Origin of the sequence: Peribacillus tepidiphilus, assembly GCF_009466385.1 — a bacterium.
Classification (GTDB): Bacteria; Bacillota; Bacilli; order Bacillales; family DSM-1321; genus Bacillus_BN; species Bacillus_BN tepidiphilus.
Map to the genome: position 1 here is coordinate 1 of NZ_WIAQ01000027.1, position 54,840 is coordinate 54,840.

General features: G+C 39.9%; 53 protein-coding genes. 8 read left to right on the top strand and 45 right to left on the bottom strand.

Features of this window, described 5'->3' with window-relative positions; translation table 11 throughout:
* Window positions 1–224: 224 nt before the first annotated feature.
* From GD441_RS13545 to GD441_RS13570, 6 genes are all read right to left on the bottom strand, one after another.
* On the bottom strand, window positions 225–815 hold the full coding sequence (locus GD441_RS13545) for a TIGR01440 family protein (RefSeq protein ID WP_420849706.1): 591 nt from the start codon (window positions 813–815) through the stop codon (window positions 225–227).
* Between the two features lie 12 nt (window positions 816–827).
* Window positions 828–1,274, bottom strand: a complete 447-nt coding sequence (gene rpiB, locus GD441_RS13550) for a ribose 5-phosphate isomerase B (RefSeq protein WP_153126969.1) — start codon at window positions 1,272–1,274, stop codon at window positions 828–830.
* A 27-nt stretch (window positions 1,275–1,301) separates the two neighbouring features.
* Window positions 1,302–2,591 carry a methyl-accepting chemotaxis protein gene (locus GD441_RS13555; protein WP_153126970.1) on the bottom strand — a complete coding sequence of 430 codons (1,290 nt, stop codon included), beginning with the start codon at window positions 2,589–2,591 and terminating at the stop codon, window positions 1,302–1,304.
* 20 nt (window positions 2,592–2,611) lie between these two features.
* Window positions 2,612–3,064: a low molecular weight protein arginine phosphatase gene (locus tag GD441_RS13560; protein ID WP_153126971.1), complete on the bottom strand. Its 453-nt coding sequence runs from the start codon at window positions 3,062–3,064 to the stop codon at window positions 2,612–2,614.
* A gap of 295 nt (window positions 3,065–3,359) precedes the next feature.
* On the bottom strand, window positions 3,360–3,881 hold the full coding sequence (locus tag GD441_RS13565) for a manganese efflux pump MntP (RefSeq protein WP_420849707.1): 522 nt from the start codon (window positions 3,879–3,881) through the stop codon (window positions 3,360–3,362).
* A gap of 121 nt (window positions 3,882–4,002) precedes the next feature.
* Window positions 4,003–4,224, bottom strand: coding sequence for a hypothetical protein (locus GD441_RS13570; RefSeq protein ID WP_153126973.1), 222 nt, complete (start codon window positions 4,222–4,224; stop codon window positions 4,003–4,005).
* Window positions 4,225–4,252: 28 nt separating this feature from the next.
* Here GD441_RS13570 and GD441_RS13575 point away from each other — a divergent pair, with 28 nt between their 5' ends.
* Window positions 4,253–4,621, top strand: coding sequence for a hypothetical protein (locus tag GD441_RS13575; RefSeq protein ID WP_153126974.1), 369 nt, complete (start codon window positions 4,253–4,255; stop codon window positions 4,619–4,621).
* A 43-nt stretch (window positions 4,622–4,664) separates the two neighbouring features.
* Here GD441_RS13575 and GD441_RS13580 read toward each other — a convergent pair whose 3' ends face one another.
* The 14 genes from GD441_RS13580 to GD441_RS13645 all read right to left on the bottom strand — a co-directional run bounded on the left by GD441_RS13580 (window position 4,665) and on the right by GD441_RS13645 (window position 18,817).
* The gene (locus GD441_RS13580; protein WP_153126975.1) at window positions 4,665–5,705 is read right to left on the bottom strand and encodes an L-threonylcarbamoyladenylate synthase; all 1,041 of its coding nucleotides are present in this window, start codon (window positions 5,703–5,705) and stop codon (window positions 4,665–4,667) included.
* A 262-nt stretch (window positions 5,706–5,967) separates the two neighbouring features.
* Window positions 5,968–6,408 carry a GNAT family N-acetyltransferase gene (locus tag GD441_RS13585; RefSeq protein WP_153126976.1) on the bottom strand — a complete coding sequence of 147 codons (441 nt, stop codon included), beginning with the start codon at window positions 6,406–6,408 and terminating at the stop codon, window positions 5,968–5,970.
* A gap of 116 nt (window positions 6,409–6,524) precedes the next feature.
* Window positions 6,525–7,214 (bottom strand): stage II sporulation protein R, encoded by a 690-nt coding sequence (gene spoIIR, locus GD441_RS13590; protein ID WP_153126977.1) that lies wholly within the window; start codon window positions 7,212–7,214, stop codon window positions 6,525–6,527.
* 381 nt (window positions 7,215–7,595) lie between these two features.
* Window positions 7,596–8,447 carry a peptide chain release factor N(5)-glutamine methyltransferase gene (prmC, locus tag GD441_RS13595; RefSeq protein ID WP_153127016.1) on the bottom strand — a complete coding sequence of 284 codons (852 nt, stop codon included), beginning with the start codon at window positions 8,445–8,447 and terminating at the stop codon, window positions 7,596–7,598.
* A 7-nt stretch (window positions 8,448–8,454) separates the two neighbouring features.
* On the bottom strand, window positions 8,455–9,525 hold the full coding sequence (gene prfA, locus GD441_RS13600; RefSeq protein WP_153126978.1) for a peptide chain release factor 1: 1,071 nt from the start codon (window positions 9,523–9,525) through the stop codon (window positions 8,455–8,457).
* 427 nt (window positions 9,526–9,952) lie between these two features.
* The gene (locus GD441_RS13605) at window positions 9,953–10,402 is read right to left on the bottom strand and encodes a hypothetical protein (RefSeq protein ID WP_153126979.1); all 450 of its coding nucleotides are present in this window, start codon (window positions 10,400–10,402) and stop codon (window positions 9,953–9,955) included.
* A 129-nt stretch (window positions 10,403–10,531) separates the two neighbouring features.
* Complete coding sequence (locus GD441_RS13610; protein WP_153127017.1) at window positions 10,532–11,152, bottom strand: thymidine kinase; 621 nt, start codon at window positions 11,150–11,152, stop codon at window positions 10,532–10,534.
* Window positions 11,153–11,475: 323 nt separating this feature from the next.
* Window positions 11,476–11,676 (bottom strand): 50S ribosomal protein L31, encoded by a 201-nt coding sequence (gene rpmE / locus GD441_RS13615; RefSeq protein ID WP_153126980.1) that lies wholly within the window; start codon window positions 11,674–11,676, stop codon window positions 11,476–11,478.
* Window positions 11,677–12,061: 385 nt separating this feature from the next.
* Window positions 12,062–13,333 (bottom strand): transcription termination factor Rho, encoded by a 1,272-nt coding sequence (gene rho, locus GD441_RS13620; protein WP_153126981.1) that lies wholly within the window; start codon window positions 13,331–13,333, stop codon window positions 12,062–12,064.
* Between the two features lie 437 nt (window positions 13,334–13,770).
* Window positions 13,771–14,733: a class II fructose-bisphosphatase gene (glpX, locus tag GD441_RS13625; RefSeq protein ID WP_153126982.1), complete on the bottom strand. Its 963-nt coding sequence runs from the start codon at window positions 14,731–14,733 to the stop codon at window positions 13,771–13,773.
* Between the two features lie 301 nt (window positions 14,734–15,034).
* Window positions 15,035–16,321, bottom strand: coding sequence for a UDP-N-acetylglucosamine 1-carboxyvinyltransferase (locus GD441_RS13630; RefSeq protein ID WP_153126983.1), 1,287 nt, complete (start codon window positions 16,319–16,321; stop codon window positions 15,035–15,037).
* 281 nt (window positions 16,322–16,602) lie between these two features.
* Window positions 16,603–17,244: a fructose-6-phosphate aldolase gene (gene fsa / locus GD441_RS13635; RefSeq protein ID WP_153126984.1), complete on the bottom strand. Its 642-nt coding sequence runs from the start codon at window positions 17,242–17,244 to the stop codon at window positions 16,603–16,605.
* A 116-nt stretch (window positions 17,245–17,360) separates the two neighbouring features.
* The gene (locus GD441_RS13640; protein WP_153126985.1) at window positions 17,361–18,218 is read right to left on the bottom strand and encodes a class II fructose-bisphosphate aldolase; all 858 of its coding nucleotides are present in this window, start codon (window positions 18,216–18,218) and stop codon (window positions 17,361–17,363) included.
* Between the two features lie 227 nt (window positions 18,219–18,445).
* Window positions 18,446–18,817: a response regulator gene (locus GD441_RS13645; RefSeq protein ID WP_153126986.1), complete on the bottom strand. Its 372-nt coding sequence runs from the start codon at window positions 18,815–18,817 to the stop codon at window positions 18,446–18,448.
* 225 nt (window positions 18,818–19,042) lie between these two features.
* On the opposite strand from GD441_RS13645, the gene GD441_RS13650 reads away from it, so the two are divergent.
* Entirely contained in the window at window positions 19,043–19,573 is a 531-nt protein-coding gene (locus GD441_RS13650) for a DUF2529 domain-containing protein (protein ID WP_153126987.1), read from the top strand.
* 69 nt (window positions 19,574–19,642) lie between these two features.
* Here GD441_RS13650 and GD441_RS13655 read toward each other — a convergent pair whose 3' ends face one another.
* The 10 genes from GD441_RS13655 to GD441_RS13700 all read right to left on the bottom strand — a co-directional run bounded on the left by GD441_RS13655 (window position 19,643) and on the right by GD441_RS13700 (window position 33,919).
* Window positions 19,643–21,250 (bottom strand): CTP synthase, encoded by a 1,608-nt coding sequence (locus GD441_RS13655; protein ID WP_153126988.1) that lies wholly within the window; start codon window positions 21,248–21,250, stop codon window positions 19,643–19,645.
* A 249-nt stretch (window positions 21,251–21,499) separates the two neighbouring features.
* Entirely contained in the window at window positions 21,500–22,072 is a 573-nt protein-coding gene (gene rpoE, locus GD441_RS13660; protein WP_338091714.1) for a DNA-directed RNA polymerase subunit delta, read from the bottom strand.
* Window positions 22,073–22,202: 130 nt separating this feature from the next.
* The gene (locus tag GD441_RS13665; protein WP_153126990.1) at window positions 22,203–22,382 is read right to left on the bottom strand and encodes a hypothetical protein; all 180 of its coding nucleotides are present in this window, start codon (window positions 22,380–22,382) and stop codon (window positions 22,203–22,205) included.
* A gap of 506 nt (window positions 22,383–22,888) precedes the next feature.
* The gene (gene icmF / locus GD441_RS13670) at window positions 22,889–26,155 is read right to left on the bottom strand and encodes a fused isobutyryl-CoA mutase/GTPase IcmF (RefSeq protein ID WP_153126991.1); all 3,267 of its coding nucleotides are present in this window, start codon (window positions 26,153–26,155) and stop codon (window positions 22,889–22,891) included.
* Between the two features lie 18 nt (window positions 26,156–26,173).
* Window positions 26,174–26,809: a TetR/AcrR family transcriptional regulator gene (locus tag GD441_RS13675; RefSeq protein WP_153126992.1), complete on the bottom strand. Its 636-nt coding sequence runs from the start codon at window positions 26,807–26,809 to the stop codon at window positions 26,174–26,176.
* Between the two features lie 101 nt (window positions 26,810–26,910).
* Window positions 26,911–28,053 carry an acyl-CoA dehydrogenase gene (locus GD441_RS13680; RefSeq protein ID WP_153126993.1) on the bottom strand — a complete coding sequence of 381 codons (1,143 nt, stop codon included), beginning with the start codon at window positions 28,051–28,053 and terminating at the stop codon, window positions 26,911–26,913.
* A 23-nt stretch (window positions 28,054–28,076) separates the two neighbouring features.
* Window positions 28,077–29,207: an acyl-CoA dehydrogenase gene (locus GD441_RS13685; protein WP_153126994.1), complete on the bottom strand. Its 1,131-nt coding sequence runs from the start codon at window positions 29,205–29,207 to the stop codon at window positions 28,077–28,079.
* 133 nt (window positions 29,208–29,340) lie between these two features.
* Complete coding sequence (locus GD441_RS13690; RefSeq protein ID WP_153126995.1) at window positions 29,341–30,192, bottom strand: 3-hydroxybutyryl-CoA dehydrogenase; 852 nt, start codon at window positions 30,190–30,192, stop codon at window positions 29,341–29,343.
* Window positions 30,193–30,270: 78 nt separating this feature from the next.
* A complete protein-coding gene (locus tag GD441_RS13695; protein WP_153126996.1) occupies window positions 30,271–31,461 on the bottom strand; it encodes an acetyl-CoA C-acetyltransferase in 1,191 nt (396 codons plus the stop codon).
* A 346-nt stretch (window positions 31,462–31,807) separates the two neighbouring features.
* On the bottom strand, window positions 31,808–33,919 hold the full coding sequence (locus tag GD441_RS13700; RefSeq protein ID WP_153126997.1) for a (Fe-S)-binding protein: 2,112 nt from the start codon (window positions 33,917–33,919) through the stop codon (window positions 31,808–31,810).
* A gap of 228 nt (window positions 33,920–34,147) precedes the next feature.
* Here GD441_RS13700 and cls point away from each other — a divergent pair, with 228 nt between their 5' ends.
* Complete coding sequence (gene cls / locus GD441_RS13705) at window positions 34,148–35,350, top strand: cardiolipin synthase (protein ID WP_225434238.1); 1,203 nt, start codon at window positions 34,148–34,150, stop codon at window positions 35,348–35,350.
* Between the two features lie 297 nt (window positions 35,351–35,647).
* On the opposite strand, the gene argS is transcribed toward cls, so the two are convergent.
* The 4 genes from argS to speE all read right to left on the bottom strand — a co-directional run bounded on the left by argS (window position 35,648) and on the right by speE (window position 39,819).
* Complete coding sequence (argS, locus tag GD441_RS13710) at window positions 35,648–37,318, bottom strand: arginine--tRNA ligase (protein ID WP_153126998.1); 1,671 nt, start codon at window positions 37,316–37,318, stop codon at window positions 35,648–35,650.
* Window positions 37,315–37,752, bottom strand: coding sequence for a YwiB family protein (locus GD441_RS13715; RefSeq protein WP_153126999.1), 438 nt, complete (start codon window positions 37,750–37,752; stop codon window positions 37,315–37,317). Before GD441_RS13715 ends, argS begins: the two co-directional genes overlap by 4 nt.
* Before the next feature lie 263 nt (window positions 37,753–38,015).
* Window positions 38,016–38,894 carry an agmatinase gene (gene speB, locus GD441_RS13720; RefSeq protein ID WP_153127000.1) on the bottom strand — a complete coding sequence of 293 codons (879 nt, stop codon included), beginning with the start codon at window positions 38,892–38,894 and terminating at the stop codon, window positions 38,016–38,018.
* Window positions 38,895–38,991: 97 nt separating this feature from the next.
* Window positions 38,992–39,819: a spermidine synthase gene (gene speE, locus GD441_RS13725; protein ID WP_153127001.1), complete on the bottom strand. Its 828-nt coding sequence runs from the start codon at window positions 39,817–39,819 to the stop codon at window positions 38,992–38,994.
* A 371-nt stretch (window positions 39,820–40,190) separates the two neighbouring features.
* On the opposite strand from speE, the gene GD441_RS13730 reads away from it, so the two are divergent.
* Window positions 40,191–42,254 carry a transglycosylase domain-containing protein gene (locus tag GD441_RS13730; protein WP_153127002.1) on the top strand — a complete coding sequence of 688 codons (2,064 nt, stop codon included), beginning with the start codon at window positions 40,191–40,193 and terminating at the stop codon, window positions 42,252–42,254.
* 199 nt (window positions 42,255–42,453) lie between these two features.
* On the opposite strand, the gene GD441_RS13735 is transcribed toward GD441_RS13730, so the two are convergent.
* Both GD441_RS13735 and GD441_RS13740 read right to left on the bottom strand, forming a co-directional pair.
* Complete coding sequence (locus GD441_RS13735; RefSeq protein ID WP_153127003.1) at window positions 42,454–42,960, bottom strand: YwhD family protein; 507 nt, start codon at window positions 42,958–42,960, stop codon at window positions 42,454–42,456.
* 19 nt (window positions 42,961–42,979) lie between these two features.
* Window positions 42,980–43,684, bottom strand: coding sequence for a site-2 protease family protein (locus GD441_RS13740; RefSeq protein WP_420849705.1), 705 nt, complete (start codon window positions 43,682–43,684; stop codon window positions 42,980–42,982).
* A 96-nt stretch (window positions 43,685–43,780) separates the two neighbouring features.
* Here GD441_RS13740 and GD441_RS13745 point away from each other — a divergent pair, with 96 nt between their 5' ends.
* Window positions 43,781–43,993 (top strand): 2-hydroxymuconate tautomerase, encoded by a 213-nt coding sequence (locus tag GD441_RS13745; RefSeq protein ID WP_263862452.1) that lies wholly within the window; start codon window positions 43,781–43,783, stop codon window positions 43,991–43,993.
* A 109-nt stretch (window positions 43,994–44,102) separates the two neighbouring features.
* Here the strand turns inward: GD441_RS13745 and GD441_RS13750 are convergent, their stop codons facing one another.
* The 3 genes from GD441_RS13750 to GD441_RS13760 form a co-directional block, all read right to left on the bottom strand.
* A complete protein-coding gene (locus GD441_RS13750; RefSeq protein WP_153127005.1) occupies window positions 44,103–44,612 on the bottom strand; it encodes a YwgA family protein in 510 nt (169 codons plus the stop codon).
* A gap of 42 nt (window positions 44,613–44,654) precedes the next feature.
* Complete coding sequence (locus GD441_RS13755) at window positions 44,655–45,959, bottom strand: HD domain-containing protein (RefSeq protein ID WP_153127006.1); 1,305 nt, start codon at window positions 45,957–45,959, stop codon at window positions 44,655–44,657.
* A 231-nt stretch (window positions 45,960–46,190) separates the two neighbouring features.
* The gene (locus GD441_RS13760) at window positions 46,191–46,412 is read right to left on the bottom strand and encodes a YuzB family protein (RefSeq protein ID WP_153127007.1); all 222 of its coding nucleotides are present in this window, start codon (window positions 46,410–46,412) and stop codon (window positions 46,191–46,193) included.
* Between the two features lie 414 nt (window positions 46,413–46,826).
* Here GD441_RS13760 and GD441_RS13765 point away from each other — a divergent pair, with 414 nt between their 5' ends.
* Window positions 46,827–47,576 (top strand): RsfA family transcriptional regulator, encoded by a 750-nt coding sequence (locus tag GD441_RS13765; RefSeq protein ID WP_153127008.1) that lies wholly within the window; start codon window positions 46,827–46,829, stop codon window positions 47,574–47,576.
* 141 nt (window positions 47,577–47,717) lie between these two features.
* Here the strand turns inward: GD441_RS13765 and lipL are convergent, their stop codons facing one another.
* Together lipL and pta are read right to left on the bottom strand one after the other, a co-directional pair.
* Window positions 47,718–48,563: an octanoyl-[GcvH]:protein N-octanoyltransferase gene (gene lipL, locus GD441_RS13770; protein WP_153127009.1), complete on the bottom strand. Its 846-nt coding sequence runs from the start codon at window positions 48,561–48,563 to the stop codon at window positions 47,718–47,720.
* Window positions 48,564–48,674: 111 nt separating this feature from the next.
* Window positions 48,675–49,652 (bottom strand): phosphate acetyltransferase, encoded by a 978-nt coding sequence (gene pta / locus GD441_RS13775; RefSeq protein WP_153127010.1) that lies wholly within the window; start codon window positions 49,650–49,652, stop codon window positions 48,675–48,677.
* Between the two features lie 365 nt (window positions 49,653–50,017).
* Between pta and hemQ the strand changes: the two genes are divergently transcribed.
* Both hemQ and gerQ read left to right on the top strand, forming a co-directional pair.
* Complete coding sequence (gene hemQ, locus GD441_RS13780; RefSeq protein WP_153127011.1) at window positions 50,018–50,761, top strand: hydrogen peroxide-dependent heme synthase; 744 nt, start codon at window positions 50,018–50,020, stop codon at window positions 50,759–50,761.
* Between the two features lie 398 nt (window positions 50,762–51,159).
* The gene (gene gerQ, locus GD441_RS13785) at window positions 51,160–51,657 is read left to right on the top strand and encodes a spore coat protein GerQ (RefSeq protein ID WP_153127012.1); all 498 of its coding nucleotides are present in this window, start codon (window positions 51,160–51,162) and stop codon (window positions 51,655–51,657) included.
* A 274-nt stretch (window positions 51,658–51,931) separates the two neighbouring features.
* On the opposite strand, the gene GD441_RS13790 is transcribed toward gerQ, so the two are convergent.
* From GD441_RS13790 to GD441_RS13805, 4 genes are all read right to left on the bottom strand, one after another.
* Window positions 51,932–52,303 (bottom strand): DUF423 domain-containing protein, encoded by a 372-nt coding sequence (locus GD441_RS13790; protein ID WP_153127013.1) that lies wholly within the window; start codon window positions 52,301–52,303, stop codon window positions 51,932–51,934.
* A gap of 67 nt (window positions 52,304–52,370) precedes the next feature.
* On the bottom strand, window positions 52,371–52,658 hold the full coding sequence (locus tag GD441_RS13795; protein ID WP_153127014.1) for a YwdI family protein: 288 nt from the start codon (window positions 52,656–52,658) through the stop codon (window positions 52,371–52,373).
* Between the two features lie 439 nt (window positions 52,659–53,097).
* Entirely contained in the window at window positions 53,098–53,787 is a 690-nt protein-coding gene (locus GD441_RS13800) for a uracil-DNA glycosylase (protein ID WP_153127015.1), read from the bottom strand.
* A gap of 355 nt (window positions 53,788–54,142) precedes the next feature.
* On the bottom strand, window positions 54,143–54,840 hold a 698-nt coding region (locus GD441_RS13805), incomplete at its 5' end, for a group II intron maturase-specific domain-containing protein (protein WP_263862451.1).

Genomic DNA, 54,840 nt, shown 5'->3' on the forward strand with positions numbered 1-54,840 from the left:
TCCGCTCCAGGATGCTCGCTTTCCGCGGGGCGGGCGGTGAGCCTCCTCGGCGTGCAGCGCCTGTGGGGTCTCACCTGTCCCGCTGCTCCCGCAGGAGTCTCGCACCTTACGCTCCAATCAACCAACTTTTTTATCAACGGGTTTTCATTCCCAGAACCTATGTAAAAACAACAATCTTTTAGAAAAGAGCCATAGTAAAAAAAGAGAACCTTTAAAAGGCCCCCTTATGTACAATGTGTATTGGTTTCGCTTTTTTCGTAAACAGCCCTTGCTCCGCCAATGAGTTTAGGTCTTGAAATGGCCATTGTTACATGAGCTTGTCCGATCGTTTTTTGAGTGCTTCTGACAGGAACTGCTACATGCTTGATATGCATTCCAATTAATGTGTCCCCAATATCAATTCCTGCGTCTGCTTTAATATGCTCGACAACGACTGCACCTGACATGTTGTTATAAGCCGCTGCTGCTAGAGCTCCCCCAGCGTTTCTTACAGGTACAACACTTACTTGTTCATACCCGTATTTCAATGCCGTCTCCTCTGTCACAACAAGTGCGCGATTTAAATGCTCACAGCACTGAAAGGCAAGCTGCACGCCGGTTTTTTGACTAAAGGCTTTTAGAGTGAAAAAAAGCGCCTCCGCAACCTCCATTGTCCCGCTTGTTCCAATATGTTTTCCTATTACCTCGCTCGTGCTGCACCCTATGACAAGAAGCTTGGAGCTATTAAAGTCCATTCGCTGAGACAAATCAGCTAGTATGTTTTCCAAGTCTTTCTGATATTTCTCGGTTTCAAAGCTGATGTCTTTGCCCATAATAAAACTCCATTGTTATAGATTTTTGTTTTCATACTCTGTGATTTTTCCTACCCGGTTTGCATGGCGTCCGCCTTCAAAATCGGTAGTTAACCACGTTTTAGCAATTTCTCTTGCCAGCCCTGGACCAATTACACGCTCACCCATCGCCAGTATATTGGTGTCATTATGTTCTCTTGTTGCTTTAGCACTGAAAACATCATGAACAAGAGCACAGCGAATTCCCTTCACTTTATTGGCTGCAATACTCATTCCGATTCCGGTTCCACAAATTAATATTCCCCTATCAAATTCTCCATTTGCTACTTTTTCAGCAACCGGTAAGGCATAATCAGGATAATCGACGGAAGATTCACATTCACATCCAAAATCCTCATACTGAATGCCCATTTCGTCCATGAGCTTTTTAATTTCCTCACGGATATTTATACCACCGTGATCTGATGCTATTGCTACCTTCATTAACTAGCAGCCTCCTTTGTTGTCTTCTTACACTTGAAATCTTGTAATTGTCTGCTTTAATTTTTCCGCTTGTTCCTTTAGATCATTGGCTAAAGCTTCTACGTTTGCAATCACTTTTGTTTGATCCTGTATGGAGGATGTTACTTCTTCAGCTCCTGCAGATGTTTCCTCTGCTATAGCAGCAACCTCTTGTGACTGCATGGCTGTTTGTTCAATATACTCCATTTGTTCATCCACTAAGGTTGTGATGTCTTGAACTGAAGCGGCAACCTCATGAATCGTTTCTGTCATTTCTTCAATAATACGATTTGTCTCTGAGCCTTTATCCGCTTCTTCGTTAGCGGTTTTAACCTGTTCGCTAATTTGCTTTACAACGGACTGAACATCCTGTTGGATATTTTGGATTAGAGTAGAAATGCCTTGAACAGCTTTACCGCTTTCATCAGCCAAAAGTCGTACCTCTTCTGCCACAACGGCAAATCCCTTTCCATGCTCTCCTGCTCGAGCAGCTTCAATTGAAGCATTTAAAGCCAACAGATTGGTTTGTGCAGCAATATCTCCAACTAATTGAATGATTTGCTCGACTTTCTTCGCATTTTCTTCTAGCCTCTTTACTGCTTGAAGAGAATTCTGGTTTTCTTTCGCCAGATGCTGAATGCCCGTAATCAATGAATGAATGACTTCCTTGCTGCTTTTTAGTTCAGAAACCATCTCGTGTGAAGTGATCACTGAAGATTTCGCTTTATCTTGCACTTGCTTTGCAATCGTAATGATATCTTCTACAGATTCGGCCGTATTTTGTATAGAAACGGCAGAATTATCGGCACCTAGAGAAATTTCCTTAATTGTGCGGGAAATGTTTTCTGCCTGTTCCGCTGCGCGGGAGGATTCTTTCGAAATATTGATAACCTTTTCATTTGTTTGGCGGAAGTTTTCTTCTATATTGTTTACCATATCTCTTAAATTATAAAGCATATGATTAAAAGCAATGCCTAATGACCTAATTTCATCATCCGACTTAGAAACCTCAAGATCTTCCCTAATATTGCCTTGTGCAGCTTTTAAAGCTACCTTTTCTAGGTTTTGGAGAGGCTTGATGATAAAACCGGCTGCAAAAAATGCCAATATCCCTGACCACAGGATACCAAGGGCCAACGTAACAATTGTAAAAAGCCCTTCGTTTATTCCACTAAAAAATTTCGGATATATAATGTAAATAAAAAATGCGCTCGATGAATATGTAATAATCGCAAGTACCGTAATGAATAGAGCTAATTTTTTCCTTAGCCCAAATTTATAATGCTTTTTCCCCTCCACTGAAATTTCCCCCTGTAAATTTACTTCTCGTGTTTTGATAGTTTATCTGCCAGCTTATCAATCAAATCCTTTAGTTCTTGAAACGTTTCTAAATAGGTATCTTTTGTTCCGCCAAAAGGATCTATAACATCTCTATTATTATTATCGTCCAAAACAAATTCTTTTAATGTTGAAATTTTATCCTTTGCATGAGGATACAACTGTAGGATCGCTCCCTTATGTCCTTCTGTCATTGTAAAAATATGAGTAGCCCAGTCAACATCCTCCTTTAATAGGGGCCTTGACGAATGGTTATGTTGAATTCCGTGGTCTGAAAGCACTTCGGTTGCATAGGTAGATGCAGATTGTCCTTCGCTCGCAAAAACACCAACAGACTTCACTTCAACTCCTGGTATTTCTTTACTTTTTAATATAGCTTCTGCCATAGGACTTCTGCACGTATTCCCTGTGCAAACGAATAATACTCGAGTCATACACCAGCCTCCTTTACATGTATTTATTATAATTTATTTCTTACTATTTCCATACCCCTCATTCATTATTTCTTTCTATTTTATCATAAAGAAAACTCGCCGATTGGCGTAGTTGCACTTATGCAGATAGGGATGTCCGAAAAGGGCAAAATCATTGAAAAGTGAAAATTAAGAATGTTGATATATCAGCATTTCTAAACATAAAAAGGGACATCCAATAGTCGAAATATCGACTTATTGCACAGCCCCATCTGCCAAGAAAAAACCCGGCACTCTAAACAGTCCGGGCATTGGTTTATATAGGCAGAAGCAGTTTAATTCCGAAAGCAATTAATATACTTCCCCCTAAGAATTCACTATATTTCCCTACAAATGCTTGTACTTTTCTCCCTAACACAAGCCCTAGCCACGTCAAAATAGTGGCACAGATCCCAAAAAGAAGGATCGCAACCATTGTTCTGGCACCGTAAATTCCAAGTGATAAGCCAACTGAAAAGCTATCCAGGCTTACACTTAGGGAAAATAACAATAAGCCCAATCCAACAGGTGCAAGCATTGTTTCTTCTTCCCCTCTGATACCTGATATAAACATTTGGATTCCCAACACGAGTAATAAAATCCCCCCCGCGTACGTAGCGAAAGTCCCAAATTGATCGGACAAAAATCGCCCTGCTATCATTCCCAATAATGGCATCCAAATATGAAAAATGCCGACCGTTATGCCTATAATAAAAATTTGTCTTAATCTCAGCTTAAACATCCCCATGCCTAATCCTATTGAAAATGAATCCATACCTAATGCTAAAGCCATTAACATTAATGCCAGAACCTCACCGGCGATCGTATTCAATCCATCTACCTCCTTGGACGTGCCTCATTTCAACTTATGCCCGTCCAAAGAAAAATAGAATGATGGAAAAATAATTTATGAGGAGCATTCATGTACCTAATAATCTGCAGACTTCCAAATCCAGCAGCACTTCAAACATAATTCCAATCCTGACGAGTTTCTTGATCATCCCGCCAATTTCGGTAATAATACCGCGAGTTTCTGCGATAATCCCGCCGGTTTGAACAATAATCCCGCGAGATTGAAAGATCATTCCTTCAAATGTTACTTTGACAAATGACAGCCGATTTGGAGTCAATTTATCGGTCAATTTGGAAAAAATATCGTCAGTTTAGACAATGCATCGGGCATCAGGGACAAGATATCGGCCTTTAACAGCATTATATCGGTCGTCAATCCGATATATCGGTCGTCGACAGCATTATATCGGTCATCAATTCCATTTATCGGTCGTCACCATCAAAATATCGGTCGTCAATCCCATTTATCGGTCGTCACCATCAAAATATCGGTCGTCAATCCGATATATCGGTCGTCGACAACATTATATCGGTCGTCAATTCCATTTATCGGTTCACCATCAAAATATCGGTCATCAATCCCATTTATCGGTCGTCACCATCAAAATATCGGTCGTCAATCCGATATATCGGTCGTCGACAACATTATATCGGTCGTCAATTCCATTTATCGGTCGTCACCAATGATAGATCGCTCATCCTTTTGAAATGCGAAAACTTATAAATATGTTTACTCGCTAATAAGCTGTTGTCCGGCTGCCTTCATTAAGCGATTCATGATGGCTTGTCCTATGCCAGACGTTGGATAGACTTCTCCAAAAATGATATCCACATCTTTGTCATCAAAGCTTCGAAGAGCTCGATATAAACCTGCTGCTACACTTTCTAAATTTCGATAAGAGCCAACAGTCACGATGTAATCTGCTTTATATTCATCTGCGTTCTCAATTGTTGTAAGAACACCCACCTTAAGACCTTCTGCCTTTTTCTCATCAATTTGCTTTTGGAAAAATTTCTTGCTCCCTTTTATTAATATAAGGGGTGCTTCGGGAGCATAATGAGTATATTTCATTCCGGGAGATTTAGGCACTACCCTTTCGTTTTCTAACGCCAAGTCCAAACGTACCTCTCCTATTACCTCTTCTAGCTGCTCTTTTGTGACACCGCCTGGTCTTAGGATGACAGGAATCTCTTCCGTGCAGTCCAAAACTGTCGATTCAACACCTACACCTGTTTCGCCACCGTCGATAATTCCTGCGATCTTTCCAAACAAGTCCCTTTTAACGTGATCAGATGTAGTTGGACTAGGCTTTCCTGATGTATTTGCACTTGGAGCTGCAATTGGCAAGCCTGATTCTTTTATCAGTGCAAGTGCAATCGGGTGGTCAGGCATCCGGACTGCAACAGTATCTAGACCAGCTGTGACCAAGTGAGAAAGCCCTGATTTCTTTCTGAAGATGATGGTTAACGGCCCTGGCCAAAACGCATCAATTAATTTGTGGGCTTTTTCAGGGATCTCCTTTACGATATTGTGAAGCTGATCAATGTCAGCTATATGGACAATCAGTGGATTATCGCTTGGACGCCCTTTTGCTTTATAAATCTTTTCCACAGCCTCATCGGATGCTGCGTTAGCTCCTAGCCCATACACTGTTTCAGTTGGAAAAGCGACTACTTCATTTTTTCGAAGGAGCTCGGCAGCCTGTGAAATTTGTGGACAATCAATGTTTTTATCCACAAAGTTATCCACTTTCCATACAATTGTATTCATCTATTCACACCTTCAATTCGTTTTTCCTTTTTTAGCTTTTCTTATTCTATCATAAGCTACCCATTAAAAAAGTATAATTTGGGCATCACTGTGTTATTTCAAGTTTGCAGCCCTTTTTAACGTTCTCCCAAACCTAAAACATACAAGATAAATCCTATACTTTTATAAAAAGGATTGTAAAAGAAGGGAATAAACATAAATAATATCCACAAAATGTGGATATCATCATAAAAACAGTGGATAACTTTGTGGATATGTGAATTTAATGAAGCGTTTTCTCCATGAAAAAAACATCTTCATACTCAAGCATATTAGTGCAATGAGGGGACAACTTGATAGATTCCGGAAGATCCTCTGACCTTATTTTTTTAAAGCCAAGCGCTTTAAAAAAAGGGAATGATGCTTCTTTATCAGAAGCCAAATAGACACTAGATAAACTTTGTTGTTTTGCAAGCAATAAGGTTTGTTGAAAAAAGGGTGCCAGTAAAGATTGTGGAAAAGTAGGCGAGAATACAAACGATCTCAATAATCCGCCGCTCTCTACTGGCTCAATTCCAATCGTAGCTATCAATGTGTTGTTTTCATCCTCTGCCATAAGGAAATACGGATAATTTTGTTTTACCCCAATGGCTGATACCCCAGCCTCTAACAAAAATTCCTCTATTGCGATTATATCTTTTTCTTCTGCTTTGCGAAAAATCATTAATCCACACCCTTTCAAATCATTCTATTACACTCTATGAACAAATTGTCCACAGTAGAACTACTTATAATAGAGTTGTGGATAAGATCGATAAAAAAGAGCGTTTCGCTCCGCTCTTAAAATAAACTCTTAAAAAGTTCTATTAGAAAGAATTTTTTTTCGATTGGCTGTTCATCCTGACTGACGTATATTGTCTTGTCAGCATTTTCTTGAGAGCTTGTGGTTTCTTTAGAATTTTGTAATGGCTGCGATTCTTCTATAGAGGAGGAATCGTCTTCAAAAGAACCTTCACTGACTGCCGTACCACTTGAGAAATCCAAAAAACACAACGGCGGGAATAGTACACACCACCAATTGGCGCCTTTGCCTTCCCCTAATGTTATAACAATGGCTTCATACTCACCGGCTGGATATAAATACTGTCCATATAGCTTTGTAGGAAAATTGGCTTTCCCGAATTCGACTTTAACGCTTTGAGTTAAGTTGTATTCCTCAAGCTTTTGAGCTGCTTTTTGTTCAATTTCAGGAAGATGTGCCTGAATTACCTGTCTAGCTTCTTCCAGACTAGTCAAATCCTTAACCCACTCTGTGATATCTGTATTCACGGCATCCCGAATTGCACGCTTGACTGCTTGATCCTCTGAACGATCGCTATTGGCCAGAATACGAAGACGGATCGCTTCTTTCGGGATGACCACTGTCTCTACCATCGCATTCGCCTGTTCTTCCTTCGGCATATATAAACTTAAAATTGTTCCAATAGTTAAGATTAATAAATAAACGACTGATAGGTGCTTTCTTTTCATATTACGTTCTCCCCTTCCCTTACACCCATCAGTTTGGACAAAAATCTCTTATCCTAAACTAGTAAAATAGAAAAAAACTCGCAATCTCTCAGGTACTCTTAAAACCTCGAGGACTGCGAGTTCCTTTATACAAGTAATCTAATTACTTTCCACAGTAATCCGACCTTCTCCTCCAGCCGTAGATGTAGTATGGTCAATAAAAAACCATTTTCATCATTATAGGTGAAGTTTCTTTTACTTCATGATTGGCTGCCCGTAAAAGCCCGAAAATAAGGATCACAGACTAAAAACGCCACGTCCTGTGGCAACGTCTGTGTGACTCACATCCTGTGTGCCTCAGGCTAATCAGTGGGGGATAAAGACCCCCCACTGATGGAAGTTTCACTTCATTTCCGCAAAAACCATTCGGTCTTTTCCATTGATGTCGTATTCTACAGAAACTTCAGCTTGAGGGAAGGTTTCTTTTAGCATTGCCGCAACAGCATTTCCTTGCCCAGCACCTACTTCAAAACCAATCAACCCTGGAGTTTTTATGACCTTTGGCAGCTCTGTCATGAAGCGACGGTACAAATCCAAACCGTCTACGCCAGCAAAAAGAGCACGGTGCGGTTCATGGTCTGTTACGACCGTTGACATCCACACCTTATCAGCTTCAGGAATATAGGGTGGATTGGATAAGATGACATCGAATGTTATCCCTTTTTCAATAAATGGCTGAAGCAGGTCACCTTTTATGAACTGTACATCGGCCTCTAAGGCTATCGCATTCTCTCTCGCAACGTCAAGAGAAGCCTCTGCAATGTCTGTAAGAACGACATGTAACTCAGGCATTTCGAGTTTCATCGTAATACCGATTGCCCCGCTTCCCGTTCCAACATCCACGAGTGAGATCTCCCTATCCGAAAAAATGGCAGGAATCTTTTTCAGGGCATGATACACTAGTTCTTCTGTTTCAGGGCGAGGGATTAAAACCTCCTTGTTCACGATAAAGCTTCTCCCATAAAACTCCTCATATCCAATTAAATATTGAACGGGAACACCTTTCGCATGCTCTTCTACAGATTTTTGAAATTCGACCCACACCTTTTCCGGCAGCACATCATGGAGGCTTGCTAATAGCTTAGAGCGTGACACGTTCATATAATGCTTTAATAATATTTCCCCAGCATTTTCATCACGGCCATTTTCTTTTAAAAAAGAAGAAGCCCAATGGAGGGCTTCAAACACTTTCATCGTCATATTATTCACCAGCATTCTGAAGCTTATTGGATTGGTCTTCTAAAATTAAAGCTTCAATAATTTCATCCAGCTTACCTTCCATAATTTGGTCGAGCTTTTGGATCGTTAATCCGATGCGATGATCCGTTACGCGATTTTGTGGATAGTTATACGTACGGATTCGTTCAGAACGGTCACCTGTTCCTACAGCAAGCTTACGATTTTGATCATATTCAGCTTGTGCCTCTTGCTGGAACTTATCGTAAATACGAGCACGCAACACCTTCATCGCTTTTTCTTTGTTTTTGATTTGCGATTTTTCGTCTTGGCAGGATACAACGATGCCTGTCGGAATATGCGTTAAGCGTACAGCAGACATGGTTGTGTTAACGCTTTGTCCTCCTGGTCCTGAGGATGCAAACGTATCGACGCGAATGTCTTTTTCATGAATCTCTACTTCCACTTCTTCTGCTTCTGGTAAAACAGCTACAGTAGCTGTGGACGTATGAATACGACCTCCGGATTCTGTTTCCGGAACACGCTGAACACGGTGTGCACCATTTTCAAATTTCAGCTTAGAGTACGCACCTTGTCCGTTAATCATAAAGATGATCTCTTTATAACCGCCAAGTCCTGTTGGGCTAGCCTCAATCACTTCCGTTTTCCAGCCCTGCATTTCCGCATAGCGGGTGTACATGCGGTAAAGGTTGCCGGCAAATAGCGCTGCCTCCTCTCCTCCTGCAGCTCCGCGAATCTCCATAATAACGTTTTTGTCATCGTTCGGATCTTTAGGAAGAAGAAGAATTTTCAGCTTTGCTTCAAGCTCTTCCATTTTTTCTTCAAGCTCATTTATTTCTTCCTTTACCATTTCACGCATTTCAGCATCCAGCTTCTCTTCAAGCATCGCTTTAGCGTCTTGATATTGCTGGCGGATTTCTTTATATTCACGATAAACAGTTACAGTCTCCTGAATGCTAGACTGTTCCTTTGAATATTCTCTCAGCTTTTTTGGGTTATTCACAATTTCCGGATCACTTAAGAGTTCGTTTAATCTCTCGTAACGATCCTCAACTGCTTGTAGACGATCTATCACAATCATTCACCTCGAATTTTATCCATAACATTCTTATTATAGTATAGGTGAATTATCAACGTCAAAATGAATTCGGACTTGGACTATGTATGAGCAAGGTGTCGAGTTTTTAATGAAGGCTCTTTTCGCATTGATTGTTGTTTTTAGACGATAAAGTTTGCTCGTTGATTTCCGCTCTAGGCACTTGCTTTCCGCGGGGAGGGATGTCACTCCTCGGCGTACCGCCCGTGGGATCTCCCACTTCCCTCTTTTTCCCGCAGGACATTGAATAAAACACCTCACGGAAGGAAATGCGAATGCATTTTCGAGGAGTCAAGTACCCTCCGCTACAATCAACTCCGATCGTATCGTTACATTACACGAAAAAAGCACCAAACTTTACGAAAACAGCCTTTATGAACAAGAAAACTCGACACTCCCTCCATTTTCACCTGTGTTTTTCTTCCATTTTCACTTCTATATTGTAATTCGGGAAAGCCTTAGACAAATGCTTGTGAACAAGAGCTTCTTTTTGAATTTTTTCTTTATTATTTTTCATCAAACGATGATCATAAACCGTCACCCACATACGATTTCCATTAATCGAAATCGGTCCCGTTTCAAAATCTGTTTTTTCGAGGATTACAAGACGTGCACGGTTTACATCCGAACGAAGCGCTGCATTTCGTTCCTCATCGCTTAAAGGATAAAGGTTGTTTTGGGCATATGGGTTTAAGGTAGGATCGTAAACATATCCTCCCCTTTCATAAACAGCCTTAGGATCATTCGAAATAAAGGTTGTTCCTTTTATATCCTCTGCTTGGTGTTCAACCAAGTCATTGGTACCACAAGCTGATATAAGAAGCCAAGAAAGCAGTAACAGACAGTACTTTATCATAAAAAAGTAACACCTCCTGCTATTAGCCTTCCCTTATCAGTCGATGTGAATGAGAAAGATAGAAAGACAATTTTTAACAAGAAGCATAAGAAAAAACTCTTGCCATCATGGCAAGAGCTTTCAAAAAGATTAAAGCGTTTCTTCTGTTTTCACTTTCCGTTCATGGGCATCTTTTTTTCCTGGAACTTCATGGTGATGACGGCATCTCGGCTCATATGATTCAGATGCCCCAACTAAAATAATGGGTTCATCATAAGAAGCAGGTTTTCCATTTACAAGTCTTTGTGTACGGCTAGCAGGAGAACCACAGACAGCACAAACTGCTTGTAGCTTTGTTACAGTTTCTGCTAAAGACAGAAGTTTTGGCACCGGACCAAAAGGCTCCCCACGGAAATCTTGATCAAGTCCTGCCAAAATGACACGATAGCCGCTATCTGCCAAATGTTGGGCAACGTCCACAATTTCTTCGTCAAAAAATTGTACCTCATCAATCGCAATAACATCCAGTGTCTCATCAATATGATTAAAAATATCTGTCGATTTTTCAATTGGTATTGCCATTACCGAAGTTCCATTATGTGAAACGACCGCTTCTTCTGCATAACGATTATCAATAATCGGCTTAAATACTACCGTTTTTTGTTTAGCAAATTGCGTGCGACGTACTCTTCTAATCAGTTCTTCTGATTTCCCTGAAAACATGCTGCCGCAAATCAATTCCATCCAACCCGATTGCTTCATTACATACACGTTCAAGCCTCTCCTTCCCTAATACCCATGGAATATGAAGCATTACTTCCTAATTTTTTCACCTTTACTATTGAATCATATATCATTTTTTCTTGCTAGGGGTAATATTATCCGAGCAAAAGAAGATTTTCGAAAAAGTGAAAGCAGTGTCCAAAAGAACGAAGATCTCACGACGTTCTCGTAAAGCTAGCTCCTTCCTTCTTGCGAGGTGTTGCTGCAGTAGCCTTCCTGATCCTGTCGAAGCAATGTCCTTACCCGAACTGCAAGATTATAAGAAAAAAACAGGCAGGAACGGATCCTTGCCTGTTTTTAGACGTTCGTTATTATTTAAGACCGTATTTTTTGTTGAAACGATCTACGCGGCCGCCAGCTTCAGCGAATTTTTGACGTCCAGTGTAAAATGGATGGCACTCAGAGCAAGTCTCTACGCGCACCTCATCTTTAACTGAGCCAGTTTCAAACTCGTTACCGCAAGCACATTTAACTAGTACTTTTTTGTAATTAGGATGAATTCCTGCTTTCATTGTTTTCATCTCCTTCCGCCCTGAATCATCTGAAACAGAGTTATATGAACAAATATGTGATATTTCATCACATTTTATTTATAAAACATACCTTTTCATTATAGCAAGGGCTTATATGATTTGCAACTGCTCTTTATTTTTGGTTGTTTTCGCAAACTTTGTTGCTTTTTAACAAGTAGTGAGGATCGGTTGATTTCCGCTCCAGGATGCTCGCTTTCCGCGGGGCGGGCGGTGAGCCTCCTCGGCGTGCAGCGCCTGTGGGGTCTCACCTGTCCCGCTGCTCCCGCAGGAGTCTCGCACCTTACGCTCCAATCAACCAACTTTTTTATCAACGGTTTTCATTCCCAGAACCTATGTAAAAACAACAATCTTTTAGAAAAGAGCCTTATTTTTTTACTCCGCTGCCCTTCATTTCTTCGTCCAGCATCGCAAAAAATTCTTCGTTGCTCTTTGTTTGTCTTAGCTTGCGAAGGAATCTTTCAGCAAAGTCAGGAGTGTCCGACATTGTTTTGCGGATTGCCCATAGTTTATCCAAATGTTCTTTTGGAATGAGTAGCTCTTCTTTGCGAGTACCTGAACGACGAATATCGATGGCAGGGAAAATACGTCTTTCTGCAAGAGAACGATCCAAATGAAGCTCCATGTTTCCAGTTCCCTTAAATTCCTCATAAATCACATCGTCCATACGAGAACCTGTATCAATTAATGCTGTAGCAAGAATTGTTAGGCTTCCACCTTCTTCTATATTTCTCGCCGCTCCAAAAAATCTTTTTGGACGGTGGAATGCCGCAGGATCAATACCACCCGACAGAGTTCTTCCACTCGGAGGAATAACTAGGTTATACGCACGGGCTAAACGAGTGATACTATCCATTAAAATAATGACGTCTCTTTTATGCTCAACTAACCGCATTGCACGTTCTAATACAAGCTCTGCAACCTTAATGTGATTTTCCGGTACTTCATCGAATGTTGAGCTTACAACGTCTCCTGCAACGGATCGCTCAATATCCGTTACTTCTTCAGGACGTTCATCAATTAATAAAACAATTAATTCCGCTTCCGGATGATTGGTTGTAATAGCATTTGCAATTTCTTTCAACAGCATGGTTTTACCCGCTTTTGGAGGAGCAACAATAAGTCCACGCTGACCAAAACCAACCGGAGCAATTACGTCCATAATACGGGTTGATAGGTTCTTTTGAGTTGTTTCAAGCTTGATTTGACGATTTGGATACAGTGGAGTCAATCCTGGGAAATGCACACGTTCCTTTGCCGATTCAGGATCATCGCCATTTACCGCTTCTACGTGAAGCAATCCGAAGTATCTTTCGTTTTCCTTTGGAGGTCGAACCTTACCAGAAACCTTATCCCCATTTCTTAGGTCAAAGCGACGAATTTGGGAAGCAGATATATATATGTCCTCCGAACTAGGAGAGTAGTTTATAGGTCGCAGGAAACCAAAGCCTTCTGAAGGGATGATTTCAAGTACACCTTCCATAAACAACAATCCATCTTGCTCGGCCTGCGCTTTTAAGATAGCAAATATTAATTCCTTTTTTGTCAGCTTGCTGTAGTATGAAATTTTATACTCTTTTGCAAGCTCGTACAGTTCTTTCAATTTCATATTTTCTAAATTCGCGATCGTTAAACTCATAGTGACACCACTCTTTTGTAATTTAAGAAATAAATAATAAATAACGTGATTAGGCTGAAGGCATTCTGAAATGTGTTAAGACTTAGATGAAGCTTTATAATGTAAGGATAAAATATAAAAGCTTTTAGAAGATAATACAGAAGGAAACGCCAAGCAGCAATTTTATGAAGAAAGGGATAAAGCGAGAGATTATGAATTAAAACAAAGTCTATTTTACTTTTTTCTAAAAAAATTATCAAGCTATTATATAAGGGGGAATGTTATTTGAGCTAAGCGGGCCAGATACGCTCGCTTAGCTCAGAATATTCATTGCATTTCGAATTAAGCAGAAAAGCTATAGAAAACTTGCTTAATCTATGGAAAAACTCTTTTTTATGCGAATAGCTGTTGATCTATACGCAACATATAATGTGGTTTCAGTGTTTCACTACTACGTATCATTTGATCACTAAGTTTGGTTTTTTCTTTAAGCTGTGGCGGCCATCGATAAAGCGGACTGTGCCTGATTTGGCCCGCATAACGACAGAATGGGTCTCTCCGTAATTCGCTTTGAATTGGACTCCCCGCAATAACTCGCCATCTGTGACACCTGTTGCAGCAAAAATGGCATCGTCACCTCGGACAAGGTCTTCCATACGAAGTACTTTATTAATATCAAGTCCCATGCTTTTGCAGCGTTCTACTTCAGCATCATTTTGCGGAAGCAGCTTCCCTTGAATTTCTCCACCTAAGCATTTTAATGCAACGGCAGCCAAAACTCCTTCAGGTGCGCCTCCTGAACCAAATAAGATGTCTACACCAGTTTGGTCAAATGCCGTGTTGATCGCCGCCGCAACATCTCCATCATTGATGAGTTTTATTCTCACACCAGCTTCTCTAAGCTTATGAATGAGCTCAGCATGGCGCGGTCGATTCAAGATGGTTGCTACCAAATCCTCGATGTCTTTGTTTTTTGCTCTTGCTACAGCTTTTAAATTGTCTATGATCGGAGCGTTAATATCAATTTGTCCTACAGCTTCAGGACCAACTGCAATCTTATCCATATACATATCAGGAGCATGTAGAAGATTGCCATGATCTGCGATAGCCAATACAGCCAAAGCATTCCATCCTCCCGAAGCGACAATATTTGTTCCTTCTAAAGGATCAACGGCAACGTCTACACGTGGACCATAGCCGGTTCCAAGCTTTTCCCCAATATAAAGCATTGGAGCTTCGTCCATTTCTCCTTCACCAATTACAACGGTTCCCTTCATTGGAACGGTATCAAAAACGTCACGCATAGCAGATGTAGCAGCCTCATCCGCCTCATCCTTTAATCCACGACCCATCCAACGTGCAGAAGCTAATGCTGCTGCCTCCGTTACACGTACTAGCTCCATTGATAAGCTTCTTTCCATTGTGGTTCCTCCCTATGTACATACAACATTTGCGTTTAACACGCTTTTTTATATCAATCTATACCTAGCCTGACCCAAAGATCAGTTATTGGTATAACACAATTCTATATAAATTGTAGCACATTAAGGGAGAAATTTGTTATGTTAATGAGGAAGTATTTTTAGGGAAAACTCTCCATATTAAGACCGCCTGTAAACGCTCGCATTTTCCGGTGCTTATTACCGTCTATGGTAAATCTGCTCCTCGAACAGGTTCAATCCACAACTGACAGCGTAAATCAAAACGCAAAGCTCCTAATATTTAGGAGCTTTTTAATTGCTCTACCTCTTCCTCGGTCATCTTTTCACGCCAGATGGTTGCACCTAGGCCGCTAAGCTTGTCTACTAAATGACTGTATCCCCGGTCAATATGCTCAATCCCCGTGATTTCTGTAATCCCTTCAGCCATAAGTCCGGCAATCACTAGAGCAGCGCCTGCTCTCAAATCACTCGCCTTTACCTTTGCTCCTTGAAGCTGAACAGGACCGGTGACAATCGCAGATCGACCTTCAACCTTAATATTTGCATTCATACGTCGTAGTTCATCAATATGCTTAAAACGTGCTCCGTAAATGGTGTCCGTTACAACGCTTGTTCCTTCCGCCTTCGTCAGTAAAGCAGTAAAAGGCTGCTGAAGATCTGTAGCAAACCCTGGATACACAAGTGTTTTGACATCAACAGATTTCAGACGTGGACCTGGAGTGACAAATACTTGGTCATCTCTTGTTTCAATAGTGACACCCATCTCACGTAGTTTAGCAATTAGCGACTCAAGATGCTGAGGAATTACGTTATCCACAAGAATTCCTTGTCCAATAGCAGCTGCCAAAATCATATATGTACCGGCTTCAATCCTATCAGGAATAATGGTGTGACGACATCCGTGCAAGCTTTCAACTCCATCAATCCTAATCACATCCGTACCTGCTCCCTTGATTTTAGCGCCCATGTTTGTTAGAAGAGTTGCTACATCTACAATTTCAGGTTCTTTCGCTGCATTCTCGATAATGGTTCGGCCTTTTGCTAAAACAGCAGCCAGCATGATATTAATCGTTGCACCTACGCTGACGACATCCAAGTATATGCGCGCTCCTCTTAATTCATCGGCTCTTAAATAAATCGCACCTTGTTCATTCGTCACTTGGGCTCCTAACGCTTCAAATCCTTTAATATGCTGATCAATTGGACGGGGCCCTAAATAGCACCCGCCAGGCAAACCGATGACAGCCTTTTTAAAACGACCAAGCATTGCCCCCATCAAATAGTAAGATGCTCGAAGTTTTTTTACTCTTCCGTTTGGTAGGGGCATTGGAATCATGGTGCTTGGGTCGACCATTATTTCACCATCTTTAAAAGAAACACTTCCGCCGATTTCTTCTAAAAGACCTTTTAATATTTCTACATCAGAAATCTCAGGCAGCCCCTCTATCGTTACAGGAGAGTCCGCCAAAATAGTGGCAGGAATTAACGCAACAGCACTGTTTTTTGCACCACTCACACGAATGGTTCCTTTAAGCGGATAACCGCCAGCGATTTTTAGCTTTTCCATAATAAACTCCCTTCTACGCTCAACCGTTAGAAAGATGTATTACATGCTATTTTCAAAACCATGATTTCCTAACAAAAATAAACACAATTTGACATAGTCTTTATCTATATAGTTTACACAAAAATTTGGAACTCATGTAATTTTATATAAAAAATTTGAAAATAAGCATTTTGTATCATAATTGGATGGGAATTTCCATCTTCATACCTTCAACAAAACTTTCTAACAGGATGACAAGAAGTTTAGAACGAAACTTAGGCTAGAGTTCTTTTTTGTTTGGGTTATCTTCCGGCCCAATCCTTAAGAAATGCCTCAATTCCTTTATCCGTAAGCGGATGATTGAACATTTGCATGATGACTTTATAAGGAACTGTCGCAATGTGGGCACCTTTTAAAGCCGCCTCTGTAACATGCATTGGATGACGAATGGATGCTGCAATGATTTCGGTTTCAATATCATGGATTGCGAAAATATCAGCAATATCGGAGATTAGCTTTAACCCGTCATGTCCGATATCATCCAATCTTCCAAGGAATGGAGATACATAGGTAGCTCCTGCTCTTGCAGCCATTAAAGCTTGATTGGCACTAAAAATGAGCGTCACATTCGTTTGAATTCCTTCTTTTTTAAATGTATGAACAGCTTTTAGTCCATCTGGAGTCATAGGAACTTTAATTGTGATATTAGGAGCTATAGCAGCTAATTCTCTTCCTTCTTTCACCATGCCCTCATAATCTGTTGCAATAACTTCCGCACTGACGGAGCCTTCAACCAATGCAGTTATTTCTTTTAGACGGTCATGAAAAGAAATATTTTTTTCTTTAGCAACTAATGATGGATTAGTAGTAACCCCTGATAGAATACCTAGTTCGTATGCTTCGCGAATTTCTTCAATATTTGCAGTATCAATAAAAAATTTCATGTTTTATACCCCCTGTTAAATTAAGATACAACGAAACCGCCTTCTAGGCGGTTTCGTCAGAATGTTGACAAATGCTCGCATTCTTCGACGGAACCACCATATAGGCGGTTTAGATATTATGCTTTGTTGTTGGAGCCGAATTCACGAATTTTGCCAACTACTGTTTGTTTAATTGCTTCGCGGCCAGGGCCGATATATTTGCGTGGGTCATAAACGTTTGGATCAGCATTTAAGACTTCACGAACTGCTTTTGTAAATGCAATTTGGTTTTCAGTATTTACGTTAATTTTAGAAGTACCTAAAGAAATCGCTCTTTGAATATCTTTCGTAGGAATACCTGTACCTCCATGAAGAACTAGAGGAATACCTGTTAAATCGCGTACTTCTTCCATTTCTTTAAAGCCAAGATTTGGTTCACCTTTGTAAGGGCCGTGAACAGAACCAAGAGCAGGAGCTAAGCAATCGATGCCTGTGCGCTTTACAAGCTCTTGACATTCTTTTGGATCTGCATAAATCACTCCGTCAGCTACAACATCATCTTCTTGTCCGCCGACTGTTCCTAATTCAGCTTCAACAGAAACACCTTTTGAGTGAGCATATTCCACTACTCTTTTCGTTGTTTCAACGTTTTCTTCAAATGGATGATGAGAAGCATCAATCATAACAGATGTAAAGCCAGCATCAATTGCTTCTTTACATTTTTCAAAGCTTGAACCGTGGTCAAGATGAATCGCCACTGGGACTGTAATTTTCATATCTTCTAGCAGACCTTTAACCATCATAACGGTTGTCTTAAATCCACCCATATGACGGGCAGCACCCTCAGAAACCCCAAGGATTACAGGAGATTTTTCCTGTTCAGCTGCAGCTAGGATTGCTTGAGTCCACTCAAGATTGTTAATGTTAAATTGACCAACCGCATACTTTCCTTCTAATGCTTTGTTCAGCATTTCAGTCATTGAAACTAAAGGCATTTTATTTCCTCCTTGTAGTAAAACTGTTCACCTGCTTTTGCAGAGTTCCCTTCTAAAATCATTCCTTAAAAGAAAGCTCACTATTCGTGAACAGCCAAAACGAAACCTGCAAAATTCCCCTTTAGCATAACAATAGTTCATCAAATCGGCAAGGAATTCAATGCTCTGTTTATAAATTTGTTCGATTTTTTATAATAAAATTTGAACGTTACTGGAATTTTCAATTATTAAACCGATTTCAAAGGGAGATATTGGCGTACAACTTTTCTCATATCGTCAATATCAAATGGTTTAGCAAAGTGTGTAAGCGCTCCAAGATCTTTCGCTTCTTGGATCATATCCAGCTCTCCGTAAGCTGTCATGATAATAACCTGAATGTTTGGGTCAATCTTTTTCATTCTCTTTAATATTTCAATTCCATCCATTCCGGGAATCTTCATATCCAAAAGCACCAAATCAGGTGAATGATTGCTTACTATATCAAGGGCTTGTATACCATTTGCAGCTTGAAAAGTCAAATAACCTTCTTTTTGAAACACTTCATTCAGTAAGATGCGGATTCCAAATTGGTCATCAACGATTAGTAACTTTTCTCCCATGTCGTCACCTCTTTTTAATTTTTCCCTTTTTAATTTTTTATATTTATTTCTTTTCTAAAAGCTCATTTACCTATTTAATTCTGTAATTATTAGGATAATCCTTCTAAAAAAATGGTTTATTTTCCAATCTCCTTCATTAAAACTCTTATTTTCCGGCGTTCTTTTATTCTTTATTAGGATGCATTATAATTCTTGTCAAGAACAGTCAAAGAAAGGATTTGTACTATGCTGAAAATTTTTTCTACACAACTACAAGGTAGCTTTAAGAAAATCCTTGATGATGAAATGAGTATTGAAGAAGCTGCCAGACTGCTTGCTCAAGGTGCCGCAGGAGATGGTAGAATTTTCATTCACGGTTTTGGTGAGATGGAAGGGATCGTTGCTGAAGCTCTATTAGGAGTTGAGCCATTTCCTCATGCATCTCCACTTTTCGTGAACGGTAAACAAGAATCTGTATCTGATGTCGACCGGGTTCTACTATTCAGCCGTTATGCCAATGATCCAGAAGCTGTAGCGCTAGCTCAACATTTACAGGAAAAAGGAATCCCTGTTGCAGCTGTTTCGACTATTCAATCCGATGAAGGGTTGCATACAGTTTGTGATATTCATATCGACCTTAAGCTGGTCAAAGGGCTAATTCCGGATGAACAAGGAAACCGAGTCGGCTTTCCTTCTCTAATGGTTGCACTATTCGCCTATTATGGAATTAAGTTTACACTTGAAGAAATATTACATGAGTTAGAAGAAGAACTGTAATAACCCAAATCTCTTATTAAAACACGAGGGTGTCCCAAAATTTAGTTTTGGGACACCCTCATTCTTGTATTAATTCTCTTTGCCAAACTTTAATGAAGCTTCAACAAAGTCACGGAATAATGGCTGTGGTCGAGTTGGTCTAGATGTGAATTCAGGATGGAATTGAGATGCTACGAACCATGGGTGATCTTTCAATTCAATGATTTCAACTAGACGGCCATCAGGGCTTGTACCCGAAAATACAAAGCCTTTCGCTTCCATTGCTTGACGATAATGGTTATTAAACTCATAACGATGACGATGGCGTTCATAGATCACTTCGTTATCATAAGCTGCCATTGCTTTCGTACCTTCTACAAGCTTACATGGATACAACCCAAGACGAAGAGTTCCGCCAAGGTCCTCAACATCCTTTTGCTCTGGAAGAAGGTCAATGATCGGATGTGGAGTTTGCGGATCAATTTCAGCAGAATGAGCTCCTTCAAGTCCTAACACGTTACGGGCAAATTCTATGGACGCTAACTGCATACCTAAGCAAATTCCTAAGAAAGGCTTTTTATTTACGCGAGCGTACTCAGTAGCAACGATTTTCCCTTCAATTCCTCTATCGCCGAATCCCCCTGGCACTAAGATTCCATCTACATCTCCAAGTAGCTCAGCCACATTTTCTTTTGTTACATGCTCAGAATTAATCCATTTAATTTGAACGTCCGCATCAAATGCATAGCCGGCATGCTTCAATGCTTCCACAACAGAAATGTATGCATCTTGAAGCTCAACATATTTTCCAACAAGAGCAATAGTTGTTTTCTTTGAAAGATTTAACACCTTATTAACGAGAGCTTTCCACTCTGTCATGTCCGCTTCGCCGCATTTCAATTTCAAATGCTCGCAAACAATTTGATCGAGCTTTTGCTCTTGAAGCGCAAGAGGTACAGAATACAATGTATCTGCATCACGTGCTTCAATGACTGCTTTAGGGTCTATATCACAGAATAAAGCGATTTTATCTTTCATGTCTTGAGAAATAGGCATTTCTGTGCGGACCACAATGACATTTGGCTGAATACCCAGACTGCGAAGTTCCTTTACACTATGCTGTGTCGGCTTCGTTTTCATTTCACCGGCAGCTTTAATATAAGGAATTAATGTACAATGGATATACATCACATTGTCACGGCCGATATCGCTTTTAATTTGGCGGATGGCTTCAAGGAATGGAAGAGATTCAATATCCCCTACTGTACCACCGATTTCTGTAATAACAACGTCTGCATTTGTTTCGCGTCCAGCACGGAAAACACGCTCTTTTATTTCATTTGTGATGTGAGGAATAACTTGAACAGTTCCTCCTAAATAATCACCACGGCGTTCTTTTTTTAGAACGGTAGAATAAATTTTACCAGTTGTTACGTTACTGTACTTACTTAAATTTATGTCAATAAAGCGCTCATAGTGCCCTAAATCAAGATCTGTTTCTGCACCGTCATCCGTAACGAAAACTTCACCGTGCTGATAAGGACTCATTGTACCAGGGTCAACATTGATATACGGGTCGAATTTTTGAATTGTTACATTTAATCCCCTGTTTTTTAATAATCTTCCTAAAGAAGCAGCCGTAATACCTTTACCTAAAGATGAAACTACGCCGCCTGTCACGAAAATATACTTTGTCATTGGTCGCTTCCCCCTTTGAAATGTAAAATGATGGAGCTTAAAATGAAAGAGAGCTGCCTTGCAGCCCAAGTTTTGCACACACATAATCCAATATTAGTTTTTCCGTATTCATCTTAAAAATTACAGAAAAAACAAAAACGCTCCTCTTACAAAGGTAAGGGAGCGTTAATTTTTAACAACGTGTCCTTATTTAAGGAGCCCAAAAATGATTCTACAAATTTCAAAATGAAAAGTCAAGCCGATAAATTATTACTCTTCATCCTCGAATTCATCGGCATCCTCTTCCAAGCCGCTATCGTCGTCAAGTTCAAATTCATCTTCTTCGATGATTTCTTCTTCAAAATCGTCCTCTTCAACGATATCATCTAGAAGCTCAACATCGTCCTCTTCTTCATCTTCTTCTAGGAGAACGTCTTCATCATATTCATCAAGATCATCGAAGTCTACGATGTCATCTTCTTCAATCACGTCGAAATCATCAAGGTCCTCATCATCCAAAATCTTTTTAGATTTTTTCTTTTTAAGCTTAATCGTATGAACCACTTCATCCTCAATTTGGTCAACAGGATACCAGCTTTTTAGTCCCCAGCGGTTTTCACCCATGCTGCTAAAACGACCGTCGATGTTTAAGTCTGTATAAAATTGAGAAATTCGTTCATTGAGTTCTTCTTGTGTTAATTCTTGAATCCTTGCAATTTCGTCCAACAATTCTTTGAAGGGAATCGCTTGTTTTTTCTCAAGCAAGATTTCATATGCGACTTCAATCATGGACATTTCCATAATTTCTTCTTTTGAGTATTGATTTAAACCCAATCTCTGCACTTCCTTTCTCTATATCAAGCACCTAAAAAGCGCACAAACCATATGTAAAATAGACATATAAATCATTATAAACAATATAATCCCGTTTATGCTACCTCAAACTTTATCTTTCCAACCTTTTTACAGTTTGCTAATCTTTATGAATTTCCTTCTTTACTTGTTCCAACTTCCATTCTTTATACGCCATATAAAATGATATAAAAGCGAGCACAAAAAATCCAATGGAACCTAATGATTTTTTATATAAAAACATAAATAAAATCATAAAAATAATGGCTGCGAATACATATAAAAAATTTTTGAAATTCATTTCGTTCCATCTCCATAGAGGAATATTCTCATTTGGTGATAAATGGTGGCTAGCTATACATTGTATCCCCGTTATGTATACATTATAAGGACTTTTCTTAAAAAATCTGTAAAAGGAAAAAATTTTTCTAGACAATGTCTATAAATTCTCGAGTTCAACTCCAGATTTCTGAATGTAAAGCCATCATTTTTGAAAAATCCCGCTAGTTGGCATGATATTCCCGCCAGTTTCGGGATTAATCCCGCGAAGCGATACGTTTTACACTATTTAGATCAGCACGCTTACCTCGTCCCCTTAACGGAGTCGAGACCAAAAAGAGTCTAATACCCTTTTTGGCATTAGACTCTCAGACTGCTCGCAAATGCTCGCATTCAACCTCACAAACCCTGTCTAACTTTAAAGTACATTGGGTAGTTTTCATCCTCAAAATAACTCCCCTAAGTATCTTCGTCAAACATGACGTGAAAAGTAATGCTTGGTGCAGCTCGAGGTAGATTCAGATGCAATCACATATTTCTGCGGTATTGACCGCCCACTTCATACAGTGCTTTCGTAATCTGGCCAAGACTTGCTACTTTCACACATTCCATAAGCTCTGCAAATATATTGCCTCCGCTTACAGCCACTTTTTTCAATCGATCAAGAGCTAGATTGCATTGATCTTTATTTCTGGCCTGGAACTCCCTTAAGTTGGCAATTTGCCCTTCTTTCTCTTCCTTAGTGGCACGGGCCAATTCCATATTGTTCAATTCTTCCTCTGATGGAGGATTTGGATTCAAGTACGTATTTACGCCTATGATTGGAAGCTCGCCGGTATGCTTTTTCATCTCATAGAGCATTGACTCATCTTGAATTTTCCCTCTCTGATATTGTGTTTCCATTGCGCCGAGTACACCACCTCGGTCATTGATCCTATCAAATTCCTGTAACACTGCTTCTTCCACAAGGTCCGTTAATTCTTCAATGATAAAGGAGCCTTGAAGAGGGTTTTCATTTTTTGTCAATCCGTGTTCTTTTGTAATGATCATTTGGATTGCCATCGCTCTGCGTACAGAGTCTTCTGTTGGAGTCGTGATCGCTTCATCATAAGCATTCGTATGAAGAGAATTACAATGATCATGGAGAGCCATCAGCGCCTGAAGTGTTGTACGGATATCATTAAAATCAATTTCCTGTGCATGCAGTGAACGTCCGGAAGTTTGGACATGGTATTTTAATTTTTGACTCCGCTCATTGGCACCGTATTTATTTTTCATAACAGTTGCCCAAATACGACGTGCCACGCGGCCAATAACCGTGTATTCCGGATCTAAGCCGTTTGAGAAGAAGAATGAAAGGTTCGGTGCAAAATCATCAATATGCATGCCACGGCTTAAATAATATTCCACATACGTGAAGCCGTTTGCCAATGTAAAGGCAAGCTGAGAAATAGGGTTCGCACCCGCTTCCGCGATATGATAGCCTGAAATAGAAACAGAATAATAGTTTCGTACTTTGTTCTCAATGAAGAATTCTTGAATATCTCCCATCATTCTTAGAGCGAATTCTGTAGAGAAGATACATGTGTTTTGCCCCTGGTCTTCCTTAAGGATATCTGCCTGTACGGTTCCACGGACGGTTTGGAGCGTGTATGCACGGACCTCGCTGAACTCTTCAGGAGTGAGGATTCTTCCAAGCTCCTCCTCTTTCTTTTTCACCTGCTGGTCAATAGCAGTGTTCATATACATCGCTAAAATGATTGGAGCCGGACCATTGATTGTCATGGATACGGACGTGGATGGATGACATAAATCAAAGCCATCATAAAGCTTCTTCATATCATCAAGAGTACAAACGCTTACGCCGCTTTCTCCTACTTTACCGTAAATATCAGGACGATAATCCGGATCTTCACCATAAAGTGTTACTGAATCAAATGCAGTACTTAAACGCTTTGCCGAATCATCCTTAGAGAGGTAATGAAAGCGTTTGTTTGTCCGCTCCGGTGACCCTTCTCCTGCAAATTGCCGCTTTGGATCTTCTCCTTCACGTTTAAACGGGAAGACTCCAGCTGTGTAAGGGAAGTACCCAGGTGCATTTTCACGATATACCCATTTCAAGATTTCCCCGTAATCCACATATTTCGGTAAGGCTACTTTCGGGATGCTTAATCCAGATAAACTTTTCGTTTTAAGCTCCGTAACGATTTCTTTATCACGAATTTTAGTAACAAAGCGGTCTTGAGCATATCTCGCTTTAAAACCTTCCCATTCTGCAAGGATTTTTCTAGACTCCTCAGTAAGCTTTGCTTCTGTCTGTTCTCGCAACGCTTCTAAAGAAGCAATAACTTCATCATTCGTTTCTCTTTCTTTAACTGCTTCAATCGCGCCCTCCAGCTGAAACAGCTTACGGGCGATTTTAACCTGTTCTTCTACCTTGCGATGATAGCTTCTTACTGTATCGGCTATTTCCCGCAAATAATAGCGCCGTTCACTTGGAATTATGATATTTTGCTGTTGAACCTCTGCTTCTTTTGTAAAAGAAGTTTTCCAATCCGTTCCTGCTTTTTCATTAATCTTTTCGACCAATGCAGCAAACAACGCATTAGTTCCAGGATCGTTGAATTGACTAGCAATCGTTCCATATACCGGCATTTCAGAAAACTCTTTATCAAAAAGGTTTCGGCTTCTTTGATATTGTTTTTGGACTTGTCGCTTTGCATCTTCAGAGCCTTTTCTTTCGAACTTATTGATCACAATTAGATCAGCAAAGTCAATCATATCAATTTTTTCGAGCTGTGATGGAGCTCCGAATTCACTCGTCATGACATACATCGATACATCACAGACGTCCGTAATGCCCGCATCCCCTTGGCCGATCCCAGACGTTTCTACCACAATCAAGTCGAACCCTGCCGCTTTTACCACTGAAATAGCATCCTGAATCGCAAGGGATAGCTCACTTCTTGATAAACGGGTAGCCAGGCTTCTCATATACACGCGGTTGTTAAAGATTGCATTCATACGAATACGGTCGCCAAGAAGGGCTCCGCCTGTTTTTTGTTTAGTTGGATCTACCGACAGGATAGCCACTTTTTTTTCTGGAATTTCATTTAAGAAACGTCGGATCAATTCATCTGTCAATGAGCTTTTTCCCGCACCACCCGTTCCGGTAATTCCAACCACTGGGATTTTCTGTTCATGCTCTTTGATTTTTTCCATCAGGCTCTGTGTTGTCGCAGCCATTTCCTTCGTTACTTCTACTTTATTTTCTGCAAAGGTAATGAATTGCGCAATAGCACCGGGATCCCCTGCCTTCAGTCGATCAAAAGCATCTGTGATTGCTTCTGAAACGGTTGAAAAATCACATTCCTCAAGCATTTGGTTAATCATACCTTGAAGACCGTAAATGCGCCCATCTTCAGGAGAAAAAATTCGAGCAATCCCGTAATCGTGAAGCTCCTTGATCTCCTTAGGAATAATCACCCCGCCACCGCCTCCGTAAATTCGGATGTGACTGGCTCCTCTTTCCTTCAATAAGTCATACATATACTTAAAATATTCCACATGCCCGCCTTGATACGAAGAAACCGCAATTCCCTGTACATCCTCTTGAATCGCAGCGTTCACGACTTCTTCTACAGAACGATTGTGCCCTAGATGAATGACCTCTGCACCACTGGCTTGAAGAATCCTTCTCATAATGTTTATGGAAGCATCATGACCGTCAAACAGACTGGATGCCGTAATAAAACGAATATGATGCTTTGGCTTATAAAACTCGATCGTTTTCATCTCGCTCCCCCTTGTTCGTTATTTTTTTGTAACTTCTTCTCTTAGACCATGAATTAGAAGATGAGTTTGAAGCTCTATAAATTCATCAAGGGTGTACATTTTCTGAAGCGCCCATCTTCTAAACCCCCACATCTGCCCTTGAACAAAAATGTTATGGGCAATTAATTTAAGCTGTTTTTCCGAAACTGCGAGCTCCCCGTTTTCCTTGCATTTCCTGAGCAAATGCTCGAACATACCGACCATTTCCATCTCTTTATTCAAAACGTATGGCAGGGCATCCTTTGTAAGCGATTTCGCTTCCTGATACATGACAAGGACCTCGTCCTGCATCTCATCTATGACTTTAAAATAATAGGCAATCCCTAGTTTCAAGCTTTCAATCGTACCGACATTTTGATAAAGGTCTTTTTGGAGCCGTTCTTTTACCTCATCGTAAATACTGTCACAGACTAAATACAGGACATCTTCTTTTGTCCTGATATATTCATATAAAGTACCAATACTGAATCCTGATGCTTTAGCAATTTCACGCGTCGTTGTCCGGTGAAATCCTTTTTCTTTAAAAAGGGTGACGGCCCCTTTTATCATTTGATTCCGTCTTTTTTTTACGAGACGTTCATCTTTGACGGAAGCATGCACTTCTCTCTTCTTCAATTCTTCACCACCTTCGTGTCATTACATTACACGAAAAAAGCAACAAACCTTACGAAAACATCTTTACTATAAGACAGGTTTTTTTAATGGAAATTACTCCCTTAATCCTTTGTAATCATACGGGAAATGACGAGTTTTTGAATCTCTTGAGTTCCTTCATAGATTTGCGTAATTTTCGCATCTCTCATAAAGCGCTCTACCGGATAATCCTTCGTATACCCATACCCGCCAAACACTTGTACAGCTTCTGTTGTTACCTTCATAGCTGTATCACCAGCGAATAATTTAGACATCGCAGATTCCTTGCCATAAGGAAGTCCTTCAGACTCCAGCCAAGCAGCTTGATAAGTTAAAAGACGGGCAGCTTCTACGTTTGTTGCCATATCCGCTAATTTGAAGCCAATCCCTTGCTGGGCTGCAATTGGCTTTCCAAACTGATGGCGTTCTTTCGCATAAGCCACTGCAGCGTCTAAAGCCCCTTGAGCGATCCCGACCGCTTGGGCAGCGATACCATTTCTTCCGCCGTCTAAGGTCATCATCGCAATTTTAAAACCCTCGCCTTCTTTACCAAGGAGGTTTTCTTTTGGTACACGGCAATCTTCAAAGATAATTTCAGTTGTAGGCGATGAACGAATGCCCAGTTTTTTCTCTTTCTTTCCTACGCTAAACCCAGGGAAGCTGCTCTCTACAATGAATGCGCTTATTCCTTTTTGCTTAGCAGAAGGATCTGTTACGGCAAAAACGACATAAATATCGGCAATGCCTCCGTTTGTAATAAAAATCTTGGAGCCATTTAAAATATAGTGATCGCCATCCAGTTTTGCTGTTGTTTTCATACCGCCAGCATCAGACCCTGATCCAGGCTCTGTTAATCCGTAAGCACCGATTTTTTCACCTTGAGCCATAGGACGAAGGTATTTTTGCTTTTGTTCCTCCGTACCAAATTTATAAACCGGCCAGCCCGCTAATGAAGTATGTGCTGATAGAGTAACACCTGTTGATGCACATACTCTGGACAACTCTTCAATCGCAATACAGTAAGCTAGATAGTCACTGCCAATACCGCCATACTCTTCCGGCCAAGGAATGCCTGTCAATCCAAGCTCCGCCATTTTGTCAAAAATTTCACGGTCAAAGCGTTCTTCTTCATCACGTTCGGCTGCAGTTGGAGCCACTTCGTTTCTAGCAAAATCGCGAACCATTTTTCTGATCATTTCATGTTCTTCAGTCAGCTTAAAATTCATTACGTTCCCCTGCCCTCTTAGAATTAAAGATATTTATTAATCACAATCCGTTGAATTTCACTTGTTCCTTCATAGATTTCCGTTATTTTTGCATCACGGAAATAACGTTCTACCGGGTACTCCTTTGTATATCCATAGCCGCCAAACACCTGTACAGCCTCAATAGAAGCTTCTACAGCGGTTCTTGATGCAAATAGCTTAGCGATCGAGGCTTCTTTCCCACATGGTTTTCCTTCTGCCCGAAGAGACGCCGCTTGATAGACTAATAGCTTTGCAGCTTCAATGTTGGTTGCCATTTCAGCTAACTTAAAGCCAATACCTTGCTGAGCTGCAATTGGCTTTCCAAATTGCTGGCGCTCCTTCGCATAAGCAACAGCATGACCGAAAGCTCCTTCCGCAATTCCAAGCGATTGGGCAGCAATCCCAATTCTTCCAGCATCGAGGTTTGCCATTGCAATTTTAAAGCCTTCTCCTTCTTGACCAAGCAAATTTTCAGCCGGCACTTTCATATCTTCAAACGTTAGCTGAACCGTTCGGGAGCCATGCAGACCCATTTTATGCTCGTCTTTTCCAATCAAAAATCCAGGTGTGTCTTTTTCCACGATAAAGGCAGAAACCCCTTTTGACCCCGCTTCTGGATTAGTCGAAGCAAACACAATATATACGTCAGCTTCTCCACCGTTCGTAATAAAAACTTTGGAGCCGTTAATAATATAGTGATCTCCCTCTTTTACAGCTCTTGACTTCAAGCTTGCTGCATCTGAGCCCGCACTTGGCTCTGTTAGGCAAAACGCACCCAGATACTCTCCTGCCGCAAGCTTCGGCACATACTTTTGCTTTTGTTCATCGGTACCGAAATAAAGAATCGGGTTCGTTCCGACTGAAGTATGGACAGATAGTATGACCCCTAGCGTGGGGCTTACCTTAGAGATTTCATGAATGGCAATAATATAGGAAACAAAGTCCATTTCTGCACCGCCGAATTTTTCCGGTACAGGAATTCCCATTAGACCGAGCTCCCCCATTTTCTTTAGAACTTCTCTAGGAAACTCTCCTTCTTCCATTTTTTCAACGAAAGGTGCGATTTCCTCCTGTGCAAAATCACGAACCATTTTTTTCATCATGGACTGTTCTTCTGTAAAACGCAGATCCATCTCCCATCCGCCTCCCTGGTGTTTTTCATCTGCAAAGTTTTAAGGGAAAGTTGCATTGATTCATACTGGACAGATTGATACGGGATACCTCGTTCCTTCTCAAATCACGACCACAGCTTATCCCTAGTACGTGTTATTCATACGTATAGAATCCTCTTCCAGTCTTTCTGCCGAGCCATCCAGCTTTTACATACTTTCTTAGCAGTGGGCATGGACGATATTTGTCGTCTCCAAATCCTTCATGAAGCGTTTCCATAATATATAGGCAAGTATCTAGACCGATAAAATCAGCAAGAGTCAGTGGCCCCATCGGATGATTCATTCCTAGCTTCATCACTTCGTCAATGGCCTCTTTAGAAGCGACGCCTTCATATAACGTATAGATGGCTTCATTAATCATTGGCATCAATATCCGATTTGAAACAAAACCTGGGAAATCGTTAACTTCTACAGGAATTTTATTGAGAGTCTTAGACATATCTTCAATTGTTTGGTAAACTTCATCCGTGGTAGCTAGTCCGCGAATGATTTCAACAAGTTTCATAACAGGAACTGGATTCATAAAATGCATCCCGATTACTTTTTCAGGACGATTGGTTGCAGCTGCAATTTCTGTGATAGGAAGCGATGATGTGTTTGTTGCAAGAATGGCATGTTCTGGAGCTATTTTATCTAAATCTGCAAAAAGTCTTGATTTGATCTCCATATTTTCAACAGCGGCCTCGATAACCAAATCTACATCTGCTGCGTTTTGAAGATCAGTAGACGACGTTAAAAGAGAAAGTGTTTTGTCTTTTTCATCCTCCGTCATTTTTCCTTTATCTACCTGTCTGGTGAGGTTTTTCTTAATGACACTAAGTCCTCGTTCAACGAATTCTTCTTTTAAATCATGTAAAAAAACATGATAGCCCGCCATTGCACAAACTTGTGCAATCCCAGAGCCCATTTGACCTGCACCAATGACCATAACCTTTTGAATACTCAACGTGATCCCCTCTTTCTTATATGAAAGGAGCTGCATAGAAAAGCGGAAATTGAAAAGCAGCCCCTGCTTATGAACAAATTAAGCTTCTTTTGGCACCTCAATCATAATGGCATCACCTTGGCCGCCACCTGAACAGATTGCTGCAATTCCAATCCCTCCGCCGCGACGCTTTAACTCATGCATTAATGTGATAATGATACGTGCACCGCTTGCACCGATCGGATGTCCAAGTGCGACAGCTCCGCCGTTAACGTTTACTTTTTCCGGATCGACATTTGCAAGTCTGCCGCTTGCTAAAGCAACCGCAGCAAAGGCTTCATTAATCTCAAACAAATCAATTTCCTCTAGAGATTTACCCGTTTTCTTTAAAATTTCATTTATGACGAGACCCGGTGTCTTAGGGAAATCCTTTGCCTCCACTGCTATTTCCGCATGACCGATAATATAAGCAAACGGCTTTCGACCTTCCTTTAAAGCTCTTTCTTCACTCATAAGAACTAGAGCACCAGCTCCATCATTTACGCCCGGTGCGTTCCCCGCTGTAATCGTTCCGTCAGCATTAAATACAGGCTTTAAAGCTGCAAGTTTTTCTACAGAAGTATCCTTGCGCGGTGATTCGTCCTTATCAATGATTAATGGATTTCCTTTCTTCTGCTTCACTTCAATCGGAACGATTTCTTCCGCAAGACGACCCGCTTCTGTAGCTTCGATCGCTCTCTGGTGGCTTCTGTATGACCATTGATCCTGCTCTTCACGAGATATTTCAAGCTCCGATGCTGTACTGTTGCCGTAAGTTCCCATATGAACACCTGTAAAGCTGCAGCTTAAGCCGTCATAAACCATTAAATCTTTTACGGTAGAGTCACCCATTCTTAATCCCCATCTTGCTTTTGGAAGAAGATACGGAGCATTGCTCATGGATTCCATACCTCCAGCTACTATTACCTCTTCATCGCCTGAACGAATAATTTGGTCTGCAAGCGTTACGCTTCTAAGACCTGAAGCACATACCTTATTAATGGTTTCTGTTTTTACTTCCCAAGGAATCCCCGCATGTCTAGATGCTTGACGAGAAGGAATCTGCCCTTGCCCCCCTTGTAGAACCGTGCCCATAATTACTTCGTCAACTTGAGACGGATCTACGTCAGCACGCTTCAATGCTTCTTTGATAGCAATACCTCCAAGCTCAGAAGCAGAAAATCCGCTCAATCCTCCACCAAATTTACCGAATGCCGTTCTTACCCCACTCAAGATTACTGTTTTAGCCATGTTTCATCCCCCTAAAGAGTTTAATAGTATTTCCAAAAGACCATGACGACAGAACAATATATGTCTTAAAGGCACCTCCGACTGAACGCTCGCTCGAAGACCCTTCAGAAAAAAAGGCAGTAACTCCGCCAATTTTCAAAAATGTAAGCGTTTTACTATACGATTATTTTACTCCAAATAACAAAACATTTTAAATATTTTTATTTTTTAAAAGAAAAAAATTTCCTCTCTACTAATCTATGTCACATCTTTGTGTTTATGACCTCGAGACAGCTTAGAAAGCTGTCCCAGATCGCTGAAGCTCGTTCACATTTTTCTTCATAAATGTTGCCTTTTATTATATGAATTAAGAAGCTATTGTTTGTTTTGTACCCACTACAGACATTTCAAGAAGTTCAGCCACATCATATGTTTTTACCTGTTCTTCTACTTCTTTTGCTTTCGTTCCGTCCGTAATCATCGTTAAGCAATAAGGACACCCTGAACTGATGACGGATGGATTAACTGCAAGTGCTTGCTCCGTACGGGCTACGTTAATACGGTGACCTGTTTCTTCTTCCATCCACATGAGACCTCCACCGGCTCCACAGCACATACCTGTTTCACGGTTTCTTTCCATTTCCACTAGCTTAACACCTGGTATAGCTCGAAGAATATCGCGTGGCGCATCATACACTTCATTGTAGCGGCCTAAGTAACAAGAATCATGGAACGTAATGGTCTCCTTCACTTCATGCTTTGGTACTAGCTTGCCTTCTTTTACAAGCTTTGCAAGCACTTCAGTATGGTGATATACTTCCGCTTCCAATCCAAAGTCAGGATACTCATTTTTAAAAATGTTATAAGCATGCGGATCGATCGTTACAATTTTCTTCACTTCATTTTTCTCAAATTCATCAATATTGTTTGTTGCAAGCTCTTGGAACAAAAACTCGTTTCCAAGGCGTCGCGCCGTATCTCCTGAGTTCTTTTCCTTGTTTCCAAGAATCGCAAATTTCACTCCTGCTTCATTAAGCAGCTTCGCAAAAGATAGAGCGATTTTTTGGCTTCGGTTATCATAGGATCCCATAGATCCAACCCAGAATAGATATTCAAACTCTTCTCCTGCTTTTTTCATCTCTTTTACAGTTGGTACATGAACATCTTCACGAGCCTCACGCCAGTTTTCTCTTTCTTTTCTGTTAAGTCCCCAAGGATTTCCTTGACGTTCAATATTTTGCATAGCACGTTGTGCATCTGGATCAACCTTACCTTCTGTTAATACAAGATAACGACGCAGGTCAATAATTTTTTCCACATGCTCATTCATAACTGGACATTGATCTTCACAGTTTCGGCATGTTGTACAAGCCCAAATTTCTTCTTCTGTAATGACTTCCCCAATTAAGCTAGGATTATAAAGAGATGCTGCTGCCTGCTCCTGTACGCCTTGACCTGCAGCTGCTAAAGCAAGCTGATTTCCTCTTGTATGATGAAAAATAAATCCCGGAACCCAAGGCTGTTTTTGTGTCATAACAGCACCTTTTTCCGTTAAATGGTCTCTCAGCTTTAAAATTAAATCCATTGGCGAAAGCATTTTTCCTGTTCCGGTAGCCGGACACATATTTGTACATCGTCCACACTCTACACATGCATACAGGTCAATTAGCTGATATTGAGTAAAATCTTCAATTTTTCCGACACCGAAGGATTCCTGCGACTCATCTTCAAAGTTGATCTTGGATAATTTACCAGGATTAGATAATCGATGAAAGTAAACATTCGCAGGTCCTGCAATTAAGTGAGCATGTTTTGATTGCGGTACATACACTAAGAAAGATAAAAGGAAAATGGTATGAATCCACCAAGCAATATAAAAGCCAACAATGGCTCCCGTTTCACCCAACCATCCAAATGCACCAGCAATGAGAGATGCAACAGGTTCAGCCATGGAAGCTTCATGACCATGCCAAATCATAGACATTCCATTACCAAATAATACGGAAAGCATCAATCCGCCGATAAATATAAGGACAAGTCCAGACTTAAAGCCCCTTTTCAAACGAACTAGCTTTTCGATGTAGCGACGATGAAATGCCCAAACGACCGCAACCAAAATAATGAGCGAAACAATTTCCTGAAAGAAAGTGAAGCCAGGATATAAAGGTCCAAGCGGAAAATGTGCTCCTGGTTTAATACCTTTCAAAATGAAATCAATCGCGCCAAGCTGAACCAGAATAAATCCGTAGAAAAACATGACGTGAATTACGCCGCTCTTCTTATCCTTCAACAGCTTTTTTTGCCCAAACACGTTCACCCATACCATGTCTAAACGTTCTTTTACCTTGTTGTCAAATTCCACTTTTTTGCCCAGTTTGATGTATTGAATCCTTGTTCGAATCAAATATACAAACAAGCTGACAGCGTAAGCAGTTACAAGTAAGAATGCAATCAAATTAATCCAAAGTAACCCTGTCATTCTATAAACTCCTTTCTTTGAGAAAGCATTAAAAAAAATTACACAAAAATTATATTTATTCAGAAATTTTATTCTTATTATCATTATATAATGAATGAGCATTCAGTCAACTGTTTCTTTTGAAACAGGATTATGTTTTTACTTTCAGATAAAACGGTTTGATATCGAATATTTGAGACAGAATAAAAGAATCAAATTGTACCGCTGTTTACGAAGAGAGGGTCTAGAGTGAAAGTAATCTTCATCATTGCCGGAATCGCTGCTATTTTATCCATTTGGCTCATAATGGACTATAAACTCGGAAGAAAAAAACATTTGGCCGGGCTCAAAGAAAAAGATTATCCGCTGAGGAAGAGCAATATTCAGCTTTTTTCTAACGGAAATCCTCTTTTTTCAGACATGTTTGCAGAAATTCGTTCTGCTAAGCAGCATATCCATATTTTATTTTACATTGTAAAGAATGACCAATTCAGTAAAGACTTTTTCAGCTTGCTTAAACAAAAAGCAAAGGAAGGCGTCGAAGTAAAACTTTTACTCGATTGGGTGGGGAGCAACAAAGTAAAAAGGAGCATGGTTAAGGATTTAATCGCAAACGGTGCACACTTCTCTTTTTGTCAGGTTCCTAGGCCCCCCTTTTTGTTTTATTCATTTCAAGAAAGGAATCATCGGAAGATTACGGTTATTGACGGAAAGATCGGATACCTTGGCGGCTTCAATATCGGAAAAGAATATATCGACCAAGATCCCAAATTAAGTCCTTGGCGTGATTATCACCTAAAAATTTTGGGAGAAGGTGTCCGTGATTTGCAAGAAGAGTTTTTATTAGATTGGCAACAGGCAACGGACTCTAAAGAAATGCATCATGAAAAATATTATCCCCCCCTTTTTCAAGGGGATAGCGAGCATCAACTAAAGCCTACTGAAGGTGTGTTTTTAGAAGAAATATATAGCGAGATCCTTGGGAGAGCAAAAAGGGCAGTCGTGATCGGAACACCCTATTTTATTCCAAGTGATCGCATTTTCGAATTACTCCGTAGCTTACTCAGGAAAAAAATTCAAATTACGGTCATTGTTCCTTTTCATTCTGACCATCCCCTTGTTAAAGAAGCATCTTTTAAGTATTTTCGTATTCTTATTCAAGAAGGAGCGAAAATCTATCAATATCAAAAAGGATTTTACCATGCTAAATTTATCCTAATAGATGATGAAATCTTGGATATTGGAACTGCAAACTTTGATAAGAGAAGCTTTTTTCTCAATCATGAGATGAATTGCTATATATATGACAAAAAATGCATCAAACAAATGAGAAAAGAATTGGAACAGGATTTGGAAAACTGCCTCCCCCTAACACTTCAAGACTTGAACAAGCCAAATCCTTGGCGGGATCTAAAGGAAAGGGTCGCGGCACTGGTATCCACTTTTCTGTGAAATGGGGGATCTGGGGTAGCACCAATTCGTTTTGAATTTGGATTGCTTTCATCAATTGTGGGATTGCTACATCCAGGAAGGTTTTGTATAATCCCGCGCGTTTCCAATATAATCCCGCCAGTTTTCTAATAATTCCCGCCGGTTTCGGGAAGAATTCCGCCGATTATTGCAATAACCCCGCAAACGTTACTTTTTACACTTCTAAAAAGGCGAAGGAGCTGGAACTAGGCGTGAAATATACTTTGCCTACAATATTAAAAGGGCTTTCTCCGTGAAGAGAAGCCCCTTTTTAATCTATTACATTTTTTCAGGTGCTGAAACACCGATTAAAGCTAACGCGTTTTTCAACGTAATCTGAACAGACTTGATTAGAGCGAGACGAGCCTTGCTGCGCTCTACATTGTCGATATCTAACACTTTTTCTGCATTATAGAAGCTATGGAAAGAAGATGCCAAATCAAAAATATAGTTTGTGATGCGATGCGGCAAACGTTTTTCAGCTGCTTCCACTATTGCTTGCGGGAATTCGCCAAGCTTTTTCAATACTTCCATTTCTTTTTCAGCAGAAATTTGTGTTAAATCTAAATTTCCTTCATAGGATAAGCCCTGCTCTTCTCCTTGGCGCAGGATACTGCAAATACGAGCATGTGCATATTGAGCATAGAAAACTGGGTTTTCGTTTGATTGGGAAACTGCTAGATCAAGGTCAAAGTCCATGTGAGTATCTGCACTTCTCATGGCAAAGAAATAACGTGTAGCGTCTAATCCCACTTCTTCAATAAGATCGCGCATTGTAACTGCTTTACCTGTACGCTTGCTCATTTTCATTTTTTCACCATTTTTATAAAGGTGAACAAGCTGAATAATTTCGACCTCAAGCTGGTCACGATCGTATCCTAAAGCCTCAATGGCTGCTTTCATACGTGGAATATAACCGTGATGATCCGCTCCCCAGATGTTAATGATTTTTTCAAAGCCACGCTCTAATTTGTCGCGGTGATAGGCAATATCCGGAGTTAAATACGTATAAGAGCCATCTTGTTTAATTAAAACACGGTCTTTATCGTCCCCAAGTGCAGTTGAACGGAACCAGGTCGCTCCATCCTTTTCATAAATATGTCCGCGCTCTTTCAATATTTCTAGCGTTTCATCAATTTTTCCGTTTTGATAAAGGGAGGTTTCCGAATACCACACATCAAAGCCTACGCGGAAATTCTCTAAATCCTTTTTCAGCTTTTCCATTTCATATTTTAAACCGTACTCACGGAAAAACTCGAAGCGTTCTTTCTCATCAACATTGACAAACTTATCACCAAATTCTTCTGCCAATGCCTTACCAATTCCGATGATGTCTTCACCGTAATAACCATCTGCTGGCATGTCTTTTTCAAGACCTAATGCTTGAAAATAACGTGCTTCAACAGATAAAGCAAGGTTATTAATTTGGTTTCCTGCATCATTAATGTAGTATTCTCTTGTCACATCATAACCTGCTTTTTCGAGAATATTACATAACGAATCACCAACTGCTGCACCACGAGCATGCCCTAAATGAAGGTCTCCGGTCGGATTGGCTGAAACAAACTCAACTTGGATTTTTTGACCATTGCCAAATGTACTCTCCCCGTACTTTTCCCCTGCTTCAAGAATTGTCGGAATGAGCTCCGTTAAATAGCTGTTATCCATATAAAAATTGATAAAGCCAGGTCCGGCAATTTCAATTTTTTCAATAGAAGCTTTGGAGCGATCAAAGTTCTCAACAATTGCATCCGCAATCATGCGTGGAGCTTTTTTCGCGACTCTTGCTAGCTGCATGGCCATATTTGTAGAATAATCTCCATGTGCTTTATCCTTTGGTGTTTCTAGGATGACATTCGGGATTTGCTCTTCTGTAGCTAAGTTAGCTTTTAGTACGGCCTCTTTTATCTCCTGCTTTAATTTTTCCTGCACTTGTGCTGAAATGTTCATTGAATGTTTTCCTCCTTATAGCCAATTGTCATTTCATACCGACCGATTTCATTTCCTTGAATCGCCAATTCATAAATTAGAATAATCTTACCTTCTTTTGTATGATTATTCCATGAATACTCCATTTTTTTCGTCAATGTGTTCATATTCAAAGCGCCGTACGGACTTTCATACACTCCTATAGTGTGTGCATCACGTATGAAGCGTTGTCTCATTTTAATGGCACCGCTTCTCATAATGAAAGCTTCTTCATCCGTCCATTTTACGGTCGTTTGTACCTTTTGGTGATCCTCCTGGACCTCTTCGTATTGCAGGTAAAGTGTATTTCCTTTAAGCTGCGAGGTTCCGAATGTCAGAAATTCATACGTTTCCGTATCCTCTCCGGTTGTGATTGTAGTTTTTAAATGAACCTTCACATTCTTTTTTTCTGACAATGATTACACATCCTTGTATTCCCTCTTATCGCTTTCATTAGTATAAATATTCTGTTGGGAAGTTTCAACATTGTACGGAGGATTTCACTGAATAGATTATCTTTTTGTAAGAGTTTGGTGAAAATTACTATACTTACACTAATTACCCTTTGTTTATGTAGAAAGAATGGGGAAAAAGCCCGGATAAACTTATCCGAGCTTAATGATCATAACACTTATCCCGCATTAACGGGCAGTAAAACCCCACTGATGGAAGCTTTACTTTATCGTTTTTGTACCCATCCGAGAATCATTTCACGGATCAGTTTGCTTGCTGTATTGGCTGTTTGTTCTGAAACATCATAAATTGGTGCTACTTCAACTAGATCGCAGCCGACAACACGTACATCGGATTTTGCGATTTCGTGGATAGAAGCCAACAGCTCTTTGGATGTAATGCCTCCAGCATCAACTGTTCCCGTTCCCGGTGCATGTGCAGGATCTAAAACGTCAATATCAATCGTTACGTATACAGGACGTCCAGCAAGCTTAGGCAAGATTTCTTTTAACGGCTCCAGTACTTCAAATTTGGAAATATGCATGCCGTTTTCCTTCGCCCATTGGAACTCTTCCTTCATACCGGAACGGATTCCAAAAGAGTAGACGTTTTCTGGTCCAATATGCTCCGCTATTTTGCGAATTGGAGTTGAATGGGACAGAGGCTCTCCTTCATAATGCTCACGAAGATCTGTATGAGCATCCATGTGGATGATGGCTAAGTCCGGATACTTTTTCGCTACTGCCTTCATGACTGGCCAAGATACAAGATGCTCACCGCCCATTCCAATCGGGAACTTGCCTGCTTCCAATACCTTATCCACAAATTCTTCAATCATATCCAGGCTTCTTTGGGCATTGCCAAAAGGAAGCGGGATGTCCCCTGCATCAAAATATTTTACTTCTTCTAGTTCACGGTCTAAATATGGGCTGTATTCTTCAAGACCGATGGAAACCTCACGAATGCGAGTCGGACCGAATCGAGAGCCGGGACGATAGCTTACCGTCCAATCCATTGGCATACCGTATAAAACAGCTTCAGATTCCTCAAAATTAGGATGGCTTTTGATAAAAACATTACCAGAATAAGCCTCATCAAAACGCATACTTTCATCCTCCTCTTAAATAGCGGTCAAGAGAGACCCATAAAAGAACCAGTCACTGACAAATGAGCCTCTTTTTCTTCAACCGCAAATATTTTCATTACTTCGTTAAATCTCCAACAAACTTAGGCAGAACAAATGCCGCTTTGTGAAGCTCCTTCGTATAATACTTCGTGTCGATATCATGGAAACGGTCTTCGCTTACTTCTAATGGATCATATTTTTTAGAACCAAGCGTGAAGCACCACATGCCACTTGGATACGTTGGAATATTCGCAATGTAAAGACGTGTAATTGGGAAGATTTCTTTTACATCCTTTTGAACCTGACGAATCAAGTCAGCCTTGAACCAAGGGTTGTCAGATTGTGCAACAAAAATTCCGTCCTCTTTTAACGCTTTTGAGATTCCAGCATAGAATCCTTTTGTAAATAGATTAACTGCTGGACCAACCGGCTCTGTTGAATCTACCATAATCACGTCATACTGGTTTTCCGCTTGTGCGATGTGCATGAATCCGTCATCCACTTTCACTTCTACACGCTCATCATCAAGCATACCTGCAATAGCAGGAAGATATTTTTTAGAATACTCGATTACTTTGCCATCAATTTCTACAAGTGTAGCTTTTTTAACGCTAGGATGCTTTAATACTTCACGGATTACCCCACCGTCTCCTCCACCTACTACTAGCACGTGCTCAGGGTTAGGGTGAGTAAATAAAGGAACGTGCGCCACCATTTCATGATAGACAAACTCATCCTTATCAGAAGTCATAACCATGCCGTCTAAAAGCAGCATGTTCCCCCACTCGGCTGTTTCGACCATATCCAATTTTTGAAAATCAGTCTGTTCTGTATGTAAAGTTTTATTCACTTTCATTGTGATTCCAAAGTTTTCAGTTTGTTTCTCAGTAAACCATAATCCCATTCTTGTCGCTTCCTTTCATAATAGAGTCATTATTGTACGCTAAGGATCGTTATTTCATCCTATCCTACCATTTTTAACGTTCCCTAACATGGATATTACAAACATGTAAAAGCTTAAAATTTCATGTAAAAAAACTCGGTCCATTCCTTTCCATTCAGAAAGGTGTACCGGGTTTTTGTTTACGTTTTTAGTTAAAGAAAGCATAACTTTCTTCATTCTGGCGCTTTCCGCTTTTCTTTTTTTAAGCACAGGAAAAGTATAGAACAATTCAAAAAAAATGCAAGAAAAAATTTTGTTTTGAACTGAAGATGTTTAAAACTCCCTTATTTTTTTCATACTGAATAGTAATTTGGTTTAAAGAGGTGAGGGCAATGGAACTGATGACAGGACAACGTTTTAAAAATACAGCAAAGTATATAAGAGCAGGGATCCTATTTTTCTTGCTTAGTTTCATTGTTGTCTTATTGCTTTACGGTTCTGTCCTCTTATACGCAAAAATTCTTGGTGCACCACCGCTAGCGGTGCCACAGTCCTCCCTATATTATAGCGACGACGGTTCAATAATTGGAGAGACCCATAACGGAGAAAAAAGATATTGGGTAAAGCTTGATGATATATCTCCTTATTTAATTGATGCTGTAATCGCTGTTGAAGACCGGCAATTTTATTCTCATAGCGGCTTTGATTTTAAACGGATTGCCGGAGCCATACTAGCGGATATTAAAGCTATGGCTAAGGTGCAAGGTGCCAGCACAATCACACAGCAATACGCACGTAATTTGTTTCTAGAGCATGACAAAACATGGAAGCGAAAACTCGACGAAGCTCTCTATACAATACGGATTGAAATGAACTACTCAAAGGATCAAATTTTAGAAGGTTATTTAAACACGATTTATTATGGGCACGGGGCATATGGTGTACAAGCTGCCAGTCAATATTACTTCGGTAAAGATGCTAAGGAATTAAGCTTAAGTGAAGCCACTATACTAGCTGGCATTCCAAAAGGTCCTTCGCATTATTCTCCATTCGTTTCTTTAGAGAACGCTAAAAGGAGACAAAAGATTGTTCTTCAATCCATGAAGGCAGTGGGAGCTATTTCTGAAGAAGAGGTATTCGCTGCATCCAAAGCCATCCTTTCTTTAAACGGGAAACATCTACATGTTGAGAATCATATTGCCCCTTATTTTCAAGATGCGGTTAAACAAGCCTTAAAAAGAGATTTACATATAGATGATCGTACAATTGAACTAGGTGGTTTAAAAATTTATACGACATTAGACTTGGATTATCAGAGGATCGCTGAAGATACGCTCAACCATGTCATTTCGAATCATTCCGATATCCAGGGTGCCATGGTTGCGATGAATCCAAAAACGGGGGAAGTCAAAGCGCTTATTGGGGGTAGGGATTACGAAAAAAGCTCTTTTAATCGAGCGACTCAGGCGGTTCGTCAGCCAGGCTCTACCATTAAGCCTTTTCTTTATTATGCTGCCCTTGAGCATGGCTTTACACCATCTTCAACGTTAAGAAGTGAAGCAACCACCTTTCAATTTGACGACGGAAGAGCCTCATACTCTCCTAATAACTTTAATCATCAATATGCCAATGATGATATTACAATGACCCAGGCCATCGCTGTTTCTGACAATATTTATGCGGTCAAGACGCATTTGTTTTTGGGTGAGGAAACATTAGCGGAAATGGTTGAAAAATTCGGCATCACAACAAAAATGAGTCATCTTCCTTCTTTGGCACTTGGAACATCAGGCGTTCGAGTGATCGATATGGTGAATGCTTATGGAATGCTTGCTAATAACGGGAAGAAAATTCGTCCGGTTTTTATTAAAAGAGTAGAAAATCATAAGGGTGAAGTTATTTTTGAACATCGTTCAGAAAGGGAGCAGATATTAGATCCGGACCATACCTTTGTGTTGACGAGCATGCTTACCAGTATTTTCGATAAAAGACTCAGCAGCTATGCTGCCGTTACAGGTACTGCGATTATTCCTGAACTGACGAGGCAATATGCCGGTAAATCCGGAACTACGAAGTCGGACAGCTGGATGATCGGCTACACACCTCAGGTTGTGACAGGAGTATGGGTTGGCTACGATCATTCCCAAACGATTGATAAACCTGCAGAAAAACTGTATGCCAAAAAAATATGGGCAAGGTTTATGGAAAAAAGTCTACAGGATTCAAGCTTTAAAACGTTTAGACCAACCTCTAATGTGGTTGGGGTATATGTAAATCCTTTTAACGGAAAATTAGCTACTGAGAATTGCCCAGTTTCTCGCCTTACCTATTTTGTAAAAGGTACAGAACCAACTGAAGTTTGCATGGAGCATATAGAAAACGAAGACAAAGGTACTCGTGAGGAATCGAAAAAACCACAAAAGAAGCCTTGGTATCGAATTTTTTGGGGGCAATAAAAGAAAAACCTCGAAGCTAAATTGGCAGCTTCGAGGTTTTTCGTGTCCTAGTTTTACAGCGGTTGCACGCTGTAAATAAGTTTACTGATTTTAAAGCTTTTCTACAAGTCCTATGTTTTTATTTATAGAATTTTCACAGTTTCGACAAATATTTCTCACATTCTTAAAGGAGAAATTATTTTTCAATCATGTTTCCTTATTAAGAAAGCTGCTTTTTTAATTCGTCTGACGATCTTTCCCACATACCGGCATCATGTTTAACAAGGAACTCTTTTAAAACATTTTTTGACTTAGCATCCATGTGATCGACCATGATCTTTCGCTTTAGTGCCTTATCCAGCTTATTTACGTGCTCAGGAAGCGATTTGTAACCTCTCCGGATTTCCCTATCGACCGTCATTTCACATGCGGTAACGCCGGCATAATAGGGACCTTCCGCTCTCCGTTCAATAGCAACCCAAACGAGCCAATAAGGCTTCCCATTTGGCACTTCTTCTTTGTTTGGCAAAAACTTAATCCCTTTTTCTACAGCACTTCTTGCATGCATCGCTCCGACATCTACAACAGCTTCTCCTGCTTCCACATCAATAATAACAGGAGACACATTTTCTAAGCTTAGTGCACCAACACCAAATCCGCCATGGCCATCGGTGGAATCATTTTTGATGATATTGAACTCTATTTTCTTTTTTGGTTGTCCGTCCATTTTCCAGCACCCTTTCCAATTATAAGAACAAGTTATAGAAAAATTCATTTAAACCGCTCATCACAAACGGAATCACCGTATTAAAGATTGGTTGAATCGTATAATGATCCAGCGGAGTAAGTACAAGAATCAAGAAAATTAGCGCTCCGTATTGCTCGAATTGGGTCATTTTTGCCCGCAAATGAACGGGAGCTAAATCTTCTATAATACGATACCCATCTAGAGGCGGAAACGGTAATAGATTAAAAACAAAAAGTAAAATATTTAAATGAATGATTGTATTAAGCAGGTTTGGAATAAATTCAAATGAATCCATCCCTACTCCAAGACCAAGAAGGCCGTACCATACAATGAAGCCGATTATGGCAATAAGCAAGTTGCTTAATGGACCGGCTACAGATACTAATATACCTGCCAGGCGTGGATTTTTAAAATGAGAACGATTGACGGGAACAGGTCTTGCCCAGCCGAATCCTGCAATTAAAATTAAAATCGTTCCAATAGGATCTATATGTTCAATTGGATTTAAAGTAAGTCTTCCTTGATTTTTGGCTGTTGGATCTCCAAATTTATAGGCTACATAAGCATGTGCAAATTCATGTATGGTAAAAGCGATAAGCAGCGCAATAATAACATATGGCAATTCCTCTAATGAGAATCTTAAAACACTTGATAAAAAGTCCAAAAACTCCACCTCAATTCTATATTCATACATAGTATACATGAATCTTCCTTCAAAGTTTAGCAGAGTCCTCTTCACATTTCTTTTCCTACAGCTATACCGCTTGATTTTCCATTCACGATGTGAAAAACTACAAGCATAGGATATGAAAGGAGGAGAAAATACATGCCTTACGTAACTGTAAAAATGTTAGAAGGCCGTACAGAAGAACAGAAGAAAGCTTTAGTTGAAAAGGTAACGGAAGCTGTTGCTGAAACTTCTGGCGCTCCAAAAGAAAACATCGTCGTTTTCATTGAGGAAATGTCAAAAAACCACTACGCTGTAGCCGGTAAACGACTAAGCGATCAATAACTTTACATAGTAACCAAAAAGGGTGACTTCAAATTGCCTGGAACCCGCTTACGCCTAAAATAGGCTAAAGGGGCTTGGTTCTTGGTCTTGAGTCACCCTCTTCATTATTTTATTGCAATCCTGCCATACCTTTTAACCGATCAATATAAGCATACGCTTCGGTAATTTCTTCTGTTGTGTATTTTTGCTTGCTTTTTAAGGTGAAAATCTTTTCTTCCACTTCTTCACGCTGAAGGTTCTCGAAATATAGAATGGTGGAAACAAGCTCTAAAAATCTTGCATTTTGTTCGTTCATATCCGATAAGCAAGCCTCTAAATTATGCATGTCCAACTTTTGTAGCTGAAGAAATTCCTTACCGGATTCCGTCAAAGAATAACAATATTGATGATACCCATTCTTTTTTTCCTTCGATTCATTCAAGTAGCCCATGTTGCACAGCTCTTCTATTCTCAGGGTTAGTTCCTCTGAATACGGTCCATAAAAATGAAATTGAAATTTTTCCTGAAAAGGAAACGATATTTTCTTCGCGATATAAATCATTTTTTGCAGCTTTTTTCTACCAGCAATTTCCCCAACAGCCGCAATGGCATAAATAATTTTTGCGTGGTCTTTAAACAAGACACGTCACTCCTTATCAGTAATTAGAAAAGCGTCCGAAGCTCAGTCCAGCTCAAGCAGCTTACGAATTTGTCTTTTAATGTTCTTTTTCGACGTTTCATCTCGTAAAAAATCTTCCGGGAAATAGAGCTTGTGGTCCGTTCTTCTTTTACCTGAAATAGCATCAACAATTTCCGATTCCCTAGAAAGCTCTCTAATGTCTCCATTACTCTTAAGTAGATGGATCGGTAACCTTTCCTCTTCTTCACCTGGACGATAAAAATCATAGGGAAGGTCTGAGGATGAATCTACGACCAAATAATATTCAGGATCAATTCCTGCCTTAATAAAGAGCTTATTGAGCTCGACAAGCTTGCTCATCCCCTGGTTAGAAGGTTGAAACTCAATATATTTAAAAAGATTACGATTGACAAAACGGCTGCATAAATCACTTAATATAGTATCCTCTTCATCTTCCCACTGCTGAAAATAATAGAGCATAACCGCTTCATCCAGCTTTAAATAATCAGCTAAAGATATTTTGCCAGCAAACAACGTGTAAAAATGAACCGGATCCTGTTTAAAACGATATCCCTGTTTGTACAAATGCTTAGCCCGATGAAGAATTTTTGATAATATGACCTCTGCGCTTCTCGTAACCGGATGGAAATAGACTTGCCAATACATCTGATAGCGACTCATTATGTAGTCTTCTACCGCATGCATCCCGCTGCTCTTGATCACAACTTGATCTTCTCTCGGACGCATTACTCTCAAAATTCTTTCCATATCAAAATGACCATAGCTTACACCTGTAAAATAAGCATCCCGTTGAAGATAGTCCATACGATCGGCATCAATTTGGCTTGAAATCAAGCTAACCACAAGTTTATCTTCATATGTTTTACCAATCACTTCTGCCACTTTCTTCGGAAAACCGGGTTCTACCTTCTGAAGCACTTTATTGACTTGGGTATCTCCTAGAATAATTTCTTTCGTAAAATCCTCATGGTCTAAATCAAAAACTTTTTCAAAAGAGTGAGAGAATGGACCATGCCCGAGATCGTGAAGTAGCGCGGCACATAGGGATAAAAGACGTTGGTCTTCGTTCCATTCAGGCCGTCCTGCAAAAACATCGTCTATAATTCGACGTACAATTTCGTATACACCTAAGGAATGATTCAAACGGCTATGCTCGGCTCCGTGAAATGTCAAAAAAGTTGTCCCCAGCTGCCGAATCCTTCGTAAGCGCTGAAATTCCTTTGTTCCGATCAAATCCCAGATCACCCTGTCCCTTACATGTACATAGCGGTGAACGGGGTCTTTAAATACCTTTTCTTCACTAAGTTTTTCAGTAGAATATCCCATCGGCTACCCTCATTTTTTAGCATATATATCTTTATTTAAGTCATTGCGATAACGTCTCAACCTGTAAACTAGTATGCTTTTATTATAGCTCTTTTATCAATAAAAGATAAGGAAAGAATAAGAATTTTATGGAAATTCATACATCACTCAAGTCCAAAGCATAAAAAGGATATTCGTTCCTCGGAAAAAAAATCACCTTTCACAATATGGTGTAAGGCGATTGAATCATGATTATTTGATTTTTTTCTTTACCTTTTCAATGAGCTCGTCCTCTGTCGGAGCTGATACTGGACGATTATTTACAAAGGCGAAGGATTTTTTTCTACCTGGTCCACAATAAGATTGACAACCGATCTCAATCGTTGCGTCGGGATCAAGGTTTTTCAGCTTCGGAATGAGCGTTTTGATATTTGTAGCCTGACAATCATCGCAAATACGAAACTCATTAGCCATCCCTATTCACTCATCCTTTCTTTATAAGATGTGAGTATATTAAAATAATCGATTAAATGACGATTTATGGTAAAGGGATTTTTTAATTAAAAAGAACGTACATTTCTAAACAGCTAAAGGGTATTTTACAGTTTCTTCTTTATAATTTCAACCTGTAACTATTAACATTTTTCCCATTCCGGCAAGAATCAAGCCTATCTAAATATATTTTATAGTTCAGATTAAAAAACAGAGTTCGAACCATCCCCTAATCCAAAAGCTTCCTAATTCCTACAAAAAAACTAGTTTCCTTGTATAAAAATTTACTAATCTGTCCAAAATGTAACTAGAAATTGAAAAAACATCATTCTATACCCATTTTTGATGACTTCTTTGAATTTTATAGATTGAGTTTTAAGAGAAAGGATGAAAAATATGAAAGTACGTCAAGATGCTTGGACAGAAGAAGATGATTTACTTTTAGCCGAAACCGTGCTGCGTCATGTGAGAGAAGGCAGCACTCAGCTAAATGCATTTGAGGAAGTGGGAGATAAGCTAAATCGAACATCAGCAGCCTGTGGTTTCCGATGGAACGCAGTCGTTCGCCACAATTATGAAAAGGCACTTCAGCTGGCTAAAAAGCAAAGAAAACAGCGTCAAAGAATGCTTGGAAAAGACCAGGGAGGCAAGAAGAAGCTCCTGTATACACCTCCATCACCGACTTCTATGGAAGTTGGCCTACTTCCGGAGCCGAAAGAACTGACAGCCTATTCCCAAGACGAACTTAACCAAACAGCTGAGGATGTAGTCATAAAAAATGAGAAAATCCCTACTTACTCAAGTGAAAGTGCAGCCAGTGTTTCTTATACGAGCGAGTCTCTTCATTTAGATACGGTCATTACCTACCTGCAAACTTTAAATACTCAACAGCTTCATTCAGAAGTACTAAAAACAGAGAACGAAAGATTAAAGCTGGAAATAAAAGAATTGAAGAAGCGTAATCAAGAGTTAGAAAATAAGATTGAACATCTAGAACAAAATTCAGAGGTCATCCAAGAGGATTACGAAACACTTATGAAAATCATGAATCGTGCTCGTAAACTGGTTCTTCTCGAAGAAGACGAGAGACCTACTACTAAATTTAAAATGGACCGCAACGGAAATTTAGAAAAACTAGCAGAATAATAAATAATATTGGAGAACAGGTTGGCAACTTACTACTCGTTTTTATATTTTTAGTAGGTTGATTCTAACAATGAATAGAGGGTAACCCATTTGTAACTCGTACTCTTCTATAAGAAGAGATGGGAAAGCTTGGGTTGCCCTCTATTCATAGACCCCAATCATTTTTTCATTCCGTTCTTGTATTCTTTTAAGATATCCCTCATAGAGAGTGATTTCTTGCTCGCTTAGTTGGGTTGCAAATATTTTTCGACTGTGATTTTTAAGTGTTTTTAACAGTCGAAGCATCATGTCCTGCACAGTAAGCGAAGTACCTAAAAGCTCGCTTAATGAAGCCATTACTTCTGGGATGATGACAGGATATTGAAATTTCGTGTCTTTAGATCCTTTGGCCAGCTGGTAAAAATCACGTATGATCGCAGCACGCTCAGAACCACTCCCACTTACACATAAATAAATTTGCACAGCTACCCCATTCCGGATTCTTCGCTGAGAAATCCCGGCAAATTTTTTTCCATCGATGCTTAGATCATAGCTGCCCGGACAATAGGAACCAACAATTTCTCTCGCTTCAATATTTGAGTCAAAATCCGATAGCATATCGCGGACTAGATCATACATTGCATCATATCCTCGATTAATGTCTATACTCTTTGTCTTTTCAGGGAAAACCAGTGAGATGTTTAGCACGCCTTCGTCTAAGACAACTGCTAGCCCGCCAGAATTTCTAACAATCACATCAAACCCTAGCTCTTTTAAAAAAGAAATCCCTTCTTTTATAAAAGGCAGGCGCGTATCTTGAATACCCAATACAATGGTATTATGATGAACCCATGCTCTTGCAACAGCTGGGGTAAGCCCGGCACCGGCTGAGTGGCATAGGGTATCATCTGTAGCAAATGACTGAAGGGCTGAAAAAAATGGCCCCATGGAAGATTGATCAATGACCCTCCATTCAGGTTGGTCCAATAATGTCGTAACTCCGATCATACAGCTTTCTCCTTTTGTTTAACATACCTCGCTCATTATAGCATATACTTTCTTTTTCTTTTTAAAAAAGAAGCATCCTGCATTATCTGTACAGGATGCCGATCGTTGTTATTACTGCTGAAGAGCTTGCGCTGCTGTGATGATTGCAAGCTTATACACATCTTCCTCATTGCATCCGCGTGATAAGTCATTAACCGGGCGATTTAATCCTTGTAAAATTGGACCGACCGCTTCGAAATTACCTAAGCGCTGTGCAATTTTGTAGCCGATATTTCCTGCCTCTAAGCTAGGGAATACAAAAACATTTGCGTCACCTTGGATTGGTGAATCTGGAGCTTTTTTCTTTGCAACAGATGGAACAAACGCTGCATCAAATTGGAACTCTCCATCAAGCACCAACTGTGGGTCACGCTGCTTAGCAATTTCTACTGCAGCAGAAACCTTTTCTGTTTCAGGAGATTTAGCAGAGCCTTTTGTTGAAAAGCTTAACATTGCCACTCTTGGTTCAATATTAAACATTTTAGCTGTTTTTGCACTTTCAAGGGCAATTTCAGCAAGGTCTTGGCTGTCAGGTGCAATATTGATTGCACAATCTGCAAAAACATATTTCTCATCACCGCGCACCATAATAAACACGCCTGAAGTTTTCCTTACGCCTTCTTTCGTTTTGATAATTTGTAAGGCAGGGCGCACTGTATCCGCTGTCGAATGGGCAGCTCCGCTAACTAGACCATCTGCTTTGTTAACATATACTAACATAGTGCCGAAATAGTTCTCATCAAGCAGAATTTTTCTTGCATCCTCTTCTGATACCTTCCCTTTTCGACGCTCAACAAAAGCTGCAACCAATTCATCCATCATCGGGAAGTTTTGTGGATCATAAATTTCTGCAGCTTCTAAAGAAACGCCGTGTTGATCAGCAAGCTTTTGAATTTCTTCTTTATTCCCAACTAAAATAGGGGTTACTAATTTCTCAGCAGCCAGTCTTCCTGCTGCTTTTAATATTCTCTCATCCGTACCTTCAGGAAATACGATTTTCAAATTGCGTCCTGAAACCTTTTCTTTCAATACAGAAAATAAATCACTCACAACAAAATCCTCCTTATTTACTCTCTTCCTTAGGATACTCCTATCAAAAAAAAAATTCTATTTATCAAGATATTGAAAACGTTTACATTATTAATGTTCTTTTATTCTGAAATATTAATAAATTAAACCCTACTTCAATTTAATCATTTCCTATTTCCTCAGAATTAAACCTACTGCTATGGGTTCATCTATCTCTTCCAATAATTCAAAACAATCTCACAAATTTAGTGCTTCTCTTTCTATTATTTTTCTAAAACTGTGGTATAGTATTGATGAATAGAAAAAGGACCGGGCTACACCTACTCTTTGTCCGGCATCCGAGGAAAAAGTTTTTTAAAAATACATATATTATAGGAGTGATCATAATGAGCGAAGCAGCACAAACTCTTGATGGCTGGTATTGCCTGCATGACTTCCGTGCAATGGATTGGACAGCATGGAAAATGCTTTCAAGTGATGAGCGTCAATTAGCGATTTCCGAATTTTTAGGGTTAGTTGAAAAATGGAATAAAACACAAGAGAAAAAAGAAGGCAGCCATGCTCTCTATACCATTGTTGGTCAAAAAGCAGATTTCATGATGATGTTTGTTCGTCCAACAATGGAAGAGCTAAATGAAATCGAAACGGAATTCAACAAGTCAAAGCTTGCTGAATATACAATTCCTACACACTCTTATGTGTCAGTGGTAGAATTAAGCAACTATCTCCCAGCTGATGAAGATCCATATCAAAACCCAGAAATCCTATCACGACTTTATCCAATCCTTCCAAAAGCAAAGCATGTTTGCTTTTACCCAATGGACAAGCGTCGCCAAGGTAATGATAACTGGTATATGCTCCCGATGGAAGAACGCCGCCGCTTGATGCGTTCCCATGGCATGATCGGTCGCCAATACGCAGGAAAAGTAAAACAAATCATCACTGGTTCTGTTGGCTTTGATGATTACGAATGGGGAGTCACTTTATTCTCTGACGACGTCCTACAATTTAAAAAGCTTGTTTACGAAATGCGTTTTGACGAAGTAAGCGCTCGCTACGGCGAATTCGGCTCCTTCTTTGTCGGAAACCTTCTCAAAGAAGAACGTATTCCAGCTTTCTTACACGTATAAAAGAAAAGCGGAATGCGCCTGTTTTAAAAAAACAGCGAAGTAACATTCTTCACTTAAAAAGAAGAGCTGACCAAATGGTCTTTTATACCGACCTTTGAGTCAGCTTTTTTTAGTGGAGTAATCGAATTATTCTGATGAATGATCGAAAATCATCGGAACGATTGAATGATCTCGGTAAGTAATCGAAAGATCCTAAGTATGATTATACCTCTGTATTTGAAAATACCATTCGCTTTTCATGAACTGCCTTTCAGTAATCCGTATGCTCAACCTAACTCCCCTTTTAGTCTTTAGAAAATTTTTCTCGCCTGGAATATTCCTAAAAAAAAACCATACATATTAAATAGTGAAAATCTCTGATTATTAAAGTGAATTTTTTAAGATATGGAGGATTAAGGATGAATCAAAACAACAGCAATCCTTATTTGAATTATGGTTATACTGCCCCTCAGGCCCAATACTACGGGGGAGCGCAGAATCCTCAACAGGAGGCGATGTATCGTCAAATGCAATATTACCAACAACAACAACAGCAACAGACCGCTCAGCCCGGTATGCAGGTTCCTTTTCCGGTAAGTGCACCAACTACTGCTCCACAAATCCCAGGTATGCTGCCTTTAGAACAATCCTATATTGAAAATATCCTTCGATTAAATAAAGGCAAGCTAGCTACAATCTATGCCACCTTTGAAAACAATAGAGAATGGAATGCTAAAATTTTTAAGGGTATTATTGAAGCTGCAGGTCGGGATCATGTTATCCTCAGCGATCCTCAAACCGGAACTCGTTACCTGCTGCCAATGGTTTATGTTGATTATATTACCTTTGATGAAGAAATCGAATATGAATATCCTTTTAACAGCGTCCAGCCGATGGCAACGTATCCACCAAGATAATTTAGAAAAGCGGATAGCGCCTGGTTGGCTCTGACGGGAAAATTCTTCAAATGACAATCATTTTGTCGTAAAAGGTCTTTTCCTAAAAAAGCTGTCACTTATAGAGCTAGAAAAATAGAAAAACACTGCAACTAGCGATGGCTGCAGTGTTTTTTCCATGAATTTTAGTTTAAGCTATGTGAGCCCTAAAAAGAGGTTGTTCTAGGAGTAAATGTATAGCACTAATAGGAAGCTTGAGATTAAAATTAAACGATTTTATTATTTCCCACACATTCTATAAATATTTATATGCTGCAATAATCAAAAGCACCCATGCCGCTAAGAACGAAACGCCCCCGAAAGGCGTAATAGCGCCAAGCACTTTAATTTGCGTTACACTTAAAACATACAAGCTTCCGGAAAATAACAGAATCCCGATGAACATCATCCAACCGGACCAATTAATTAAAGGAACACCATTAAGCTTTCCGGCCAATAGTCCGACAATTAAAAGACCCGTAGCATGCAGCATTTGATAGGTAACCGCTTTTTCCCATGTACCCATGTATTTGTCTGGAAGTTTTCCTTCGAGTATATGTGCACCGAAAGCTCCGAATGACACGGCTAAAAATGCATGTAAAGCTCCAAAAATAATAAATAGCTTCATGTTTTTCTCCTCTCTTAAAAAAGCGGAATTCCGCCCATATTAGCTTGAAAAAAAGGAGTCCATCTTTTTAAAAATCCAACAAAGAGGATCCATTGGCATCTTCTAATTCTAGTGGTTTTTGTTGCAACGACATATTTGTTTGAGAAGGTCTCTGTTCCATTGCCATACTGAGAGGTAAAGAAGCAGGCGACTGCTTCAAGACTGATTTAGATTCATTCTTTTCCCCTGTCACTAACTCACATAATGCCTGTATTGCCATCACATACCCTTTTTTTGCTTCTTCATTAGACGTATTTTTTGCCTTCTGCAACAATTCTTCCATTTTATTGAATAGTTGCTCAGATGAAATATTCACTTGATCACCTCGTACAACGTACATTGTATCATAAGTTCCAAATCCTTACCTATAGCACATCTAATCACAATGGTTTCATTTCTTCTCCTCAAATTTCATACAAGCTTGCCCCGAAGATTGAAAGACGGCTAGTGAAGGCATAGATGCTGTTTTAAATTGAAATGCCCTGCACCCTTTTGGGAACTTCGGATCCCACGTTACGTAAAAGTGAATACATTTCATACAGTTTATTCTTTTATTCTCCATTTTTTCATCCCCATTTCATACCTCTCTTATTCTAACAAAAAGTATGGGCTGGGATTAAATAAATTAATATTGTAGACAAACCTATTTGATTTATGATGAAGAATGCACCTGAATTATTTCTTAGGAAATATTGTTGAAGCTTGTCTTGTAATATTGTCGATGTGAAATGTTTCATGTGAAACATTGTCGAAAATCAGAGAAAGCTCTTGTTAGGGATTTCCCAATTAATCGGGTCCTCGCCAATATTTTTTAGATAATCATTTGTCTTTGAAAATGGCCTGCTTCCAAAGAAACCCGTCCTTGCAGAAAGTGGGCTTGGATGTGGTGATTGGATGACAAAATGCTTTGAAGAGTCGATTAGCTCTAGCTTACTTTGAGCAGGCTTTCCCCAAAGGATAAACACGATCGGCTTTTCTCTTTCGTTCAAAACAGAAATAATCTTATTGGTGAAGATTTCCCACCCTTTTCCTTTATGGGAATGTGCCTGTCCTTTCCGGACTGTCAGCACTGTATTGAGCAGTAATACACCTTGTTTGGCCCAGCTAGTTAAATATCCGTGGTCAGGAATCGGACACCCGATATCGTCATGTAATTCTTTGTATATGTTCTTTAAAGAAGGAGGAATAGCGACTTCCGGCTTTACAGAGAAGCTTAGTCCATGAGCCTGTCCCTCTCCGTGATAGGGATCTTGCCCTAAAATGACAGCTTTCACTTGATCAATATCGGTAAAATGGAGCGCGTTAAAGATATCTTTTCTATCGGGATATACGGTAGTGTCCTCATATTCTTTCATTAAAAACGTTTTGAGGTTTTGAAAATACTCCTTTTCGAACTCTTCCTCAAGATATTTCGCCCAATTGTTGGTCAGTATATTGTTTTTCATTTTTCTCTCCTTTTATATATAACCAAAATAATCTGTGTTTCTATACGTGCGAAAAATTCCCCGATTTAAGCGAAACTTCTCTTGATTTAAGCGAAAATACCTTTGATTTAAGCGAAAACGCCTTTCATTTAAGCGATTCCTCCCTTTATTTAAGCGAAACTTTAGCAACAAGGCAACTGAATCATCTTTTTTAAACGCTCTGAGTATCTAACATATCATTGTTGAGTCAAGTCCTTAATCCATTGTTGCTATAGGATCTCTTTTTTTATTTCATAAATAATATCGAGTAGGAGGGGGTGACTAACCCCCGACCTCTCACACCACCGTACGTACCGTTCGGTATACGGCGGTTCAATTAAGTATGACGTAGAGTCTGATACCTTTCAGTTAGACTTCTTAACCCTCGGTGACTCCAATAGGAGTTGTCGAGGGTTTTATGTAGAATGGGACTGCAGGCAATCCGCCAATATCTCTTGCGTGTATTGCCCCATTCGAATGCTTTATGGCTTGGAACACCTAATCCTCTGAGTTTCCGAATTCTTGTTTTCGGAGTTTTCCATTCTTTCCATAAACACATCCGAAGCCTTCGTCTAATCCATTCATCAAATTCTTTGAACTTACTTGGTGTTTCTGCCAAGGCAAAGTATCCGCACCATCCCATTAAATACTTGTTCAGTTTCTCAATCCTTCTCTCCATTGGATACGGTTTGGATCTTGATGTGATTTCACGAATCTTATCTTTCAATCGTTTCACACTTTCGTTCGCAATCCGTACCTTTGGTGTTTTATTGGATGTGAAGCTGAAACCAAGAAACTTCCGTTTCCAAGGACGGTCTACCGCCGATTTCTCTTTATTTACCTTGAGCTTTAACTCCTTCTCAATAAAGTGGGTAATGGAGTTCATGACACGAACTCCTGCTTTCTTTGTTTTCACGTAGATGTTACAGTCATCCGCATACCGGACAAACTTATGTCCACGTTTCTCCAGCTCCTTATCCAATTCATGAAGCATGATGTTTGATAAAAGTGGACTAAGCGGGCCGCCTTGAGGCG

Coding starts and splice junctions, on each gene's coding strand:
- GD441_RS13650 (WP_153126987.1), top strand. CDS start 19,043: ATGCTGAAAATTTTTTCTACACAACTACAAGGTAGCTTTAAGAAAATC.
- GD441_RS13580 (WP_153126975.1), bottom strand. CDS start 5,705: ATGAATACAATTGTATGGAAAGTGGATAACTTTGTGGATAAAAACATT.
- GD441_RS13575 (WP_153126974.1), top strand. CDS start 4,253: ATGCATCGGGCATCAGGGACAAGATATCGGCCTTTAACAGCATTATAT.
- GD441_RS13585 (WP_153126976.1), bottom strand. CDS start 6,408: ATGATTTTTCGCAAAGCAGAAGAAAAAGATATAATCGCAATAGAGGAA.
- GD441_RS13760 (WP_153127007.1), bottom strand. CDS start 46,412: ATGGCTAATGAGTTTCGTATTTGCGATGATTGTCAGGCTACAAATATC.
- gerQ (WP_153127012.1), top strand. CDS start 51,160: ATGAATCAAAACAACAGCAATCCTTATTTGAATTATGGTTATACTGCC.
- rho (WP_153126981.1), bottom strand. CDS start 13,333: ATGAGTTTAACGATCGCGAATTTAGAAAATATGAAATTGAAAGAACTG.
- GD441_RS13645 (WP_153126986.1), bottom strand. CDS start 18,817: ATGGGAGAAAAGTTACTAATCGTTGATGACCAATTTGGAATCCGCATC.
- glpX (WP_153126982.1), bottom strand. CDS start 14,733: ATGGAAAGAAGCTTATCAATGGAGCTAGTACGTGTAACGGAGGCAGCA.
- GD441_RS13730 (WP_153127002.1), top strand. CDS start 40,191: ATGGAACTGATGACAGGACAACGTTTTAAAAATACAGCAAAGTATATA.
- GD441_RS13640 (WP_153126985.1), bottom strand. CDS start 18,218: ATGCCTTTAGTTTCAATGACTGAAATGCTGAACAAAGCATTAGAAGGA.
- rpmE (WP_153126980.1), bottom strand. CDS start 11,676: ATGAAAGCAGGAATTCATCCTAATTACAAAAAAGTACTAGTTAAATGT.
- GD441_RS13655 (WP_153126988.1), bottom strand. CDS start 21,250: ATGACAAAGTATATTTTCGTGACAGGCGGCGTAGTTTCATCTTTAGGT.
- GD441_RS13700 (WP_153126997.1), bottom strand. CDS start 33,919: ATGACAGGGTTACTTTGGATTAATTTGATTGCATTCTTACTTGTAACT.
- prmC (WP_153127016.1), bottom strand. CDS start 8,447: ATGAAAGTGTTTGAAGCCCTCCATTGGGCTTCTTCTTTTTTAAAAGAA.
- icmF (WP_153126991.1), bottom strand. CDS start 26,155: ATGAAAACGATCGAGTTTTATAAGCCAAAGCATCATATTCGTTTTATT.
- GD441_RS13565 (WP_420849707.1), bottom strand. CDS start 3,881: ATGTTAATGGCTTTAGCATTAGGTATGGATTCATTTTCAATAGGATTA.
- lipL (WP_153127009.1), bottom strand. CDS start 48,563: ATGATCGGAGTTACGACATTATTGGACCAACCTGAATGGAGGGTCATT.
- GD441_RS13630 (WP_153126983.1), bottom strand. CDS start 16,321: ATGGAAAAGCTAAAAATCGCTGGCGGTTATCCGCTTAAAGGAACCATT.
- GD441_RS13665 (WP_153126990.1), bottom strand. CDS start 22,382: ATGAATTTCAAAAATTTTTTATATGTATTCGCAGCCATTATTTTTATG.
- GD441_RS13605 (WP_153126979.1), bottom strand. CDS start 10,402: ATGATAAAGTACTGTCTGTTACTGCTTTCTTGGCTTCTTATATCAGCT.
- GD441_RS13560 (WP_153126971.1), bottom strand. CDS start 3,064: ATGACTCGAGTATTATTCGTTTGCACAGGGAATACGTGCAGAAGTCCT.
- fsa (WP_153126984.1), bottom strand. CDS start 17,244: ATGAAATTTTTTATTGATACTGCAAATATTGAAGAAATTCGCGAAGCA.
- GD441_RS13680 (WP_153126993.1), bottom strand. CDS start 28,053: ATGAATTTTAAGCTGACTGAAGAACATGAAATGATCAGAAAAATGGTT.
- GD441_RS13735 (WP_153127003.1), bottom strand. CDS start 42,960: ATGGACGGACAACCAAAAAAGAAAATAGAGTTCAATATCATCAAAAAT.
- GD441_RS13800 (WP_153127015.1), bottom strand. CDS start 53,787: ATGAAAAACAATATACTGACCAACAATTGGGCGAAATATCTTGAGGAA.
- GD441_RS13740 (WP_420849705.1), bottom strand. CDS start 43,684: ATGTATACTATGTATGAATATAGAATTGAGGTGGAGTTTTTGGACTTT.
- GD441_RS13755 (WP_153127006.1), bottom strand. CDS start 45,959: ATGGGATATTCTACTGAAAAACTTAGTGAAGAAAAGGTATTTAAAGAC.
- argS (WP_153126998.1), bottom strand. CDS start 37,318: ATGAACATTTCAGCACAAGTGCAGGAAAAATTAAAGCAGGAGATAAAA.
- rpiB (WP_153126969.1), bottom strand. CDS start 1,274: ATGAAGGTAGCAATAGCATCAGATCACGGTGGTATAAATATCCGTGAG.
- GD441_RS13765 (WP_153127008.1), top strand. CDS start 46,827: ATGAAAGTACGTCAAGATGCTTGGACAGAAGAAGATGATTTACTTTTA.
- speB (WP_153127000.1), bottom strand. CDS start 38,894: ATGCGTTTTGATGAGGCTTATTCTGGTAATGTTTTTATCAAAAGCCAT.
- GD441_RS13790 (WP_153127013.1), bottom strand. CDS start 52,303: ATGAAGCTATTTATTATTTTTGGAGCTTTACATGCATTTTTAGCCGTG.
- GD441_RS13685 (WP_153126994.1), bottom strand. CDS start 29,207: ATGGATCTGCGTTTTACAGAAGAACAGTCCATGATGAAAAAAATGGTT.
- hemQ (WP_153127011.1), top strand. CDS start 50,018: ATGAGCGAAGCAGCACAAACTCTTGATGGCTGGTATTGCCTGCATGAC.
- spoIIR (WP_153126977.1), bottom strand. CDS start 7,214: ATGAAAAGAAAGCACCTATCAGTCGTTTATTTATTAATCTTAACTATT.
- GD441_RS13695 (WP_153126996.1), bottom strand. CDS start 31,461: ATGGCTAAAACAGTAATCTTGAGTGGGGTAAGAACGGCATTCGGTAAA.
- speE (WP_153127001.1), bottom strand. CDS start 39,819: ATGGGATTATGGTTTACTGAGAAACAAACTGAAAACTTTGGAATCACA.